This window comes from Actinomadura sp. NAK00032 (assembly GCF_013364275.1).
GTDB lineage: Bacteria > Actinomycetota > Actinomycetes > Streptosporangiales > Streptosporangiaceae > Spirillospora.
In genome coordinates this window covers 7,364,618-7,420,659 of record NZ_CP054932.1, presented here as the reverse complement: position 1 = coordinate 7,420,659, position 56,042 = coordinate 7,364,618, and the positions used below count along the sequence as shown (strand labels likewise).

Below are 56,042 nucleotides of genomic sequence, written 5' to 3'. Positions count from 1 at the left end.
CAGCCGGCGCTCGGCCAGCTCCGACATCCGCATCGGCTCCGGCGCGGCCTCGCCGAGCAGCGCGAGCACGCTGTACTCGGCCATGCTCACGTTCAGCGGCGCGAGCCCCTCCTGGATCGACCGCCAGATCCGGTCATGAGCGAGCAGGAACCCGCGCCACGCCTCGTCCTCCAGGGGCCGCAGCCTCTCCGTCGCCATGACGGCACCGTACCGGCCCCCACCCCCGGCTCCGCCGACCCGGCCTCCTGCCGGGGCGCGGCCCCGGCGGCCCTGCCGACCATTAGTCCGGCAGCACGAAGGGGGCATTCGCGGAAATTCGCGAATGCCCTGAAGGGCGGGGGCCTATTCAGTTCTATTCGAGCAGCTTGCCGTCCGCGGAAACGTCGTGCATCAACGCGGCGATGTCGGTCGGGATCGGCGGGACGGGTTCCCAGTGCACTCCGCTCCTCGGCGACCACACCGAGTTGACTCGCAGGTCCGGAACGAGATCGGGGTAGTCGGACCGGTAGTGGGAGCCCCGCGTCTCCCGCCGCTCCAGCGCGCACTCCAGCGTCGCCCGGGCGGCGAGGACGGTGGCCTTGAGGTTGAAGGCGTGCGCGAGGTCCTGGAAGCCGCTGATGTCGATGTGGACCCCCAGGTCCTCCACGCGCGTCTCGATCTCGTCGAGCCCGGCGAGGCCCGCGGTGAGCCCGGACTCGTCCCGCATCACGCCCGCGTGCTCGGTCATCAGCCGGCGCACCGACCGCTGCAGGGCCCGCACGTTCTGCCCGCCGTCGGCGCTCACCAGCCGGTTCACCTCCGCCTCCGCGGCGCGGATCGCGCCGAGCGACCGCCGCTGGCCGGTGAGCCGGGACGAGTGCTCCACCGCGGCCCGCCCGGCGAGCCGGCCGGAAACGAGCAGTTCGATCAGCGAGTTGCCGCCCAGCCGGTTCGCGCCGTGCAGGCCGCTCGCGGCCTCCCCGATCGCGAAGAGCCCGACGACGTCGGTGCCGTAGTCCTCGGGCCGCACCCAGACGCCGCCCATGGAGTAGTGGGCGGCCGGCGCGACCTCGAACGGGTCGCGGGTGACGTCGAGCATCTGCAGGTCCAGCAGGGTGCGGTGCACGCGCGGCAGGCGGGTCAGAACCGTCTCGGAGGGGAGGTGGGACAGGTCGAACCACACGCCTCCGGACTGGCTGCCGCGCCCCTGCTTGATCTCGGTGTAGGACGCCACCGCGACCCGGTCCCGGCTGGACAGCTCCATCCGCTCGGGGTCGTAGCGCGCCATGAACCGCTCACCGAGGTTGTTGAGCAGGACCCCGCCCTCGCTCCGCGCGACCTCCCCGACCAGCGTGCCGGGCGCGTTCTCCGGCTTGATCAGCCCCAGCGGGTGGAACTGCACCAGTTCGGCGTCGCGCAGCCGGGCGCCGGCCTCGGCGGCGAGGCGCAGCGAGTCGCCGGTGTTCTCGTCGCGGCGCGAGGACGTGTGCCGCCAGATGCGCGTGTGCCCGCCCGTCGCGAGGATCACGGCGTCGGCGTGCACGAGGTAGCGGGAGCCGTCGTCGAGGTCGAACCCGTAGGCGCCGAACACCGTCCCGTCGTCCACCAGCAGGCGGGTGACGTACAGGCTGGACAGCACGGGGACGGCCAGCCGGCTCGCGCGGGCGCGGAGCACGCGCTGCACCTCCAGCCCGGTGTGGTCGCCGACGAAGGCCGTGCGCGGGTGGGAGTGGGCGCCGAAGTACCGCTGGGCGATCCGCCCGTCCTCCTGGCGGTCGAAGCGCATGCCGAAGCGCAGCAGGTCGTTGATGCCCTGCGCGGCGTCCCGGGCCACGACGAGGACGGTGCGCGGGTCGGCCAGCAGCCGGCTCTCCTGCAACGTGTCCGCCGCGTGCTGCTCCCAGGTGTCGGCGGGGTCGGCGGTGGCCAGCGCCGCGTTGATGCCGCCCGCCGCCATGACGGTGTGGGCGTCATCGGCGGCGCGCTTGCCCACCGCGATGACCGCGACACCGGCCTCGGCGACTTCGATGGCCGCTCGAAGCCCGGACCCACCGGTCCCCACCACCAGAACGGAGGTGGAGAGCTGGTGTTCGAGCGATGACAAGGGACCTCCTGCGAGGGCGGACGAACGATAGACAGTGCTCGACCGGGTAGCGGCATCGTTTGTGACAACCCGGGAGCGAACTTCTAATGTGACGTGCATCACACCGGCCAGGAGGCGGGGGCTGTCCGAGGCGGGTGAAGGCTCGGAGAATGGCGCGGGTTCTTGCGTTCCGATGCTTCCGGGGCTGCATCTCGTTGAGTGTTCGGTCGCATTTTTGGCGCCGTCGTTTTTGATCACGGCGCTGACATATAAGAAGTGCGTTAAAAATGCACGCTGCGCTCGCGTCCGGCGGGCGGTGGAGGTGCTCGAAGTCCGCTGCGCGGCGCGCCGCCGGCCGGTCGCCACGGCTCCTTCGCTGGTCTGCGCGGTGCGGACGATCTGCTCGTCGGTCACCCGGCCGTCACGTCGCGTCGCCGAGGCGGTCCGGCTCGGCGCGGGTATCGGCGCCGCGGCCTCGTCCCGCCCGCTTGCATTAGATGAATGAATTCGTCCACTCCCGATGGAGGGTGCCAAAAGGCGAGCGGATTCATGTATCGTTTCAATGTCCTTACTGACGAGCGTCCCGGGCCTTCCCCGGGAGTCCTTTAGGGAGCCGCTTCCATGACCGCGAGCCCGCCTCCTGTCCTGGTCGGCCGGGAACGCGAGTGCGCGGCGCTCAACGACCTGCTCGCCGGCCTGCGCGAGGGCGCGGCCCGGGTCTGGGTGGTCCGCGGCGAGGCGGGCATCGGGAAGTCGGTCCTGCTGGAGTACGTCGACGCCCAGGCGTCCGGGGTCACGGTCACCCGGTCACGGGGCATCGAGGCCGACATGGAGCTGCCCTACGCGAGCCTGCACCAGCTGTGCGCGCCGTTCCTGGCGGAGATCGAGGAACTGCCGGAACCGCAGCGCGCCGCCCTGCACGTGGCGTTCGGCATGGCGGCGGGGGACCCGCCCGACCGCTTCCTGGTCGGCCTCGCCTTCCTGTCCCTGCTCACCCGCGCGTCCGAGAGCCGGCCGGTGCTGGTCGTGGTCGACGACGCCCAGTGGCTCGACCAGGTGTCCCTGCAGACGCTGGAGTTCGTGGCCCGCCGGCTGCTCGCCGAGGCGGTCGCGATGGTGTTCGCCGTGCGCGACCCCGAGGGCAGGGCCGCGCTCGTCGGCCTGCCCGCGATGCAGATCGCCGGTCTCGACGCCGCCGCGGCGGGGGAGCTCCTCGAAACCGTTGTCGGCGGCCGGCTGGAGAAGCGCGTCCGGGAGCGGTTCGTGGCCGAGACGCACGGCAACCCGCTCGCCCTCCTGGAGTTCTCCCGCGGCCGCAGCGCCGCCGAGCTGGCCTACGGCCTCGACGCGAGCCACCCGCGCGCCCAGGGGACGGTGTCGAGCCGCGTCGAGCGCGACTTCGCGCGCCGGCTCGCCGGGCTGCCGGCCCCGACCCGGACGCTGCTGCTGATCGCCGCCGCCGAACCGGTCGGCGACGCGCGCGTGCTGGCCCGCGCGGCCGCCGCCCTGGAGATCACGCCCGACGCCGCGCCCGCCAAGGCGGCCGGGCTGATCGAGTTCGGCGAGTCCGTCCGGTTCCGGCACCCGCTGGTCCGCTCGGCGGTCTACGACCAGGCCGACCCCGCCGAGCGCCGGGCGGTGCACCGGGCGCTGGCCGCCGCCACCGACCCCGTCCTGGACCCCGACCGGCGCGCCTGGCACGCCGCGCAGGCCGCCGACGGGCCGGATGAGGAGGTCGCCGCCGAGCTGGAGCGGGCCGCCGGCCGGGCGCGGCAGCGCGGCGGCATGGCCGCCGAGGCCGTGCTGCTGGAGCGCGCCGCCGACGTGACGCCCGACCGCTGGGCGCGGGGCCGCCGCGCCCTCGCCGCCGCCGAGGCGCACTTCTCGGCCGCCTCGCCCGACCGCGCCACGGAGCTGGCGACGCTCGCCGAGCTGTGCCCCCTCAGCCCCCTGGACCGCGCCCGCCTCGCCCGCCTGCGCGCCACGATCCTGTTCGCCCGCAACCGCAGCGACGAGGCGGCGCCGCTGCTCCTCGACGCCGCCGCGCAGTTCGCCGAGGCCGAGTCCCCGCTGGCGCGCGAGACCTACCTGGAGGCGATCAGCGCCACCATCTTCGCGGGCCGGGTCCACGGCCCGACGGGCGCCCGCGCCGCGGCGACCGCGGCCCGCGAGTCCGGCGCGCCCCCGAGCGGCTCCAAGGCCGCCGACCTCCTCCTGGACGGGGTGGCCGCGCTCCTCGCCGACGGCCCCGAGACCAGCGGCCCGGTGCTGCGCCGCGCGCTGGAGCCCCTCGTCCACGAGGAGCTGCCCACCCGCGAGGCGACGATGCGCTGGCTGCTGCTGGCCCCGGTCGCGCTGGAGTCGTTCATCCACTACGCCTGGGACCTGCCCGCGTGGGACCTGCTGGCGACCCGCGCGGTGCGGCTGGCCCGCGACATCGGCGCGCTCGGCGTGCTGCCGCCGGCGCTGATCTACCTGGGCGGCGTCCACATCCACTACGGCGACTTCGGCCAGGCGTCCCGGATGATCGACGAGGCCGACGCGATCGCCGCCGCGACCGGCCACGCCCCGCACCAGTACGCGGCGCTCGTCCTGTCCGCGTGGCGCGGCGACGAGGACAGCGCGATCGGCTACATCGAGGACGCCAAGGCCGCCGCCACCCGCGGCGAGGTGTCCCTCCTCGGCGTCAGCGGCTACGTCCAGGGCGTGCTGTTCAACGGCCTGGCGCGCTACGACGAGGCCCTGGCGGCCGCCCGCTCGGGCATCGACCACGACGGGTTCAACTTCACCGGCCTGTCCCTGGTCGAGCATGTCGAGGCCGCGACCCGCTGCGGCGAGCTGGACCAGGCCCGCGCGTCCCTCGACCGGCTGGTCGAGCTGACCGCCGCCGCCGACTCCGGCTGGGCCCGCGGCGTCAGCGCCCGCAGCCGGGCCCTGCTCGCCGACGGCGACGAGGCCGACCGCCTGTACCGGACCGCGATCGAGGAGCTCGCCCGCGACCGCGTGGCGGTGGAGGTGGCGCGCACCCACCTCCTCTACGGCGAGTGGCTGCGCCGCAGCCGCCGCCGCTCGCAGGCCCGCGAGCACCTCCGCACGTCCTACGACATGTTCGACGGGATGCGGGCGCACGCGTTCGCCGAGCGGGCCCGCCGCGAGCTGCTCGTCAGCGGCGAGCACGTCCGGGTGCGGGAGGCCGAGCCGGCCAGCGCGCTGACCCCGCAGGAGTCGCAGATCGCGACCCTCGCCGCCGGCGGCATGACGAACCCCAAGATCGGCGCGGAGCTGTTCATCAGCCCGCACACCGTGGAGTGGCACCTGCGCAAGGTGTTCTCCAAGCTCGGCATCAGCTCGCGCCGCGAGCTGCCGAGCGTGCTCGGGATCACTCCGGCCACGGACAGCGGGGGCACGGCCGCACCCGCCTGATGCAGGCTGCGTAGGCCCCGGGGCGACCCCCTGGGGGGCGCCCCCGGGGTGCCCCACGGACTCGACCACGGACTTCGAGGGCGCGGTGGAGGGCACCGCGGAACCAGAGTGGAGTCATCGTTCAGATGCCCACGAAGAGGAGCCCCCGATGTCCGTGCTCAGCCTGGAGACGACGCCGGCCGAAACCTCGGCCGCCCGGCCGGCCGAGGACGATCTGGACGTCGCCCTCGACATCTTCATGGCCCACCGAACACGCCTGTTCCGCATCGCCTACCGGGTCCTCGGCGACGTCCTCGGAGCGGAGGACGTGCTCCAGGAGCTGTGGCTGCGCTGGCAGCTCACCCCCCGCACCAGGATCGAGAACCCGGCCGCGTTCCTGACCACGGCGGTGAACCGGCTGGCGATCAACGTCGTCCAGTCCGCGCGCCACCGCCACGAGACCCCCACCGAGTCGCAGCTGGTCAACCTCGCCGACCGGGCGCAGGACCCCGTCCAGCGCGTCGAGCAGACCATGGCCATCGCGGAGGCCCTGGCGCTGCTGATGGCGCGGCTGACGCCGGACGAGCTGGCCGCCTACGTCCTGCGGAAGGGCTTCGACTACGCCTATGCCGACCTGGCGGAACTGCTGGGAACGAGCGTCTCGAACGCGCGCCAGCTGGTCCGCCGCGGCCAGGCCCGCCTTGAGGGCGACCGCGAGCGGCCGGTCCCCGCGAAGACGCACCGCCGCCTCGTCGCCGCCTTCGAGGCCGCGGTGGGCACCGGTGACCTTGAGGGGCTGGCCCGGTTGCTCGCCCCCGAAGGCCACGTCCACCGCCTCCTGTCGGCGACCCCCCGCTCTCCCCGTCCGGCCCAGATCGCCGCATGACCCGCGGAGACCGAGCCGGGGCCGGCGCATTCGCTGAGGACTCAACGTCACTCGGTCGACGGCCGGACCCCGGCGGGGGCGTCTACATCGTTACTTGTAGAAGGTCGCGCTGTGGAGGTCCACCGGGTTGTCGGCGTCGCCGGTGGCCACGCCGTACACGGCCACGAAGGCCGAGTTGGACGCGACCAGGCCGGTGTAGTCGCCGAGCAGGCGGCCGACGCTCGTCGGCGGGACCTTCCGCGCGTCGAACGGGCCCTCGATGTGCCGCTCGCGCCACGATCCGGGCTTCGTGCAGTCCGTCGTGCAGGTGACGGCCCAGAAGTCGGTGGGCAGGGTGGCGGCGGAGGTGTTGTTCCGGAAGTCGTAGTACGTGATCGCCACGGTGCCGCCGGGGGCCACGGCGATCGCCGGTACCGCGGCCGAACCGGTGGGCGTCTTGTCCACGTTGACCGGCTTCGACCAGGTCTTCCCGCTGTCCGTGGACCGCGCGTACGCGGCGTGGAAGGTGCCGTCGGCGTCCTGGCTCTGCCAGACCGCGTTCACCACCTTGCCGTCCGGCTGGGCGGCCAGCAGCGGCAGCGTGGCGTTGCGCACCGGGTCGCCCGAGTCGTCGGGGTCGGGGATCTTGACGCCCACGGCGAACGGGGCCGGCACGTCCAGCGTCGGCTCCGACCAGGTCTCGCCGCCGTCGGTCGAGCGGATGACCTGGGTGGCGGCGCTGGTGTTCGTCTCCTGGTGCATGCCGATCAGCAGCGTGCCGTCGGCCATCGGCACCAGCTCGGTACCGATGGCGCCGCTGTTGGCGGGGAAGTCGTACACCTTCCTGCTCGTCCAGGTGCGCCCGTCGTCGGTCGACTTCGCCAGGTAGACCGGCTGCACCCACTCACCCGACGGCTGGGTGTCGACCCGGTCCCACACCGCGTAGACGGTGCCCGGGTGGTAGGGATCGGCGGTGATCGCCGGACGGTCGTTGAAGTACCGCGGGTCGTCGTCGTGCCCCAGCGTCACCGGGGCCTCCCAGTGCTCGCCGCCGTCGCCGGACCGCGAGACCACGATCGCCGTCTCCTCGCCGGTGCGCGACAGCGAGAACGCCGCGGCCAGCGCCGTACCGGACGGTGTCATCGTGACCCAGTGGTCCGTCGTGACGTCGTACTTCCCGCCGTCGCACCGGGAGAAGGCGGGCTGGTTCGCCGACCGCTTCCAGGTCGCGCCGTTGTCGTCGGACAGGACGACGCCCGTCCCGTTGCCGCCGTACTTGCTCCACCGGTCCTGCTGGTACACCGCGACGAGACGCCCCGGCCGCTTCGGGTCCGCCGCCACCATGGGCTGGACCTCGGTGTCCGGGTTCAGTACGTACCCGTCGCCTTCGGGCAGCCCGCAGTCCGCCGCCAGCGGGCTCTCACCCGTGATCGGTGTGACGACGGCGGGGTCGGTGCCGTCGGCGAGTGCGGACTGGGCCGTGACGATGCAGGTGAACGCGGCGGCCGCCAAGGCCGCCATTGTCCTGGAACGTCGTTTCAATGTGCCGTGCTCCTCATCTTCAGGGGGTGAGTCTTCAGGGGGTGAGAAGGCCGCGTCGCGACCAGATCTCGGCGAACGACTCGGCGCGTTCGCGAATCAGGCTCATGCGCGAATTCCATTCGGTTTCCGCATAGTGGGCGGGCTGCGCGGTCACCTGGCCCGGCCATTTGCGATACAGCAGCCCGATCTCGCCGTGGAAGTGCCCGGCGCTGACCATGCTGGCCGAAATGAGCAGGCCCGAATCGTCCGAACCGGGCACCGCCATCCACCCGCCGAGCGCGGTGGCGAGATTTCGGCGGATGCACAGGGTCGTGGGATGGACGGGAAGCCGGAAGTCGTCGGCCTTCCATTGCTCGAAGACGACCCCCGGTTCGAGCCGCCCCGGCGGCACCCGGTCCTGCACACTCACCGTCGAACCGTCGGGGAGGAGATCGAGGGCGCGGGACGCGGTCCAGTGAACGCCCTGGTCAGAGCTCAGGACTTCGATGTCCCGCGCCAGGACGCCGGGGGTCAGGACGTCATCGGCGTCGAGGTTCTTGATGAGCTCCCCGCGCGACCTGGCCAGACCGAGGTTCCGCGTCAGGGAGCTGCTGCCGCGCCGCCCGGTTCCGAACTTGATTCGGGGATCGGCCGGCAGGATGTTCTCGGCGACCCCCGTCGTTCCGTCCTCCTGGACGATCCACTCCCATTCCCAATCATTCGGAAGCTCCTGCCCGGCGAGCGAGTCATATGCCTCGCGCAGCAGTTCGGGATCGGGCTTGTAGACAGGTGTGATGACGGACATGGTCTGCACTCTTTGCATCACCCGCGTCTTGGCTGTGTCGACCGTTGGCTGGGGCATGACAGTGGTGTTCGCCTACGGGCGGAACTGTTCGATGATCATGCTGACCGGCAATATAAAGTGATCGACATCACATATGGACACCGGTCGATGCCAAGCTGAACAGCGCATTAATGCAGAACAGGGGCGGCTTTACGGCCAAATAACACTTGCCCCGCCGCACCGCGTCGGGGACGCGTCATGCCGCGGACGGGTCAGTCTCCGAAGGCCGCCCGGTGGGCGGCGGCGCAGGTGTGCGGGAGGTCGACCGGTACGACGACGCTGCCGGTGATCGTGGTCCGCGGCGCGAACGGGATCGCCCGCTCCCGGGTGGAGCGGATCTCCGCGACCTGGTCGCCCGGCAGCACGGTCCAGCTGCGCGGATTGGCGCCGACCTCGACGAGCATGTCGTGGACCGTCCCGGCGAGGCGGCCGGCCCGCGCTTCGACCCCGGCCTCCCGCATCGCGGCCCGCAAGGCCCCAGGCAGGAGCAGGCCGTGCTCCCGCGACGGGATCCGCACATCGCCGACGGCGAGATCGGCCGGGGCGATCGTCGCGCGACCGGCGGCCGGGTGCCGCGCGGACACGACCGCGAACAGCTGCTCCGTCCACGTCGGCAGCACCCTCAGCCCGGGCGCCGACCGCATCCCCCGGGCCAGTGCCAGATCGATCTCGCCCCGTCGCACCTCGTCCAGGCGGGCCGTCAGCGGAAGGTCGACCAGCGCGACGTCGACGCCGCGCGCCGAGGGGTGCTCGCGCAGCGCGTCGATCCCGCGCTCCAGGCGAGCGGTGAACCCGGCGGCCGTACCGATGCGCATGGTGCCCGCCGGCTCGCCGGCGGCGGCCCGGACCCGGTCCGCGGCCGCGAGCGCGTCGCGCGCCGCGGCGAGCACCCGGTGCCCCGCGGCGGTGAGCCGGACCCGGCGCGGTGAACGGTCCAGCAGCCGGACTCCGAGCTCCCGTTCCAGTTGGGCGATCCGCTTGCTGACCGCGGGCTGGGCGATGTGCAGCCGCTCGGCGGCCCGCCCGAAGTGCAGCTCGTCGGCGACCACGACGAAGTAGCGCAGTGCGCGCAGTTCCACCGAGCCCCCTCTGCTCTGCGACGATGCCGCCAGGTTATCGAGCGCGTCGGAACCGGTTCTGGTCGCCGATGCGGGCGTGGTGCTGGGATCGGATCATGGACATCGACTTGGGCCTGCTCGGCGCCCATCTGCGCGAGCACGAAGTGAGCCCGGAGAGCGCGGTGGAGGTGGAGCGGGCCGGCTACGGCACGCTCTGGCTGGACGCATCGCCGCCGGCCGATCTCGCCTTCGCGGAACGGCTGCTCGACGCCACCACCCGGATCGTGGTCGGCACGAGCGTGGTCAACGTGTGGACCGCCGACGCCGAGACCGTCGCCGCCTCTTACCACCGGATCGTCGCCAGGCATCCCGGCCGGTTCATCCTCGGCGTCGGGATCGGGCACCGCGAGGTGCACGCCGAGTGGGCGTCGCCGCATGACACCTTGGCGTCCTACGTGCACCGGCTGACGCTGGCCGGCGTCCCGGCCGAGCGGGTGGTGCTGGCCGCCCTCGGCCCGAGGATGCTGCGGTTGGCCCGCGACCGCACCGCGGGCGCCATCCCCGGCATGGTCACGCCCGAGCACACCCGGCGGGCGAGGGAGACCCTCGGTGGGGACAGGCTGCTGCTCCCCGGCCACTTCGCGCTGCCGGAACCCGACCCCGAGCGGGCCCGTGCCGTCGCCCGGGCCGCGCCGCCGGGGCAGGCGTTGCAGGTCACCAACTACGCGAGCAACCTCCGGCGGCTGGGCTTCACCGACGAGGACCTCTCCGGCACCGGTAGCGACCGCGTCATCGACGCGCTGGTCGCCTACGGCGACCCGGCCGGCCTCGCGCGCGGCCTGATCGCACACCTCGACGCCGGGGCGGACCAGATCGGCGTCTATCCCCTCGGCGACGACCCCATCGCCACCCTCCGAGCGGTCGCGGACGCCGTCCTGGCCATCAGGCCCGAGTGACCGGGCGGGAACGCGCCGGTGCGGTTCGCCTTGTTGCGGGTGGCCTTGTTGCGGGTGGCCTTGTTGCGGGTGAAGGTGGCGCTGCTTGGGCTCAGGGGTCCGGGCGCAGCCCCTTTTCGGCCAGGTCGATCAGGTCGTGGACGGCCGGGCCGGCGAGTTCATCGGGGAGCCCGCGCAGGGGGCCGTCGATGAGCAGGACCGCCAGGCCGTGCACGCATGACCAGACCAGGAACTCGGCCCCCGGACGGCGCTCGGGGGAGACCAGGCCGCAGGCGGCCAGGTCGTCCAGGGCGGCGCCGAGGAGCTGGAACGGGGTCAGGCCGCCCTGCCCGGCGGAGGCGGCGGCCTGCGCCTGGGTCATGTCGCCGGGGACGTAGAAGGCGGTGCGGAACAGGCCGGGCTCAGTGCGGGCGAAGCGCAGGTAGCCGGTGCCCACGGCACGGAAGCGGGCGCGGGCGGCCTGGGCCGGGTCGCCTGGCGGGTCGAGGGCGGCGAGGTCCTCCTCCATGGCGTGGGCCAGCTCGGCCATGGCCCGGAGGGAGACCGCCTGCACCAGGGCGTCGCGGTTGGGGAAGTGCCGGTAGGCGGCGTTGGGGGCGACCCCGGCCCGCCGGGTGACCTCCCGCAGGGCGATCGCGTCCGGGCCTGCGGCGCGGGCCAGTTCGGTGCCCGCCTCCAGGAGCGCCTGATGCAGGTTGCCGTGGCGGTAGGTGTCGCGGGCAGGTGCGCCGGAGCGCTCGGTCATGGCCGGAACCTCTCATGTGGACAGCGTCCACTTAAGTATGTCATGATCCTGCCACGCCCGGATGTGGACGCCGTCCACATAAGGTTTACCTGGTCAGGAGGTACGGGAACGAGCCGGAAGCTCGATCTGGCCTGCCGGCCGTCCTGACCCCGTTCCCGCGACCGAACTCCATCTACCGAGGAGCTTGTGATGACCCACGCGATCCGTCCCCCGGCCGCCGCCGTCCGTCCCGCGCGCACCACCCGTCCGGCGGCCCGGCCGCTGCTGAGCTGCGCGATGGCCGCCGGCCCGCTGTTCCTGGCGGCCGGCGCCGTCCAGGGGCTGCTCCGCGACGGCTACGACTTCACCCGCAACGCCATCAGCCAGCTCAGCCTCGGCGACCTCGGCTGGATCCAGGAGACCAGCTTCGTGCTCACCGGAGTGCTGATCATCGCTGGCGCGGCCGGGGTGCGGCGCGCGCTGGACGGCGGGCCCGGCGGCACCTGGGCGCCCGGACTCATCGCCGTGTTCGGGGCCTCGTTCCTGGTCAGCGCCGTGTTCCAGGCCGACCCCGGCGCCGGCTTCCCCGCCGGCACCCCGGACGGCGCCGCATCGCTCAGCACGAGCGGCGCCGTCCACATGGTCGGCGGCATGGTCGGCTACCTGGCACTGTGCGCGGCGTTCCTGGTGCTGGCCCGGCACTTCTCGCTGCAGGGCCGACGCGGCTGGGCCGCGGCCTCCCGGATCGTCCCGGTGGCGGTCCTGGCCGGTTTCGCCGGCTCCGGCGCGAGCGTGCTGATCTTCTTCGCGGGCGCGGCCCTGGGCCTGCTGTGGCTCACCGCCACCACCGCGCGACTCGCGAGCACGCCGTCGACCGGACGGTGACCGCCGGACCTCCGACCGCCCGACGGCAGCCGTCCCACCCGACACCTCCACATCCTCAGAATGGAAACACCGATGCACAGCACTGAGACCAAGACGCTTCAGGTTCCCGGCGCGTCCCTGCACTACGAGGTCCGCGGCTCGGGCCCGCTGCTGCTGATGATCCCCGGCGCACCCGCCGACGCCGGGGCGCTGACAGCCCTGGCAGGGTGCCTGGCCGACCGCTACACCGTCGTCACCTATGACCAGCGCGGCCTGTCCCGCAGCGTCCTGACCGGACCGCCCGCCGACACCGACGTCGAGGTCTTCGCCGACGACGCCCACCGCCTGCTGGCCGCGCTGGGCAACGAGCCGGCCTACGTGCTGGGCAACAGCGGCGGCGCGCTGACCGCCCTGGACCTTGTGGCCCGCCACCCCGAGCAGGTGCGCGCACTGGTCGTCCACGAGCCGCCGCTGCCCGAACTGCTGCCCGACCGCGACCACTGGCGGAAGGCGTTCCAGGACGTCCACGACACCTACCGCGCCCACGGCGCCGGCGCGGCGATGGGCGCGTTCATCGCCACCGTCGACGGACCGGGCGCCGCTCCTCCCGCGATGCCCGACCCCTCCCAGATGCCGCCCGAAGCACTGGAGATGATGGGCCGCGTCCAGGGCAACCTCGACCACTTCCTGTCCCACGTGCTCCTGCCCGTGCTGCGCTTCGCCCCCGACCTGGACGCGCTGCGCGCCGGCCCGGTGCCGATCGCCGTCGGCGTCGGGGCGGCCTCGGGCGACGGAGTCCCCGCCTTGTCGGCCCGGGTGCTGGCCGAGCGACTCGGCGTCGCACCGGTCACCTTCCCCGGCGACCACCAGGGCCTGGCCCTCGACGCCGCCACCTGCGCCGACCTCGTCCACACCGCACTCAGCCACCCGGTCCTGGCCTGACCTCCCCCCAAAGAACGCCTTGGTCGCCCGCACCCTCCCCGCCGGGAAACAGCCCACCGGAACCTCCCGTGGGCGCCCGGCACATCGGGAGCCCACGGGACGCCGGAACCCCGGCCACCGTGGGCTCCTATGCCGGGCGCGGCCGAGTTCGGGAAATGGCGCTACTCGCAGGTGACGATGGCGCGCAGCCGCAGGACCTCTGGTCTGGTCATGTTGTGGTACCAGGCGCGGGCGGTGGCGGTGAACATGTCGCGGACGTCGTCGCGGTGCAGACATTCCTCGGCGTTCCCTGGCCGCACCCGTCGACGGCTCACCGCCGGTGACCGCAGCCATGGATCGCCTGGCTGGCGCGCTCGTCTGCCGACGGTGGACGGGCTGGGGCATCGCAAGTGCGATGCGAGCATGGGCGGCGTGACACGGCGAAACGGCCTATAAAAACATATGGCTATTCGCGACAGAATCACGAATAGCCATAGGGAAGCGGGTGCGCCGTCAGGGACTTGAACCCCGAACCCGCGGATTAAGAGTCCGCTGCTCTGCCAATTGAGCTAACGGCGCCCGTCGTCTGGGGCCTTGGCCGTGGCCGGGGCCCTTGCGACAGGAAGAACAGTACCAGGGGCTGCGGAGCAGTGCGAATCGGTTTAGTCCTGGGCGGGCAGGACGCTGACCATGCCGCGCCAGAGGGCGATGGCGGTGGCGCGGGAGCTGACGCCGAGCTTGGCGTAGATGCGGTTGACGTGGTTCTTCACCGTCTTCTCGCTGAGGAAGAGCTGGCGGGCGATCTCCCCGTTGGAGCGGCCGGTGGCGATGAGGTCCATGACCTCGGACTCGCGCGCGGACAGGCCGAGGGTGGTGCGGGAGGCGGCGCGGACGCCGCGGATGAGGTCGTGGACGGTGAAGGAGCCGGGGGCGAGATGGCCGCAGGCGCCGGCGCGGAGCGCGGCCTCGATGGCGGCCGGGTCGTCGGAGAGCAGGAACACGCGGGACGCGCCGCTGAGCGGGTGCGCGTGCGCGGCGGAGGCCGCGTCCAGTAGGACGATGTCCGGGCGCAGGCGCCGGGCCAGGGTGAGGGCGGTCTGGGGGTCGGGGGCGTCGGCCACGACCTGGAGTTCGTCGCTGGCGTCCAGAAGGGAGATCACGTCCGTGCGGGCCCGGGGGTCGGCGTCCACCACGAGGACGCGCAAGGGGGCCGTCTCATCGACACTCATCCGTTGCCCTTGGCGTGTCGTCGACATGTATAGGGACGGAGCATAACGGGACGGCCGGACGTGGAGAAGCCCTGGGCATCTTTGCGATGGCCAGGGCTTCTCTCTCGCGTGGGGTGAGTGAGGGGACTTGAACCCCCGACATCTTGGACCACAACCAAGTGCTCTGCCAGCTGAGCTACACCCACCGTGGCCGGGATCGCTCCCGGCTCCAAGTAGTGTAGCGGCTCCGGGAGAGTGGGTCAGCCGGAGGACACCATGCCGGCGATGCGGCGGGCGGTGTCGGAGTCGGGGCCGGGCTGCGCGACGAAGACGGCGGCGCGGTAATAGCGCAGCTCCTGGATGCTCTCGGTGATGTCGGCGAGCGCCCGGTGGCCGCCCTTCTTCTCCGGGCTGGCGAAGTACACGCGCGGGTACCAGCGGCGCGCCAGCTCCTTGATGGACGAGACGTCCACCATGCGGTAGTGGAGGTGGCCGTCGAGGGCGGGCATGTCGCGGGCCAGGAACGACCGGTCGGTGGCGATGGAGTTGCCGCACAGGGGCGCCTTGTTGGCGTCCTTCACGTGGCCGCGGACGTAGCGGAGGACGGTGTCCTCGGCCTCGGCGAGGGTGACGCCGGAGGGGAGGGCCTCCAGCAGCCCGGACGTGGTGTGCATGTCCCGGACGACCTTGGTCATCTTGGTCACCGTCTCGGGGGGCGGTTTGATGACGACGTCGACGCCCTCGTCGAGGATGTTGAGCTCGCTGTCGGTGACCAGTGCGGCTATCTCGATGAGCGCGTCGTTGCGCAGGTCGAGTCCTGTCATCTCGCAGTCGATCCAGACCAGCCGCTCGTTCATGGATTCACCCTACGGCCATGAACGACTGCGCGGGGCATCGAGCCCGATCGAGTTAGCGGGCTCCGCGCTGGGCGATATGTCCGGGAATGGGGATGCCGGGGCGCAGCAGCGGGTCGGGGACCGGGGTACCGAACGTCTGCTGGACGGGCAGGACGCCGGCCCACAGGTCGAGCGCGTAGTCGGGCTCGTCGTCGCCGGGCGGGCCCTGCCTGACCTTGACCGATGCCTCGGAAAGGGGAAGCGCCAGGACGGAGGTCGCGGCGAGTTCCTTCCGGGTTGGTTCGCGGATAACGTCCCACTGGCCTGGGGCGAGTTGTTCTGTGACGGCGCGGAGCGCGGCGAGCTTGGCGTCGGGTTCGGTCACCGGCTGCGGTGTGCCGTAGATGACGGCACTCCGGTAGTTGATGGAGTGGTGGAACGCCGACCGGGCCATGACGATGCCGTCCACGTGGGTCACGGTGATGCACACCTCTTGGGACGGGCCCGCCATCAGGCTGCTCGCACCCGTGGAGCCGTGGACGTAGAGGGTGTCGTCAATGCGGCCGTATCCGGTGGGCAGGACGCGCGGGGTGCCGTCCACGACGATGCCCAGGTGGCAGACCAGACCGGCGTCCAGGACGTCGTAGAGGGCGGCGCGGTCGGTCTGGGCGCGTTCGGGAAGCCTGCCCATGCGCGTGCGGGCGGTTGAGGAGAGCGGGTCCATGGCCGTTTACGCTAGGAGGAAAGTGGCCTGGTGGGTATGGCCACTTGGCGCGCATAGCCGGAGACCACTTTGTCGATCGATCTGCCCCTCGTCGTTGACCGGGACGCACGGGAGCCGATGAGCGCCCAGCTCGTCGGCCAGTTGCGGGAGGCGATGGCGGAGGGACGGCTCGCCGCAGGGGAGCGGCTTCCGTCCAGTAGGGCGCTGGGGAAGCTGCTGGGCGTCAGCCGGACGGTCGTCACCGAGGCGTACGAGCAGCTGTATGCGGAGGGGTGGCTTGAAGGGCGGCACGGGTCCGGGACGTATGTGACCGAGGGCGTCGCCGCCGAACCGGTGCCGAGACAGGAGAAGCCTGCGGCGAGCCAGGTACGGAGGACGGCGGCCCCACACGAGATCGACCTGCGGCCGGGGACCGCCTGGATCGGGGCCCTGGACACACCGGCATGGCGCCGCGCATGGCGGCTGGCTGCGGGGATGCCGCCGCAGCAGCGTCAGGACTCGTACGGCCTGCCGGGCCTGCGGGTGGCGCTCGCCGACTACATCAGGCGTAGTCGCGGCGTAGCGTGCCCCCTGGACGGCCTCCTGGTGACGCGTGGAGCGACGAACGGGCTCGATCTGCTTGCCGCGACCGTGCTTCGTCCAGGCGACCGCGTAGGGGTGGAGGAGCCCGGCTACGGGAGGGCCCGTGTCGTCCTAGAGGGACGTGGCGCGGAGCTGGTGCCGTGCCCCGTTGACGAGCACGGGGTCATCGTCGAGGGCCTGCCGGACGATCTCCGCATCGTCTACACGACGCCGTCGCACCAGTACCCGATGGGCGGCGTCCTGCCCATCCCGCGCAGGCAGGGCCTGCTGGCGTGGGCGCGGCGCAACGGGGCCCTCATCGCCGAGGACGACTACGACGGCGAGTTCCGCTTCGACGTCGCGCCGCTGCCCGCCCTGTACGGGCTCGACCCGGACGTGGTGGTCTACCTCGGCACCACGGCGAAGATCCTCACGACGGACATGGGCGTCGGCTGGCTGGCGGGGCGCCCGGACCTGGTGGCGGAGATCGCGCTGCGCCGGGAGCGGCTGAACGACCGCACGGCCGTCGTCCCGCAGGACGCGCTGCGCATCCTGCTGGAGCGCGGTGATCTGGACAGGTACGTCCGGCGGATGCGCGCCGAGTACGCGCGGCGCCGCGAGGTGGTGGTGCGGGCGCTGGACGGCCTCCCGCTGCGCGGCGACACCGCCGGCCTGCACCTGGTGGTGGACGTCCCGGAGCCCGAGGCGCGGCGCATCTCGGCGGCGGCCGACGAGCGGGGCGTCCTGGTGGAGACCCTGGAGCGCCACCACGTGGGACCGAGCCGCGCGTCCGGCCTGGTGATCGGGTACGGCTCGGCCGCGACCACGACCGAGCTGCGCAAGGGCTGCGAGATCGTCCGCGCGCTCGCCGGGTAGGGCGCCGCAGGGTCAGTTGGACATGGCGGTCTGCGCGACCGGGACCGGTTCCGAGGCGGGACGCAGCGGCGAGTCGTTCTGCGGTGCGGCCGTGCGGACCGGCTCGGGCGTGCGCGGGCGCGGCGGCAGCAGGCGGGCCCCGCCGGGCGCGCTCGGGGCGCGGGGCTTCGGGATCGGCGCGACGGGCGTGTCCGGCCCGGTGATGCGCCGGATGTCGATGCCGCCGGGGTCGGGCCGGTCGAGCGTCGGCACCTGGGACGCCCCGTAGTGCCCGCCGCGCGCCCAGTCCTTGCGGGCGCGCAGCGAGTGGTAGGACTGCGGGGACGGCAGCGGCGGCCCGGCGGGCCAGCGCCGCGCGACGCCCCACGCGTCCAGCCACTGGACGATCGCGTCGAGCCCGGTCAGCAGCGAACCGGTGAACGGCGTCCGGGCCTGCCCGACCACCATGATCTGCGCGCAGACGCGGCCCTCCCGGCCGACGCCGCCGCCGAGCAGCCGGGCCGCGCGGGTGATCGGGAGGAGCTGGACGATCTCGCCGGTGCCGGGATGCCACACCAGGTGCGCGGGACGGTCCTCCTTGACGAGATCGGCGGCCACCGAGCGCGCGGAGACGCCGCGCGGATCGTGCTCTCCGGCGCACCATACGACCCGGGGAGCACCCCCTCGCAACGCTCCGCCGTCGTGTCGTGCCGGCATGCGGCCGGCTCCTGGCAGCCATGCGTCTGCCACGGTGCGTCCCCCCCAATCGGGCGGTCTAGTCCCGAATGGTCTAGTCCTCTTCTCTTAGCCCAAGCGAGACTCATAAGTCCAGCCTGCCGCCTCATGGGCCGATGTGACGGCTGTCGACCTCCGTGCCAGGTGGCGACCCAGCGTGTTCGGGTGTCGTCGCTGAGGAGTACCCCAGGTGTCCAAAGATTCCACCTTGAGGCTGGTTTTTCTCCTGGGAGTTTCGGGGAAGCGGACGCCTGTGCCCGAAGCGCTCACCGTTCCCGCAGGTCAGCGCTGATGCTGAAGGCCAGGTGAAGTCTGCCTGCAAGTCGGCCGGAAGTGGCCGACAACTTACGGCGCGTATAAGCGTCCCCGGTGCCGGGTACGGGGGTGGGGTTCCCGGTTCGGACCGAGCCGCGTTCTAATAGGGCGTCATGACCGTTGACGCAGAACTGCCGGCCGGGGTCCCCGGCATCGACGTCCCCCGCCTCGCCGCCTGGCTGGCCCGCGCGCTGCCCGGCTCGGGGCGGATCACCGCGATCGACCTGATCGCGGGCGGGCGTTCGAACCTCACCTACGGGATCACCCTGGACGGCGGCCGCCGCGTCGTGCTGCGCAGGCCGCCGCTCGGCCACGTCCTCCCGACGGCCCACGACATGGGGCGCGAGTACCGGGTGCTGTCCGCGCTCGGCGCCGGGACGTCCGTGCCGGTGCCGCGGACCCTGGCGTTCTGCGACGACGAGGACGTCATCGGCGCGCGGTTCTACCTGATGGACTTCGTCGACGGCCGCGTCCTGCGCACCCGCGAGGACGCCGCCGAGATCACCCCGGAGCAGGCGCGCGGCCTGTCCGACGCGCTCGCCGGGGCCCTCGCGGCGATCCACACCGTCGACGTCGAGGCCGTCGGGCTGGCCGACTTCGGGCGCCCGAACGGCTACATGGAGCGCCAGCTCAAGCGCTGGGGCAAGCAGTGGGACAGCTCGCAGGAGGCGATCCGGGCCACCGGCACCGACCGCGACCTGCCCGAGTACGACCGGCTCGTCGCGCGGCTCGCGGAGCGGCTCCCGGCGGATGCCCCCGCTCGGCTCGTGCACGGCGACTTCCGGCTCGACAACGCGCTCGCCCGGCTGGAGCCGCGCCCCGAGATCGCGGCGGTCGTCGACTGGGAGATGTCGACGCTCGGCGACCCGCTGTCCGACCTCGGCCTGACGCTCGTCTACTGGGCCGAGGCCGCCGACGCCGAGGAACTGCCCGTCGGCGCGACGATCACCTCCGCGCCGGGCTTCTACACACGCCGCGAGTTCACCGACCGGTACGCCGCGCTGACCGGCTTCGATCTCGCCGACCTCGACTTCTACGTCGCGTTCGCCTGCTTCAAGCTCGCGGTCATCCTGGAGGGGATCCACGCCCGCTTCCTGCAGAACGCGACGGTCGGCGAGGGCTTCGACCAGATCGGCCCCGGCGTCCCCATCCTGCTGGAGCGCGCCCACCGCACGCTGGACACCGGCTCCCTCTCGTCCTAGCCGGCCCCTACCGGCGGTCTCCCTCCGCGGCGTCGCACTGCGGGGGAGACCAGCCGTTAGGACGGGCTCAGCAGTACTGGACGGACGCCGACACGCCGCCGGGCGAGAACGACACCGACCCGGTCTTGCGGCCCCAGCAGATGACGGCCGTCTTCTCCACGGTCACGCTCGCGGACTCGCCCGCCGACAGATGCCCGCCGCCGCCGGCCTTGATCTCGCCGGACGTCCCCGTGACGCTCCAGTCCACGGCCCCGCCGACGGCGGTGACCCGCACCGTGCACGTCTCGCCGCCGGAGCGGATCCTGCACCCGTCCACCGACAGGCTGCCCGGCCTGGGCGGCCGCGGCGCGCGGCTCGTCGGCGGCGCCGGAGGCTTCGTCGACGGCGTCTTCGACGGGGTCTCGGACGGCGACGGCGACTTCGACGGCGACTTCGACTCGGTCGGGGACGGCGAGGCGGACGTCGGCGACGGCTCGGTCGGCGACGGCTCCGGCACCTGGGAGTCCCCCGGCGAGGAGCTGTCACCGGGCACGGCCGGACCGTTCGCGGACGCGTTAGACGAGCCCTCCCCGTCGTGCAGCCACGACCAGGCGCCGACGCACATCACCACGAGCCCGACGCTCACGGCGACGGCGGCGAGCGCCGGACCGCGCCGCCGCGGCGACCGGTCGCGGCCGCGCGGCGCGGCCGGCTGGTAGGGGAGCGGCCAGCCGTACTCGTCGAACGGCTCCGTCCAGGCGGCGATGGCGCGGCGGTTGTCGGCGCGGTCCGCGGCGGTCGCGGCGGTCAGCACGTCCAGCCGCAGGTCGGCGGGAATCGCCGCGATCGGCAGCACCGACAGCAGCCGGTCCGGCGGCAGCGGCGGCGTCTCCTGCTCCCCGCACACCGGGCAGCTCCCGACATGCCGGACGAGCGACCCGGCCGTCTGCGGGGTCAGCGGCCACGACTCGGTCAGCGCAGCGAGGCTGGGGCAGCTCTTCCAGTGGTTCTGCGCGACGAGCGCCGCGTGCAGCGCCGCACCGAGGTCCTCGCGGGCCTTCTCGACCAGCGCGAGCGTCTCCTCCAGCGGGATGCCGAAGACGCCGCACAGGTCGACCTCGTCCAGCTCGTGCCGGACCGACAGGTCGATCGCCTCGCGCTGCCGCCCGTTGAGCGCGGCGAGCGCGCTGTGGGCGAGCAGCCGCCGCTCCTCGCGGCGGGCGAGCTGCTCCTGTGTCAGCTCGTCCTCGGCCTCGGGCGCCTCCTGCCCGATGTGCCGGTTCGGGCTGTCGCGGCGCCGCATGCACTCCTTGCGGGCGATCGCGTACAGCCAGCCGCGCAGCCGGTCCGGCTCGGTGAGCCGTCCCACGTGCTCGCGGGCCGCGATGACGGTGTTGCGGAGCGCACCGGCCGCCTCGACCCGGTCGCGCAGCAGACCGTGGCAGTAGTCGAAGAGGAACGGCGCGTAGGTGTCGTAAACCTCGGTCAGGGCGATGACGTCCCCGGCGCGCAGCGAGTCCGCCAGCCTGGATTCGTCGCTTCGCCCGGGCCCTGGCTCACCGGCCACGGGAACCCTCCCAGCGAATTCGATGGTGTTGTGGATCGTGCCCCCGGCGAGCCCCGACGTCCGTCGGCCGACTCTGGTTGCCTGATCTTGCCACCAAGTTGCTGAGATTTCTCCCGTATGTGGGGATTTCCGTGACGAATCCGGCACACGCCGTGGCCATCTGTCCTAGTCGGACGGCACACGCGTCACATTATGTGATCTGAGTCACACAAGACGATCGGTTGGTCTATCAGCCGCCGTCTGGCCCGGGAGGCTCCTCGTTCGTCGGGCAGATCAACGTCACCGAGCCGGTGTCGCCCGTGCTGAGGCGGACGGTGCCCCGGCCGCCGGGAGGGGTGCAGTTTCCGGTGACGTGGATCGAGCCCGTCTGACCGGCGCGAAGCGTGCCTCCGCCGCTGGCGCTGATATCGCCGGTCGCACCCGCGACCGACCAGGTCACCGTCCCGCCGATGGCACGTACTCCGATATCGCAGGAGCCCGAGCCTGCGCCGTTGATCCGGATCGTGCATGACCCCACACTGAGACGGCCCGTCCGGGGAGCGGAGAACGTGGGGCGGGGGGTGGAGGAGCGGGTCGGTTTGCGGGTCTTGGACGGCGTCGGCGTCGGGGTCGCGGACGTCGTCGTGGGGGTGGGCGTCGGGGTCTCGCTCTGCGTGGGCGTCGGCGAGTCGGACGGTTCTTCGGAGTCGGGCGGCGAGGACGGGTCGAGCACCGATTCCGACGCGCCGCCCGCGGGCCCCTGCGCGCTCGTCTCCCCACGGCCGGACATGACGTAGAACGCCCCGGCCACGATGACGATGACCGCCGCCGCGGCCGCCAGCGCCGGCCAGAGCGCGCGCGGGCCGCGCCGTTCGGAGCCGTCGTCCTGCTTGGCGGCGCGGTCGACGACGAGGGGCCAGCCCCACTCGTCGAGCGGCTCGGCGCGGTGCGCGATGTAGTTGAGGTCGCCGGCCAGCGCGGCGTCGGTGGCGGTGGCCATGACGTGCCCGCGCAGGTCGGTGGGCATCATCGCGACCGGCAGCACCTGCAGGAGCCGCGCCGCGGGGGCGGTCCGCTCGTGCTGGGATCCGCACACCGGGCAGGACGCGACGTGCTGCACCAGCGCGCGGACCGCCGGCGGAGGCAGCGGACGGGTGCCGCCGACGCCGCCCTCTTCGGCGATCCCGGCGAGTTCCGGGCAGCCGCTGCGTCCGGTGCGGGCGAGGTGGACGGCGGCGAGGGCCTCGTCCAGGCGGGCCTGGGCCACGCCGGTCAGGTCCGTGGACTCCTGCCCGTCCAGGCCGAGCACGCAGCCGACCTCGAAGGTGTCCAGGCCGTGCCGCAGCATGAGGTCGATCGACTCGCGCTCGCGGCCGCGCAGCGTCGCCAGCGCGCTGTGGACGAGCCGCCGGGCCTCCTGCCGGCGGGCGAGTTCCGCCTCGTCGAGGAAGCCCTCCTCGACCTCGGGGGCGCCGCGCCGTTCGGCGGGCCGGTTCGGGTCGCGCAGGCGCCGCATGCACTCGTTGCGGACGAGCGCGTACAGCCAGGCGCGGAACCGGTCTGGCTCGCGCAGCACGGAGACGTGCGCGTAGGCGGCGATCAGCGCGTCGTGCAGCGCCCCGGCCGCCTGCTCCTGGTCGCGAAGCAGCGCGTGGCAGTAGTCGTACAGGCGGGCCGCGTAGCGGTCCATGACCTGGATGAGCGCGCTGGGATCTCCTGCGGCCAGCGCCTGCGCCAGACGTTCGTCGTCCGCGCGTTCAAAACTGGGCCAACCGGACACAAGGTCCTCCTGCGGGCTGCGTTCGGATTCCTCGTCCGCATCGTGAGGGACGGGCTGGAAGATCCAAGAGGGAGCGGTGGGCTCTCCCGCCGCCGGTTCGGTCCGGCGGGCGCTTCCCCGTCACCGGGTCGGGGGGAAAGCGAGTTGGAGGCCCGACGGCCCCGCTCCCCGTCGGGCCTCCGATTGTTTGACGAGCGGCCCCGGCCCCCGGTTGACACCGGGGACCGGAAAAAATCAAGAACTACCCGACGCGTCGGTAAGCTCACCGGAGCGTGATCACTGGATCCGGCGGGACAGCATCTTCAGGAAGATCTTGGAGATCTCCTGCGGGGTCTGCGCGACCTGGACGTTGCCGTGCGTCACCGCGGCGATCTGCTCCAGCTCGTTGCGGTCCACGCCCTTGCCGAACCCGATCATGTTGACCTGGATCGGCTTGTTCGGGTCCTGCATGGCCTTCAGCTGCTTGAGCGTGTCCGCCAGCGTGGGGCCGCCGTCGTCGTCGTTCTTGCCGTCCGTCAGCAGCAGGATCGAGTTGCCGAACTCCGGCTTGTAGGTCTCGTTCATCTTCTTGTACGCGGCCAGCATCGTCCGGTATAGGCCGGTGTCGCCGGTCGGCTTCGGCTTCATCTGGTTCAGCACCCCGAGGACGCGTCCGCGCCGGGTGCTGGACCCGATCCGCTCGCCGAGCGGGCCGATCGGCACCGTGACCCGGTACGGGACGCCGCCGCTGCCCATGTTGGTGGAGAACAGCCACTGGCCGAGCTCGGTGTCGTTCGACATCATCGACAGGCCGCCCTGCGACACCTGCGCGATGGCCTGCAGCCGGTTGGTGTTGGGGCCGACCTTCTCCGCCATCGAGCCGGACACGTCGATCAGCGTCAGCATGCGCAGCCCGAGCGACAGCTTCGACCAGGCCTGCATGATCTTCGCGACGTCCGCGCTCTTCGGCGTGGGCAGCTGCCGCGGCTTGGCCGGGCTGACCCCGGCCGCCTCGGTGAAGCCCGCCGGCGCCTTGCTGTCGGTGGTGCGGAAGCCGAGGTCGTGGACGTCCTTGCGGGTCGCCTCGGTGCTCATCGCCTGCTCCAGCAGCCGGGCGCCCTTCTGCTTGGCGGCGTCCTTGCTGGTGACGGTGAACGGGTAGTCCATCGACAGCGTGCCCTCGATCGGGTACAGCGCCACCGCGGGCTCCGACGGCTTCGTCCTGTTGTACTGGTACAGCGCCTGCTCGGACGACAGGGAGATCGGCTTCTTGCCGCCCTTGTCCTTGCGGAACGCCGCGAACTCCGCCTCCACCGAGGGGACCGTGCTCTCGCGGACCGTCCGGACGATGCCGGTGAAGATCGAGTCGCGGTTCGGGTCGTTGGCCAGCAGCATGCTGGTGACCATGAGCGAGCCCATGCCCGCCGCGTTCTTCATCGGGTCCGGCACGACCAGCCGCACCGCGCCGGCCGGGATCATCTGGTTCTTGGTCACCGCGCCGCCGGCGACGCCGCCCGCCGCCTTCAGCAGGTTGTCCCAGGACGGGCTGGCGGTGATGCCCTGCTTCTTCAATTGCAGGGCGAGCGACTGCGGCAGCCCCACCACGATCGGGCTCTTCGCCAGCGAGGTCTTGGTGGACACCACGGCGCCCTTGTCGTCGCCCTCGGCGCTCGACTGGGCCAGCGAGACCCACAGGGACGAGTCGGGGATCCACACGTCCGGCCGCTCGTTGGACCCGTTCGACACGGCCTGCCCGGACAGCAGCGGCGTCACCGCCGACGGCTCGACCTTCTTCACCGTCGCCTTGACGCACGTGCCGTCGACCTTGTGCTTGCCGTCGTTGAAGCGTCCGGCGGCCTTCTCCACGACGGGCGCGATGTCCGGCGCCGCCGCGACCGACAGGTTCATCGCGTCGTCGCCGGAGCAGCCGCCGCCGCTCTCGGCGAACGCGTAGACGCCGACGCCGAGCAGCAGCGCGAGGCCCACGGCCCCGGCCATCGGCCCGATCAGCGCGGTCGCGCTGCGCTTGCGCTTGCGGCGCCCGTACTCGTAGCCGCCGGACCCGCTGTCATAGCCGCCGGACCCGCTGTCGTAGCCGCCCGACCCGCCGCCGTAACCACCGGACCCGCCGGAGCCTCCCGATCCGCTCGACGAGCCGGACCCGCCGCCGAAGAACCCCGACGGGCCGCCGTCCGAACTGCGGATCGCGTCGTACTCGCTGTATCCGGTGCCCGCCAGCGGGGAGGACTCGCGCGGCGGCCCCTTCGGGGACGACGACCGCGGCTCACCCTGCGGATACCCGCCGGACGGTTCCCGGCCCGGGTAACCCCCGGAAACCTCGCTCTGCGGGTAACCGCCGGACCGTCCTAGCCCGTAGCCGCCCGCGTCGGACGCGCCGCCGAACCCGCCGGCCCCGTAGACCGGCTCCTCCGACGACTGCCGGGGCGTGAACCACTCGGGCGTCTCGCCCGACGCGCCGGGCGGCGCGCCCTGCGGCCCGGCCTGGGGCTGGGAGAGCGGTGCGCCCTGGCTGTCCCGCGCGCCGAACCAATCGGACGACCCGTCGTTGGCCGGACCGAAGACTGGCCTGGACGGGTCGTAGCCGCCGTCCGCCCCGTCAGGGAAGTCATTGCGATGACGTCCGCTCATGGCCTGCCCTCGATTCACCAGAAACCCGCCGATGTTCCCCGGCACTGTAGTAGTACGAACGAGAGGTTACAAAGAACTCAAAAGTGATAATGACGCAGGTCATCACCGTATGTCCCGACGAACCTGGCATCGCCCCCGAGCATCACGGACCGCGACGACGGCGGTACGAACAGACGCGAAACCCCGGCCGCGGCGACCGGATCCGGCCGTCCGGGACGGCAGACTTGAGGGCATGGCCGACCTCATCCCCGTCCCGGATCCCACCGATCCGCGCCTCGCCGACTACGTCCGGCTCCGCGACGTGAACCTGCGCAAGAGCCTGGAGGCCGAGCACGGCCTGTTCATCGCCGAGGGCGAGAAGGTGATCCGCCGCGCGATCGCCGCCGGCCACCCCGTCCGCTCCCTCCTGATGGCGCGCCGCTGGGCCGACCCGCTCGCCGACGTCCTGGCGGACCTGGACGCCCCCGTCTACGTCACCGACGACGCCGCCATGGAGTCGGTCACCGGCTTCCCGGTGCACCGCGGCGCCCTGGCCTCCCTCGAACGCCTCCCGCTGCCCCCGGTCGCGGACGTCCTCGCCGCCGCCCGCCGCGTCGTCATCTGCGAGGACATCGTCGACCACACCAACATCGGGGCGATCTTCCGCTGCGCGGCGGCCCTGGGCGTGGACGCCGCCGTCCTCGCCCCGCGCTGCGCCGACCCCCTCTACCGGCGCTCGGTGAAGGTCTCCATGGGCGCCGTGTTCGCCCTCCCGTACGCCCGCATGACCGACTGGCACAACGACCTGTCCCTGATCCGCGACGCGGGCTTCCAGCTCCTGGCCCTGACCCCCGCCCCCGACGCCGAACCCATCGACGACCTGAAACCCGCCGACCGCCGGGCCCTCCTCCTCGGCTCCGAAGGCGACGGCCTGTCGTCCCGCTGGCTGCACCAGGCCGACCACCGCGTCCGCATCCCCATGAACGAAACGGCACAGGAACGCGGCGTCGACTCCCTCAACGTCGTAGCCGCCGCCGCAATAGCCTGCTACGCCCTGACCAGATCCTGACCCATGCGCGAATGGCGTCACTCCGTGGACCGGTGGCGCATTTCGCGCCGGAGGCGGTGTCTGTACACTCGCCTCGTCCTCCGCCCACCACGCGGCCGGAGCCGCTTCCGGCGGTCGGCCCGAATCTGGAATTCGGCCATGGTGACCAGGAACAGAAAAGCAAGGAACCGTGCCCGCAGGCGTCGCCGATTAGCCCTTCTCCTGGAGCGGCCGCCGACCATCGTCAAGGTCATCTGCGCGATTCCCGCCTTCGCCTTCGCGCTGGAAACGGGAGTGGCCGGCTTCGCACTGGTGAACAACGGCGAGGGGACCATCGCCTCGGGTACCGGCATCGTCCGCACCTGCACACGGGATCCGGCGACCGGATGGCTCATGTACCAGTGCGGTCTCGAGGATCCGCGCGGCGCCGCCGCCCCCGTCGATTCGACCGTCTCCAGGGCCGGTGAGCTCAAGACGCTCACGCGTCCCCACGGCACGATCGCCTTCGAGATCCGCAAGACCACCGGAAGCAAGTCGGGCCAGGCCTCCGTGACGGTCGAGCGGGGGACGCCGAGGTATTCGGTCCTGGTGCAGATGCTGGTGTTCCCGGTCGGCATCGCGGCCTTCTTCGTCGTGTTCGTCCCGCTGCTGCGCCTGGTCCGGCTCGCTGCGCGGGCCGCCCGGCCCCGGCCCCACGCGCCCCCGGAACCCTAGGGATCGGCCCGGATGTTCAGCTTCTGGTTGATCTCTTCGGTGGACGGGACGTTGCTGGTGTCGTCCTCTTCTCCCTGTGCGATGCCACCCGCGATCTTGATTCCGCTCGCGGCGGCGGGCGCCCGTGGGTCGTAGGCGTTCCCGAAGGGGAGCGTGTGACCGTCGCGTCCACCCAGCGCGGTGCGGGCCTCCCGGCCGCTCCCCACGAGCCCCCGGCCGAACCCGCCGGGGCCGAGAGCGGTGTTCCCGCCCTTGCCCGTGAGCTTCCAGAACGATTTCGCCTTCATGTCCTTCAGCGCCTTCATCACCTTGGCGAGCACGGCCTGGAGCTTGCGGATGATCGCCATGACCTTCTGCAGGATCCGGGCGCCGCGCGAGGTGGCGACCGCCGCCTCCCCGGCGGTCGCGGCCCCCGCCGCCGCCTCCGAGGCGCCCAGCGTCGGGATCGCCGCCGCCTGCGCGGCCAGCCAGGTGATGATCAGCCATTCCACGAACTGCGAGATCAGGTCCTTGATGAGCGACATCGCCGTGTCCATCAGCGCCGCACTGAGCGCGAGGATGGCATCGATGTTCCCGATCTCCTTGGCGGTATCGCGCGTGCCCTCGATGAACGCGTCGAGCCGCTGCTTGGCGGCGGCACTGGCCGGCCCCGCCCAGGTCGCGAGGTCGGCCTTGAGAGTGCCGCTCATCTCGTCGGCCAGTTTCACGAGGTCTCGCTGGGCCGCCTGCCACTGGTCACGATGCTCGCCTATCTTGTCGGCGTCCCCGGTCACCCAGGTGAGCATGTCGTGCAGCGGCTTCACCCAGTCGATGAGGAATCCGACCCCGGCGCCGACCAGTGCACCGAGCGGGTCCAGATATGCGAACAACCCGGTGACTCCGAGGTCGGCGATGTCCGCCCCGATCGTCGCCAGGTCACCCGCCTGTCCGTGCTTCCACATGTTGACGCCTTGCGCGACTCCCGGCGCGTTCTTCTTGAGGGATTCGCTCGTATCGCCGAATAACTCGTACCCCATGTGACGGATCCTCTCTGAGGCTGAGGCGGGGCCGGACTAGGCGGGACGGATCCCGGGCAGGTCCTGCTCAAGTAGCCGGAGCTTGCCGAGGATCGCCTCGTTCGCCGCGGCGTAGTTGCGCGCGGTCGCGGTCATCGCCTTCTCGGCGTCCGCGAGGAACGTGGCGATCATGTCGATGTGGTCGCAGGCGCTCTCGGCGGCCTGCCCGTAGTTCACCGAGAACGCGGCACCGACGAGGCCCCACTCGTGGCCGCTGACGGTCTTCGCCGCGTCGGCGAAGGCCTTGGTCTTCTTCGCCCGGTCGCTGAAGGAGTCCAGATGCGTCGCCGCGGCCAGGAGCCGCTGCGGGTCGTGCCGGGTCTCGGTTCCTTCGCCGCCCTGGCTCATCGGCTTCCCTCCCCGGAGGTGCCGCCGGTGCCGGCGAGGTCGAGCGGCGGCACCGGCTCGCGTTCGAGAGCGGCTGCGGGGGATTCCAGTAAATCGGTCATTCTGTCAAGATCCTTGACTTCGCTTCCGACTAGACGGTTAGCCAGCCTAAGGCATGCGGAATCGGATCGACAGGATGATCGAGGAGATCGGCGGCAAAAGGCCCCGCGCGGGCCTTCCGGTGGAGGTGGCGGGGCAATCCCCGCTGATCACTTGCCGAACATGCCGCGGCGCGGGCGCCGGTGCGTTCCCTTCGGGCGCTTGGCGGCGGCCCCGGCGGGCACGCGGCGCCGTCCGAGCCGCAACTGCGTCAGCAGCAGCGAGAACGCGACCATCAGGGCGGCCAGCCAGGCGATCTGCGTGCTCGCCATCCGCTCGAACGTGATGTCCTGAGCGACGGGCGCCTTGTTCCCCTGCAACCGGCTCTGCGGCGTCCCCGCCCCGGGCACCGGACTCGGCGCGACGGAAGGGTTCGGCGCCTGGATGGGCGGCAGCGCCACCTGAGGGTTCCTGGGGCTGAACGAGGAGTTCGGCGACGGCGGCACATACCCGCCCGCCCCGCTCGACGACGACCCGCCGCCCCCGGACCCCGACCCACTGCTCCCGGACCCGCTGCTCCCACTCGTCCCGGACGACTTCGTAGGAGTAGGCGACGGCTTCGACGGCGTCCGCGACGGCTTCTCCGTCGGCTTCTTTGTTGGTGTCTTGGTTGGTGTAGGGGTAGCGGACTGCTCCGGCACGATGAAGGTGAGCTTGGACTGCGGAGTCTGCTTCGTCAGACTTGTTGCGCTCACGGTCACGGTGACCGTCACGGTCACCGTTTTCTTAGTGGACTTGGGGACGGACACCTTCGACTCAACATCCGCAACATCCTTGGGGGGCTCTTCACCGGTAGCGAGCGCCCCGAGTTCGCAGCCAGTGGCGCACTCACCCTCGACTGTTGCATCCGCTGACTCTGGCGTCGCGACGATGCTCTCGACCTTGATGCCGGAAACGTTGCCGTCCACCGCTTTGATGTGAGTCAGCACGGTGACTTTGTCGCCAGGCTTCGCCGTCGCAGTGGCAGGACTGACGCTGACCTCGAGCTTCCCCGTGGTGGCCGGTTCGGAGGTGGAGGGCGAGGTTGAGCCAGGCGTGGACGGTGAGGGAGCTTCGGTGGCGGCTACGGCGGAGGCGCCGCCGGCGGCGAGGACGGCCGCCGTGCCGAGACCGATGAACACCGGTTTGATCGCCGATCGGCAGATCACTGCCGCAGCACCTCCGTTGCGTCGCCGTTGAGCGCCCGTGTCCGATATGCACAGCCCGAGGGGTCGCCTCGACAGTCAAGCGAACACGCATCCGCGGGCCAAATCAACCCCGTCGCGGGTTAGATCATCTCTTCTCGGACGTCCTCGACCTCGGTGCCGGGGGCCCACGCCTGCCAGACGCCCTGGTCGATGCGGTCGAGGCCCAGGTTCTCGGCGACGGGGGCCCGTCCTCCCGTGTACTCGACGCGCAGCCAGTTCTCGTGCTCGCCGACGATGGCGAACCGCTCGCCGCGCCAGCGGCAGGTCGTCCGGACGTACCGGAGGTCCTCGATCTCGGACGCGGGGACGATCCGGCGGTACCGGCCGGGCCGCAGCTCCTCGAAACCGTCCGTCGGGCCCGGTGCGTACAGTCTGACCTCGCCGTCGGCGCCCGGCGCGGCCTCGAAGTCGCGGCCGAGCCAGCGCGCGACATAACCGTCCCGGATCACTGCACGGCCTCCGTCCGTCCGTCGCCGCCCTCGGGGCTCCCCTCCGGCCGCAGCCAGGCGAGCCGGTCGGGGTCGTACATCGCCACGAACCGCTCGGTCCGGTCGCGGCCGAGGTAGTACATCTCCGCGCCGTACGGGAGGCGGGCGCTGTCCACCTTGTACTCGCGGATGGAGCCGGCGCTTCCCGGGGCGAAACCGCCGCCCAGGAACGGCGGCCGCTCGATGACCCAGCCCGACTCGCCCCACGCGGCCAGTTCCGCCTCGTCGCGTCCGCCGAAGGGGACCCGGTACAGGCTGGGGCAGTAGGCGGGCCACCGGATGACGTACACGCCGTCGTCGGCGGGCGAGAACGGCGAGCCGTCGTACAGCAGCCCCAGCGTCTCGTACAGCTGGCCGGGCGTCTGCAGCTCGGCGACGTCGCCGGTGGAGTGCACGAACCCGCCGACCCGGTCGTAGCCCTGCTCCAGGTACCAGGAGACGAGCCCGTGCGGGACGACCTTCTGCATGATGGTGGGGGACGAGACGCGGTCGTCCAGGTCGGACGGCAGGCGTGCCGGTTCCGGCTCCGGTTCGGGCTCCGGCTCCGGTCGCGGCGGCGGCAGCAGCGGAACCTCGGGCCGTGCCGGGACGAGACCGACCCGCACCGCCCACTCGCTGAGCGCCCGCACCTGGCCGCCCTGCAGCGAGGCCCCGATGCGCGTCCCCGGGTTGAGCAGCATCGCCCAGTCCTCGCGGGGCCACGCGCCGATCAGCTCGCGGAAGTCGGCGTACACGAACCGGGACTCGGGCAGCACCTCGCGCAGCCGCACCAGCGACGTGAACACCCGCACGGACGACGCGTCGCGCAGCGCCGCGTCCCAGCGGAACTCGCGCTGTATGGGCGTCACCTCGAGCGGCGCCTCGTCCGGGATGGGGACGAGCACGTTGGCGTTGAGCAGCACCCGCAGGAACGCGTCGGAGTCGCCGCTCGACGCGGCCTCGTAGAGCTCCTGGTCGATCCGGTTCCCGGGCTCGAACGCCGGCTCGGGCTCTGGCTCGGGCTCCGCGACGGCCCGCAGGCCGCGCGCTCCCGGCGCCTCCGCTTCGCCTTCGCCCGGCACGGCCGGCGGCACGGGCTCGACCGGCCGCGCAGCCGGTACGTCGGCCGAACCGAAGTCGCCGTACGGGGATTCGGCGCCCGCGTCCCGTCCGCTGGACGGCCCGTCTTGAGCCGGAACGCCGCCGGGCGCGCCGGCCCCCGCCTCGCCGAACCCGCTCGGGGCACCCGTCCCCGGAAGCCCGCCGCCATCCCCGGTGGGGGGCGCGAGAGGGCCGGTCGGCGGTGACGGAGGCGCGTCGGCCGGACGCCCTGGCGCCTCACCAGGTGAGGGCGTCCCGGTCGACTCGCCAGGCGGTGGGACCGGGGACCCGCCGGTCGGGCCGCCCAGAAGACTCTCCGGCGGCGGGGTGGCGTGACCGCCGGTACCGGTGACCGGTGCAGCGGGCGCGTCGGTCGGGCCGCTCAGGGGAGCTTCCGGCGGCATGGTGTGGCCGCCGGTGTCGGCGAAGGGCGCGCCGGGTGCGTCCACTGGACGACTCGGGAGGTCATGCGGCGGCGGGGGCGCCACCTCGGCGGGCGGAGCGGCGGGTGCGTCCGGTGCGGGCGACAGGCCGGGCGGAGGGCCGTCCTGCGATGGCATGGCGAATCCGCCGCTCTCCCCGCCGGGCGGGGTGCTCTCCGGCTGCGGGCGCGGGGGTTCGCCGCTCTCTCCGCCGGGCGGGGCGGGGACGTGCGGGCCGGGCAGGGGGCTCTCCGGGTGCGCGGGTTCGCTGCTTTCCGCACCGGCCGGGCCGGGCAGAGGGGCGTCCTGCGGTGGCATCGGGAATCCGCCGCTCTCCGCAGCGAGCGGGGCGGGGGTATCGGCCGGGCCGGGCGGGGAGCTTCCCGGCTGCGGGGGCGTGAGCCCGCCGCTTTCCCCGCTGGTCGGGCCGGGCAGGGGGCTCTCCGGCTGGGGGAGGTTGTGGTCGCCGGTCGGGCCGCCTAGGGGAGGTTCCGGCGTGGGGTTGGTGCCCGGTTGGCCCAGGAGGCTTTCGGACGGTGCGGGGGTCCGGCGGGGGAGGTCCGTGCCGTGTGCGCCGGTCTGGTCGGGGACGGGCGTGGTCGCCTGGCCGGTGGGAACGCCTTCGTGCGGCGAGCCCGCGTGGTGGCCGGCGTCGGTGGTGCGCGCCGGTTCGGGTGCCGGGGCCGGGGCGTCCTCGTGCGGTGGGACGGCGTGGCGGCCGCGGTCGGCGGACGCGTCCGGCGGGACGGGGGGCGCCACCGGGACGGCCGGGGTGTCCGGCGGCGGGGGCGTGGACGCCGACGGCGGGGCCGCCGGGAGGCGCAGGGTGCGGAGCTGCTCGCCCGGCATCGACGCGTCGATGGGCGTGCCCGGGTTGAGGACGAGCGTCCACTCGGTGTCGGGCCAGGCGGTGACCATCTCGTGCAGGCTCGGCATGATGAAGCGCGACGAGCCGATGGCGTCGTTCATCCACTTCAGCGACGTGAACACCTGGATGGACGTCCGGCCGTGGACGGGGATCGGCCGCCACGGGAACTCGGGGTCGCCGGGGACGATGCCCCACGGGGTGTCGGCGTCGGCGGGCACCAGCACCTGCGCGCCCAGCAGGATCTTGTAGAAGGCCTCGGTGTCGCGGCGCCGGGCGGTGTCGAACAGGCGCTGCTCGATGTCGTTCTGCGGCTCGAAGCGGTCGGTCATGCGCTGCGCGGCGCGCTGGTCGGCCCAGGTGGCGAGGCCGGGGAGCTGCTGGGCGAGGACGGTGCCGCCGGCGGGGGAGCCGGAGTTGATGGCCAGGAGCCAGTCGTGGTTCGGCCAGTAGCGCAGCACGACGGTGAACGGCAGCGTGATGTACTCGGTGCCCGGCGGCGATGCCTCCGTGAGGCGTTCGGGCGAGGTGAAGACGGGCACGACCGTGGAGCCGTCCACCTCGCGGGTCTGCCAGGGGAAGCCGGGACGGCCCGGGCGCAGCGCGAAGTCGAGGTCGGGCGGGACGGGCAGCAGGACGTCGGTGGCCGCGAGGGTCTGCAGGAACAGGTCGTGGTCGTTGTTCGCGGCGGCCCGCAGCAGCTCGCGCTCGACGTCGTTCGCGGGCTGGAACTCCGGGCGCGGCGACTGCCGGGGCAGCTCGCGGTGCTGGTCGCGGAGCTCCTCCCAGGCGGCGGGCGCGCGGCCGACCTGCGGCGGCCGCCCGTCGCCCTCGGCGACCTGGCGCACGAACCAGGCCGGCATCCGCGCCTCGATCGGCAGCACCGCGCCGACGCCGTGGGCGGGCGCGTCGATGGCGAGCCACCACCGGGCGTCCGGCCAGGTCTCGGCGATGTCGCCGAACCGCACGGTCATGAAGTGCCGGTAGGACGGCCCGAGGCAGGCGCGCATCGCCGACGCCGACGTGTAGACCAGCACGTGGACGCGGCCGTCCTCCTCCTGGGTCGGCCACGACGGCTGCGTCTCGTTGGCGAGGACGCCGTTCACCAGTTCGGGCGGGACGGGGACGACGAGCTCGCTGTCCGCGAGGAGGCGGAAGTAGCCCTCCTGGTCCCCGGCCCGGACCGTCTCCTGAAGCCGGTGCTCGAACTCCGACGTGGGTCGCCACGCGTCGGCCACGGTCGCCACCCCCTGTTTCCTCCGTGCTCGTCCCCGCGCGACTGCCTACGCTACATGGGCGAACAGGACCAAAGAGCATATTCGCCCGGCCGTCCGCGGGTCCCCGCAGGTCAGCGCGTCGCCAGCCCGGCGAGGGCGGCGAGCAGCCGGTCGATGTGCTCCTCGCTCGTCCCGATGCCGATGCTGGCGCGCACGGCGGCGGCGTCCCCGCCAGCGAGGTGCCGGACGAAGGGGTGGGCGCAGAACTTCCCGTCCCGGACGCCGATGCCGTGCTCCTCCGACAGCGTAAGCGCCACGTCGCGCGCGTTCCACCGGTCCACGGTGAACGACACGATCCCGACGCGCGGCGCCCGCCCGCCCCACAGGCTCAGCTCCCGGACGGACGGGATCGCCGCGAGCCCTTCCCGGAGCCGTCCGACGAGCGCCTCCTCCCGCGCGGCGAGGTCGGGGAAGGACGCGGAGAGCGTCTCGCACGCGGCGGCCAGCGCGATCGCGCCGAGGACGTTCGGCGACCCCGCCTCGTGCCGCTGCTCGGCGGACGCCGCCCACCGCGTCGTCGCGCCGACCGACGCGCTCGCGCCGCCGCCCTTCAGGTAGGGGTCGGCGGCGCGCAGCCAGTCGGCGCGCCCGGCGAGCACGCCGGCGCCGAACGGCGCGTACAGCTTGTGGCCGGAGAACGCGGCGTAGTCCAGGCCGAGCGCGGTCATGTCGAGCGGCCGGTGCGGGACGAGCTGCGCCGCGTCCACCGCGATGCGGGCGCCGTTGCGGTGCGCGACCCGCGCCAGCTCCTCGACCGGCCACAGCTCGCCGGTGACGTTGGACGCGGCGGTGACGACGAGCAGCCGCGGCCCGACCGGGCACGACCGCAGCGCCCGGTCGGCGGCGGTGATGGCCTCGGCCGGGGTCGCGGGCGCGGGAAGCCGCACGGCGCGCTTCCACGGCAGCAGGGAGGCGTGGTGCTCGGACTCGAAGACCACGACGCTCGTCCCGGCGGGGACGGCGTGCGCGAGCAGGTTCATGGAGTCGGTGGTGTTGCGGGTGAACACGACGGCGGAGCGGCGCCAGGCGCCGAGGAACGAGCGGACGGTCTCGCGGGCCTCCTCATACGCGCCGGTCGTGACCTGGGACGCGTAGCCCGCGCCGCGGTGCACGCTGCTGTAGTACGGCAGCGCGCGGGTGACCGCGTCCTGCACCGCCTCAAGACAGGGTGCGCTGGCGGCGTAGTCGAGGTTGGCGTAGGGGACGCGGCGGCCGTCGCGCAGCGGCACCGGGACGTCCGCCCCGATCACGTTAGGGATCCGGCGAACCCGGACCCCCTCGGTGCGCGTCTCAGCGGGCGTGATGGGGGAGCGGGCGAGCAGCGTGGGCATGCCGGGACCTTCCAGGGTCTGGGACCCCGGGCCACAGGTCGGGATCCGCGCTTGCCGGGACGCGGTGTTGCGTCCGGCCAGGTCCTCACCCGGGGCACCCCATCGCGGACGAAGGGTTGCCGGCCAGCAAGCCGGGGCTTGACGCTGGCGCTCATGACCTAATGCGGAATTATATGCGGGTCCGTTCGGGGATCAAGCGGGAGGGGATGCGATGCGGTACGGGGTGGCGCGGGCGCTGGCCGGAGGCGTGGTGGTGCTCGGCACCCTGAGCGGGTGCGGGATGCTGGGCGGCAACTCCGACGAGGTGTGCGCCGACACGAAGAAGGTGCTCCAGCAGTACATCACCCAGGTGCGGAGCGTTCCGGCGGCCGAGCCCGCGCAGTGGAAGCAGGCGACCCAGCGGCTCGCCGGACAGCTGGAGGGGCTCGGGAAGAAGGCCGACGACGCCGCGCTGAAGAAGGCGCTGCTGGCGGAGTCGGAGAAGCTGAGCACCGCCGCCCCCGCCGTCGGCACCGGCGACGTCTCCCAGCTCAACACCGTGATGAAGGAGACACCCGCCAAGATCGGCAAAGCCTGCGACTGAGCCCGGCGGGCCGGCGGGGCCGGTGGGTCGGTGAGGCGGGCTCAGCCGCCGATGCGGCCCCCGCCGCCGCCCCCGCCGTCGCCGGTACCGCCGTCGCCTCCGTTGTCTCCGCCGCCGTCGCCACCGCCGTCACCGCCTCCGCCGGTGTCGCCGTCACCGCCGCCGTTGCCGCCGCCCCCGCCGTCCGGGGGCTGGATGATGGTCGGCAGCCCGGTCGGCGGGGTCGGGATGTCCGGCACCTCCGTGGGCGGCTCCGGCTCGGACGGGCCGGTGGTGCGGGGCGGCTGCGGTTCGCCGGGGCCGCTCGGCCGCGTCGGCAGGCCGTTGCCGGTGCCGGGCCGCATCGACGGCGACCCGAACGACTTGGGCTCGTAGTCCTTGATGTCGACGGCGTCGGTCATGTAGGTGCGCCAGATCTGCGCGGGCAGCTGCCCGCCGTACGCGCCGTAGCCGGGGATGTTCAGCGGCTTGCCGTCGCTGCGGAACATCGCGACCGACGTCGCCATCTGCGGGATGAACCCGTTGAACCAGATCGCCTTGCCCTTGTCGGTCGTGCCGGTCTTGCCCGCGACGTCGCGGCCGTCGGGCAGCTGGGCGCCCGTCCCGGTGCCGCCCTGGACGACCTTCTGCATCGCGTACGTCGCGTCCCGCGCGTTCTGCTCGCCGAGCGCCCGCTTGCCCTTCTCGGTGAACGTGCGCTTGTGGTCGTCGTTGTCGGTGACCGACTTCACCACGAACGGCGCCCGGTACACGCCCTCGGACGCGAACGTCGAGAACACGCCCGCCTGCTGGACGGGGTGCAGCGACACGATGCCGAGCGGGAACGTGGGCGCGCTGCGCTGCGCCTTGGTCATCTGGCTCGCCGGGATGCCCATCTTCTCGGCCATCTCGGCGATCTTCTCGGTGCCGATGTCCTGGCCGAGGTTGACGTAGGCGGTGTTGATCGAGTTCTGGGTGGCGGTGACGAGGTTCACCGTCCCGAAGCTCTGGTTGCTGTCGTTATGGATGGACGACCCGGCGAACGTCTGCGGTGAGCTGCCGTCGTAGGTGGAGCTGAGCGACCGGCCGTCCTCCAGCGCGGCGGCCAGCGCGATCGGCTTGAACCCGGACCCGGCCTGCGCCCAGTCGCCGAACGCGCTGCTCAGCGCCTCCTCCAGGTAGCCGCGGCCGCCGTAGAAGGCGAGCACCTGCCCGGTGGCCGGGTCGACCGACACCGCCCCGGTGCGGATCTTCTTGCTCATCCCGTCGGGGGCGTTCTGGTTGACGGCCCGCTTCATCGCGTCCATCAGCCGCTTGTCGAACGTCGTGGTGATCTTCAGCCCGCTGCGGTTGAGCTCGTCCTCGCTGTAGCCGCGGCGCTCGGTGAGCTCCTTCTTGGCCACGTTGACCATGTAGCCCTTCTGGCCCTTGAGGACGTCGGTGATCTTCTGCTTGACCGGCGTCGGGAACTCCATCGCGGCGGCGTCGGCGGACGTCAGGTACCCGTCCCGCGCCATGTTGCCGAGGACGGAGCGCCACCGCTGCTCGGCGGCGGTGCGCTGGGCGCCGGTCGGGTCGGCGAAGTTGCTCGGCTGCTGGATCGCGGCGGCGAGGTAGGCGCCCTCGCCGGGCGTCAGCTGGGAGACGTCCTTGCCGTAGTAGGCGTGCGCGGCGGCCTGCACCCCGTAGGCGTTGCGGCCGAAGTAGATCGTGTTGAGGTACTGCTCCAGGATCCAGTCCTTGGACTTCTCCCGGTCGACCTTCAGCGCGACCATGATCTCCTTGAGCTTGCGGGTGACCGAGCGCTCCTTGCCGATGCCGCCGTAGTAGTTGCGGACCATCTGCTGCGTGATCGTGGACCCGCCCTGCAACTGCTGCCCGGTCACGGTCGACCAGAACGCCCGCGTGGTGCCCTGCACCGAGACGCCCGGGTCGTCGTAGAAGCTGCCGTTCTCCGCCGCGATGACCGCGTTGCGGGTGCTCTCCGGGATCCGGTCGAGCTTGACCGCGTCCCGGTTGATGCCGGTCTTGGCGATCACGGTCTTGCCGTCGGCGTAGTAGAACGTCGGGCCCTGCGCGATCGCCTTCTCCTGCGGGGACGGGACGGGGGTGAGCAGGTAGGCGACACCGAACGCGGCGACGCAGAACCCGATGAACCCGAGCAGCAGGAACACCGTCCGGCGCAGGATGCGGGCCTTGCGGCTGCGCGGCTTGCGCGGGCCCCGGCCGCCGCGGCCCCCGCCGCTCCCGTCGCCGCCGCCTCCGCCGCCGTCGCTTCCGGGCGGCGGCGGTCCTGCGTGCTTGGACGAGGCGGCGGGCATGCCCTTGGTATCACCGCCGGCCGGCGCTTCGACACCGGCGGACGCCGAATCGGCCGCGAGATCGTCCGGTTCGTCGGCTAGATCACCTGGTTCGTCGCGCGCCGTTTCGCCGCCCTCTTCCGGAGCGGCTTCCGGAGCGGCTTCGGGGCCGCGTTCGGGGTCGCGCTCCGCGGCCGGTGATTCGCCCGTCTCGTCGCCGGAGTCGCCCGATTTAGGGGCCTTGTCGCCGTTCTGAGATATGCCGTCCTCGCCGGTGAATTCGGCGGCCCCGGCGGATTCCTCGGCCTCCGCGGTCAGCGTGGCGGTCGACGGACCGTCCTGGTCGGCCGGTGCCCCGGCCTCGGTGCCGTGCGGGTCCACCTCGGCGGCCCCGGTGGACGCGTCGCCCTCCGGGACCTTTTCGCTGTCGCTCACAAGCCCCCCGTGATTATTGCGTTACCGACGATACCTGAGGGGATCCGTGCGCCGGACGCCCAATGCGCGACCCGGGGCCTCCCAATAGGAGGACGGGCAATACGCGCCGCCGGTTGTCGTGACGGACGTCGCGATGCGCGCTTTCCCGCGACGTCCCGCGATGTCCCGCAAGGTTCGGCGACGTCCCGCAACGCGGAGCGGCGGGGGCCCGGTCCGGGCACCCCGCCGCCGTCACGCCGCCGGGCGCTACTTCTGGATCTTGGCGAGGATGTCCACGACGAACACCAGGGTGTCGGTGCCCTTGATCTTGGGCGGGCTGCCCTGCTTGCCGTAGCCCTCCGCCGGCGGCAGCACGAGCAGCACGCGGCTGCCGACCTTCGCGCCGGTGAGACCCTTGTCGAAGCCGGGGATGGTCGCCCCGGTGCCGATCGGGAAGGTCGCGGGCTGCTTGTTGTCCCAGCTGGAGTCGAACTTGTCGCCGCTCTTCCAGATCTTGCCGACGTAGTTCACCACCGCGTCGTCGCCCTTGGCGAGCGCCGGGCCGGTGCCCTCGACGAGCGTCTCGACCTGGAGCTTGTCCGGCGCGTCGGCGTCCGGGACCGTGATCTTGGGCTCCTTGGCGCCCTGGTCCTCGACCTTCGGCAGCTTCTTGTCGTCCAGCTTCTTCGCGGTGCCCTCGGGCTTCGGGTCCTTCGGGACGGCGGCCTGGATGTCCATGACGAACACCACCGCGTCCTTGTCGGTGATCTGCTGCGGGCTCAGCTGGCTGAGGTCCTTGGACGGCGGGAGCTGGAGCACGACCCGGCTGCCGACCTTCTGGCCGACCAGGTTCTTGTCGATCTCCTTCAGGCCGCTCTTGCCGATGACGAGGGGCCGCGGGCCGCTCGGCTGCTGGGCCTGCTGCTCGTAGGTGGAGCTGACCTTCTCGCTGGTGCTCTTGACGCGCGAGTTCTCGTCGTCCTTGTCCTTGGCCCACTTGTAGGTCGCGAACTGGACGTACACCGTGTCGCCGGCGGCGACCGCGCGGCCGCCGCCCTTGATCGGGTTGGTGATCTTCACGCTGGTCGCCGGCGCGAGCTTGGTGGGGATCTCGACCTTGGGCTCGGCGGCGAACTTGCCGGTCACCTCGATCACCGGGTCGGGCCGGTTGACCCACCAGTACACGCCGCCGGAGATCGCCAGTGCGGCCACCACGATCCCGGCGATCATCATCATCCGCCGCTTGCGCGCCTGCTTGGCGGTCAGCGCGGACGGGGCGGACGGCCGGTTCAGCCCGCTGCCCCGCCCGGCGCTGATGCCGTGCGGGGTGAACTCGGGACTGCGGATGCTCTGGGCGTTCGGGATCTTCGCCTTCGCCTTGACCGCCGGCTTGCCCCGGGGCTTGTCATCCTCGGACATGGTTCCTCACTTGCTCCGGGTTCGACGACATCACGAACGTGACCACCCTTCCAGGGCCGGGCTAAGCGCAGCGTGAAAACCGTGCAAAGGAGGCCGACCCGCAATCTACCGGTCACGCGTGGATCGCGGTGCCGTCCGGCAGGGGACAGGAGAAGCCGCCAGGATATCCCCGCCGGGGCGATGACTCACGCGCTCCGGATGGCAGGCTGGGGGAATGCGCCTCGCGACGTGGAACGTCAACTCGGTGAAGGCCCGGCTGCCGCGCCTTCTGGCCTGGCTGGACGAGACGAAGCCCGACGTCGTCTGCCTGCAGGAGATCAAGTGCCGCGCGGACCAGTTCCCGTCCGGCGACGTCGCGGAGCTCGGCTATGCCACCGCCGCGCACGGCGACGGCCGGTGGAACGGCGTCGCGGTCCTTTCACGGGTCGGCATTGAGGACGTCTCCAACGGATTTCCCGGCGAGCCCGTATATGAGGGTGAAGCCGAGGCGCAGGCGAAGCTGACGGAGCCCGTCCTCCTCGCCCCGGAGGCCCGCGCGATCGGCGCCACGTGCGGCGGTATAAGGGTCTGGTCGCTGTACGCGCCGAACGGCCGCACCCCCGAGTCGGTCCACTACCGCTACAAGCTCGAATGGTTCGCGGCCCTCCGCGACGCGCTGGCCGCCGAACTGTCGGCGGGGGCGCCGCTGATGGCGACCGGCGACTACAACGTGGCCCCCACCGACGACGACGTCTGGGACCCGTCCGTCTTCGTCGGCTCCACCCATGTCACCCCCGCCGAACGGCAGGCCCTGGCCGAACTCCGCGAGCTGGGCCTCCACGACGTCGTCCCCACCCCGATGAAGGGCCCGCACCCCTATACCTACTGGGACTACCGGGCCGGCGCCTTCCACAAGAACCTCGGTATGCGCATCGACCTCGTGTACGGGAACGACGCTTTCGCCGAGCGGGTCAGGTCCGCCTATGTCGACCGGGAGGCGCGCAAGGGGAAGGGGCCGTCCGACCACGCCCCGATCGTCGTCGACCTGGACTGACGTACGGGCCGCCCGGTTCACCGGGCGGCCCGCCCCTCTCGCCGGTCAGCGGGTCAGAACTTGCCGGCCTTCACGTCCGCGAACGTCACCCGGGACGTGTGGTAGTAGATCGTCCTGGACGGTGTGTCCGGCGCCACGGCGGTCAGCGCCACGGGCTGGCCCGTGCGGGCGTCCACGACCAGCGTCTCCGCGAAGTTCCCGTTGGCCGGCCAGCTGTCGGTCAGCGTGATCGTGGCCCGTCCGGCGGTCGTGGTCTTGCTGACCTTGACGTTCGGCATCGTCGCCATGATGCGCAGCACCCCGGCCCGGACCTGCGGGTTCTTCGGCGCCGCGACCAGCGCGTCGATGGAGTTCGACCAGATGTGGTTGTCGGTGATCTGCTTTTTCTCCTCGGGCGTGCGCGGCTTCGGCGGCACGTACTTCTCGCCCCGCTCCTTGGCGATGCTCTTGAGCTTCTCCCGCAGCGCCCGTTCGGGGTCGGGGTTCGTGCCCGGGGCGAGGTTGGCGACGGCCATCCGGGCGCGCGCGGTGCCGAGGTCGCCCTTCACCGCGAAGAGCGCCACCGCGATGCGGCGCTTGAACGACTCGTCGCCGGCGTTCCTCTTGATGGCGCGGCGCAGGGCGCTCTTGTCGTTGGCCCAGTAATAGGTGCCGTCGTCGGTGTAGAGGTCGATGCCGTTGCCGGCGATGGCGTCGCTGGTCGGCGACTGGTTGCGGACGGCCAGCGTCGCGTCGCCCGGCTCGGCCGCCCGCAGGGGCGTGATCTCCGAGACCAGCTCGGTCAGGATCGGGTTCGCGCCGCCGGACGTGGTCGTCGCGGGAGGCGCGCCGGGCGTCGACGCCGACGTGACGACCAGCGCCGCCGCCGCGCTCGCGGCGACCAGCGCGGCGGCGCTGAGGCCCACCGTGCGGCGCCTGCTCCACCGGGCGCGCCGGACGGGTGCGCTCTCCGGTGCCTCCGCCGCGGCCATCGCCGCGCGCAGCGCGGTCCTGGCGTCCTCGAAGGCGCGGGGCCGCACCGACTCGGCGTCCCGCACGTCCCTCAGCAGGTCCATTTCGTCGACCATCATCAGCTGGCCCCCTTCATCGAGTTGTGCTCGGTCAGCAGCGCGGCGATCTCCGGGGCGTTCCGCAGCGCCATGCGCGCCTCGTGCAGGTAGCGGCGCGCGGTCCCGGGCGGGACGCCGATCGCCCGGCCCGCGTCCGCGACGGTCAGGTCCTCCCAGGCGACCAGGGTCACGATCTCCCGCTGCTGCGGCCGCAGCCCCGCGAGGGCGCCGCGCAGCGCCGACCTGACGTCGACGCGGTCGTCCACAGCGGCCCACGGGTCCCAGCCCGGCGCCGCGCCGGCCTCGTCCGCCAGCGGCTCCTCGACCCGGCGGGACCGCCAGTGCCGCCGGAGCATGTTGTGCGCGACGCCGACCAGCCACGGCCGGGCGTCGGTGAACGCGCGGTCGTAGGCCGCGCGGGACGTGAACGCCGCGACCCACACCTCGCCGAGCAGGTCCTCGGCGGTCTCCCGGCCGGCCCGCCGCGCGAGGTAGGCGCCCACCGCGCCCTCGTGGCGCCGGACCACCTCGACGAAGGCGTCCTGGTCGCCGTCGAGCGACCGGGCGATCAACTCCGCGTCATCCGGATCAGATGTCATGACCCTCCTCGTCCATGGCTCGCCGTACACCCGGGAATTGCCGACGGGCGGGGCAAAGCGTTCGACGCAGGTCAGCAGGCCCGCGCCGGGAGGTGTCAGCCGGGGAAGCGGGCGAGGAGGCGGCGCTTGCGGGCGGCCGCGACGTCGGCCTGGTCGAGGACGGTGCAGCCGGCCGGCAGCAGCGAGGCGGGCTCGCCGGGCGCGAGGCACCATTCGGCGGGCATGCCCGGCCGGTCGAGGCGGGCGTCCTCGGTGAACGCCTCCCAGCCGAGCAGGCCGCCGGGCAGGACGGCCCCGGCCGCGCGCCCGAAGACGGCGCGGTCCCAGAACCCCGTGCACAGGACGAGCGCGTAGGCGTGCGGCGGCCGCCACGTCCCGAGGTCGGCCTGGACGAGGGTGATCAGCGGTGCGACGCCGCGCCGCCGGGCCTCCGCGCCGAGCCGGCCGAGCGCGACCTCCGAGATGTCGACGGCCGTGACGCGGCGTCCGGCCCCGGCGGCCAGCAGCGCGCTGCCGGACGGCCCCGACGCCAGGTCGAGCACCGCGCCGTCCGGCATCGGCAGCGCCAGCGCCCGCTCCGCCAGCGGATGGGCGGACGACAGCGCCGGGGCGCCGCCGTACTTGCCGTTCCACCGGAGCCGGTCCGGATGCTCGGCGAGTTCGGCGGGCACGTCGTCCATGCGGGCGACTCTAGCGGCGCTCCGCGATCAGGAGCATGAACATCGCCGTGGGGAAGCCCTTGCGCCACCACGGGTCGTCGCGCAGCTGCTCCGGCGTGGGGTGCGGTTCGCGCAGGTCCGCGATGACGAATCCGGCGTCTCGGAGCGTTCCAGCGTAGTACTCCAGCGGCCGGAGCCAGCTCGTGATGAGCGAGGGGGACTCCAGGCCGTCCACCAGGAACCGCTGGTCGACGCCGCGGGACGCGAAGTACTGCGCCGCCGGGACGCTGTTCATCGCGCCCTGCTCGGAGTTCTCCACGTAGAAGCAGGGGTGCAGCGTCAGCAGGACCAGCCGCCCGCCGCTCTTCAGCACCCGCCCGAACTCGCCGATCGCGCGCGCCGGGTCGTGCACATGGCTGAACAGGTGGTTGCACAGGACGACGTCGTACCGGCCGTCCTCCATGGGGAGGTCGTCGACGCTGGCGCGGGTGAAGGTCGCGCCGGGGGACGGGAGGGACGCCGCCGCGTCGATGAGGCCCTGCGCCGCGTCCACGCCGGTCACCTCGGCGCCCATCTCGGCGAGCGCGCGGGACAGGTAGCCCTCGCCGCACCCCGCGTCCAGGATCTCCAGGCCGGCGCAGGGCCCGACGGCGTCGAGGACGGCCGCGTCGGTCAGCTCGGTCCGGTAGCGGTCGCGGCGCTCCCTGATGACCTTGACCCAGTACTGCGCGTTGGCCTCCCACCTTTCACGCGTCAGATTCGCGATGGCTTGCGCCGAGTCCTCCACCGGCTCCCCATTTCGTCGTGCGGCCGTGTCCGGCGTCCGGCTCAGGCGAGACCCTTGAGCCGCCGGACCAGCGCGTTGCAGGTCTGTCTGGTCGTTCTGTCCCGGCAGTCGGCCCCGCGCAGCTCGAGTGCCTGGACGAGCTCGGCGAGCCTGCCGCCGAACGCGGGGTCGCGCTTCAACGCCAGCGGAATGTACGTCGACGCCAGGTAGTACAGGTAGGCGTCGTTGTACACCGCTATCTCGCGCAGCACCTCGGTGGCCGTATTGCGCAGCGACAGGGAGCTCGGCAAGGTGAAGTCGCTGCTGATCCGGCCGTCTCTGGTGTAGGTCGGGAACGCCCATTCCTCCAGCGCCGCGTACACGGGCGTCGCGTCGAGCTCCCGGCGGTACCGCTCGGCGAGCTCGAAGTCGTTCGCGCCGATCAGGGAGCCCATCACGACGCCGCGCATCATGAACGCGGCCTGGCGCCCGGGGACCTCGAAGCCGAGGTGGGCCTCCAGCTCCGTCACCTTGCTGACCTGGTGCGTGAGGATGTTCAGCGCCAGGATCGAATGGAACGAGTAGGTCTTGCGGTTCAGGCGGGGGGCCAGGTCGACGGACGCGTCGAAGAGCTTTTGCGGGTCCTGCAGGAGCCCGTGGTCGGTCGAGTAGATGGCTTCGAGCGCGCGGTCCTGCTCCTGGCCCCAGAACCGGGCGATGAAGGACGACGTCTTCTGCGTCGCCTGCCCGCGCACGATGTGCAGCGCGGCCTCCAGCGCGTTCAGCAGATGCTGCTGCGCGATGGGTGACCTCTCCAGGGCGCCCAGATCGACCGCGAGCCCTTCGTCGTGCAGGTCGCCGACGAGCCCGTCCCGCCTCTTGCGGACGGCGTGCGCCATCGAGTACTCGGCGATCCCCGGGACGGACGACATCAGGCTCTGCAGGGACCGCCCGCTGATCCGGTCCAGCCATCCGGTGTTGTCCCACAGCCGGAAGACCGTGCTCTCGTCGAGCCCGGAGAAGGCCGCCACGTCGGACATGTTGAGGCCCATGTCCCTGGTGATGTCGGAGAGGGACCTCGGCGCACCGTCCGCTGTCATCGCTCGCCCTCGCGGTGGCAATTGTCGACGCCTCGATCCTAGCGAAGCGCCGGCCACCGAGGGCGGGCGAACGGCGGCGAGCAGCACGGCCGTCAATGCCACCCCGGGGCGTCCAGGAGGCCCCCGCCCGCCTGGACCGCCCGCGCCGGTGCCGTCACGGCAGCCGCCACTCGTTCCGCACGCCCACCCCGAACCAGAACGTGAACGTCCCGCCGCGGTCCCGGTGGGCGCCGAAGTCGGCGGCGAGCGCCTTGAGCACCGCGAGCCCGCGCCCCCGCATCGGCAGGTGCGCGTCCTCCGCGCTCCCGGGCGCCGGCCCGCCGTCGGTGACCTCGACCCGGACGTACCGGTCCAGGTGCAGCACCGACAGCGTGATCGTCCCGTTCCGCCGCGGCCGGCCGTGCAGCACCGACCCGGTCACGGCCTCGCTGGTCAGCAGTTCGAGGTCGCCGAGCTCCGTCCGATCGGCGCCGAAGTGCTGTCCGACGAGCTCCCGCACGTAGGACCGGGCGAGCCGCACGGCCGGCGGCGTCGCCGCCAGGTCGATCTCCCCGATGAGCCGCCCCGACGAGGCCTTGCCGTTGTGCCAGGCGGACGGGCCCCCGAGTTCCAGCGATGGCGCGGGGGGCGGCAGCAGTCCCCCCGAGCACGCGTCAGGTGCGTTCATGGCGGCGTTGGCTTCACGTCTCCGTGTCGGGCTGTAAGCGAACATGAGTTCTCAGACCAAGTCGAAGTAGGACGTGGAAGTGGAACAACCCCACCCTGACGCACCCCGCACACTCCGGTCACGAACCCTTGCACGCACGCAACCCGCCTACCGCACCCAGCGAACCTCACACAACGTAACCGCCCCCGGCCCGCTCAGCCGGTCAGGATTCCGATCACGGTGCCGATGGCCCCGGGAAGCAGGATCAGCGCTGCGATGATCAGGAAGCGGTAGAGGGGCGCCCGGCGGCCGGGGAGCGGCTGCGGCGGCGGTCCCAGTGCCGAGGGCCGGAGCGAGGTGAGGGAGGTGACGTAGTCGAGGCGGGTCACTTGCCCTTCGCGGATCTCCACCGTGGTTCGCACTGCGTCCTCCGGCTTCTGGTGACGGGTCCAGGCGGTGAACTCGTACTCGCCCGGAGGCAGGGGGTAGTGCCACCTTCCCCAGCCGAAGGCGACCGGTGTTCCGTCGATGGCTCCCTGCGGCTCGTTGGCCTGCATGGTCCTCGCTGGGTTCCTGCTCCACGCGGCGAGCAGGACGGATCTCGTGGACCGCAGTTCGAGCGCGCCATGCCCTGCCGGAGGCTCGGCGCTCACCGCGCTCATGCCAGCGTCCTTCTGAGCAGGATCAGGCCGCCCATCAGCACAGCGTCCACCACGCCGATGCTCAAGACGAAGAGGGCCGGGAGCAAGTGGACGCGCAGGGCCTGGGCCGGCTGGCGCGCCAGCCGCACGCTGAAGGGAGCAGGCCCGGATTCGTTGTACTGGACCTCGATATCGGTGACGGTTCCGGGCTGGACGTCGATGTCCAGGCGCAGCGGGGGAGCGCCGTCGACGGTGAGCCGGTGCCTGCCCGGCGGCATCCGGTAGTACCAGTCGCCCCAGCCGCCGGGCACAGGTTCGTCATCGATGGCGCATTTCAGCGTGGCAGGGCCGTGCCCGCCGGAGAGCCGCAAGACGAGCCCGCCGCCTTCCGGGCCCGGCTTCCGGCCGCGTTGTTCGCGAAGCGGTTCAGCGTCGATGGTCATGGCTCTCCGTCGATGGGGGTCCCTGGATTGAGCAGTTCTTCAATGCTCTTTCCGCCGGAGCCGCCGTCGTCGGATCCGCCGTTGAGGATGCCGATTCCCTGGTCGGCGGCCCAGCCGCCGCCCTTGATCGCGCCCTCCCGCGCGGCGCCCTCCACGGCGCCCGAGAGCCGGGATCCGGTGAGGCGGTAGGGAGCGCCGGGCACGTAGTCGATCGCCTTGCCGCCCTTGCCGATCATCTTCTGGCCCGGCGCCGACCTCGTGAGGAACTCGGCGATGTCGTCCAGCGACATGGAGATCGACTCGGCCAGTTCCCGGTACCTGCCCGGCAGGCCGACGGCCTTGCCGAGCAGGCCCCACAGGCCGTCGTCGACGTCGGCCCGATGGTCTTGGCGGCGGTGCGGAGGGCGCTCTTCTCGACGCCGAACTCGGTCATCGGCCCTCCCGGCGCGGGGGGTCGTCGTCGAGGGAGATCTCCGGGAGGCGGGCGTTGACCATGCCCACCACGTCGAAGGCGTCGCCGACCGATTCCTGGACGCGCTCGGCCAGCTGCCGCGCGACCTGCGCGGACGCCTGCTGGATCGTGGTGAGCAGCAGCTCTTCGAGCTCCGGGCTCTGCTTGCGCATGGCGCGGGCGGAGAGCTTGATGTCCTTGACCGCGCCGCCGGGCAGGACGGTCACGGTCACCGTCTCGTCGTCGGAGACGGCCGTGGCCTCGAGTTGTGCCAGGTCGGTGCGCAGCTGCCGGTACTTCTTGAGCTTCCCCTTGGCCTCTTTGTCCAGATTCGCCAGGAACTCATCCGGGTCGTCGTTGGCAGGCATGACGATGAGGACCTTCCTCATGCAAAGGATGGCTGCGGGGTCTGCGGCAGAATATTGGTTTTGGTCAAGTCTGGTCAATATCGTCGCGCGATATGCCGCCTACCTGCACGGTCATGCCTTTTTGGACGACGTTCGGGTGGGTGGAACCTGATATCGGGTCGCCGAATTTCAGGTAACAGGTGGTCCGGATCCCGGGTGGTCAGGTGGCCATCCAGTGGCCGGTCGTGGACCAGCCGAGGAGGCGGCGGGTGTGCGCGGCCGACCCGGTGTCCAGGGTGCCGCCGGCCAGGACGTGCCGCAGCCCGGCCAGCACGGGGTCGAGCCGCCGGACGGTGTGCGCCGGCTGCCGGTCCAGTTCGTCCTGCATCCAGGCGATGGCGGAGACCTGCTCCTTCAGGCTGCAGAGCGCCAGGTAGAAGACGGTCTGGCGCCAGGCGTAGGCGGCGTCCTTGACGGTGCGCAGCGGGCGCGGGTTGCCCTGGAGCCGCCGCACCAGGCGGTGCGTGGCGACGAACGCGCGGCGGGCGAGGTCGTCCCAGCCGTCCAGGGGGGTGACGCCGATCGGGTGGACGAGCACGGCCAGGTTGTGCGTGGTGAGGATCTGCGCCTGCTCGATCACCATTCCGTTGGCGGCCACCCAGCTCCCCGGTCCGCTGCCAGGGGTCCCCGCCCGCTTCACGCAGAGCTTGTCGAATCCATCGCGCATTGAACCGACGGCCGCGTAATCGATGCCGTAGTAGCGCGCGTAAAGCGTGCCCTCAAGGAGTTCGCCCGCCAGTTTCGCGGCCTTCAGGAATTTGCGCGTGAACGTGCCCATGAAGATGTCGGCGGCGAGTTCCTCGACGAACGGGGCGTCGGCGCCGGCCTGCCGGGCGAGTGCCGAGAGCTGGCCGACCATCGGGTTGGGGATGGCCGTTCCCGGAAAGGCGTGCAGCGTCAGGCCGCCGAGCTGCGTCAGCACGGTGTGCGCGTTCTCCTGCGCGGCACCGTCCGTCCGCCGGTACTTCCGGACGGCCTCGACCCAGGGGAGTTCGCCCATCCGCACCTGGTGCTCCAGGTTCAGCAGGAGCAGCGACCGCCGGTTCCGGAACGCCCGGTGGACGGCCGTCATCAGCGTGCGCAGCACCGGGTCCGGGTAGGAGAGCGCCGTCGTGGACGCCACCAGCTGCGGCACCAGGTCCGCCAGCACCTCCGCCGACCGGACGATCCCGCGCTCGGCGAGCGTGCTGACCGGTGCCTCCAGCGCCCTGTCGACCATGGTGCGGAGGCGGTCGGGAAGCTCGACCTCCCGCCCGTCGAGCGTGACGGGCGCGGTGAACGGGTCCGTGGACGGGACGCCCCGGTCCTGCGGCACCGCGTCCAGCCGCTCGATCAGGGCCTGCGCCAGCGCGTGGTGCGTGGGCCGCGCCGCGTGGGCGGCCTGCTGGTCGCGCAGGGCGGCGTGCCGTGCCTCGCCGGGCGCGCCGCGCTTCGCCACCATCGAGTCGATGGCGTGCCGGAGGAGCGGGGAAGGCCGCCGCCCGGCGAGCACCTCCGCGAGGGACATGCGCAGGATCGCCGCGTTCGTCTTGGGCTTGCGGTGCTTCGTGCAGAGCGTGTGCTCGGCGGCGAGGGCCGTGTAGCGGGTGAGCAGGGCGGAGCCGCGGTCCCGCCAGCCGTCCGGTTCCGTGGCGAGGATCTGGCCGTCCCGGACGGTCTCCAGCCAGTGCGCCAGCAGTTCGTCCGCGAACGGGTTCCAGACGGTCAGCGCCTCGTTCATCGCCGCGATCGCCGGGTTCGGGCGCCGGGCCGCCAGGCGCCGCCGCACGTCGCCGGCCGTTTCCCAGCTGACCAGGGTCGCGTCGCCGGGCGGCCGCGCGGCGGGCCTCGGCAGGAACCGCAGCGCGTCGGTGAACGGCCCGATGCTCTCCAGGACGTCCAGTGCCGCCGCCCGGTCCCCGGCCCGCAGCAGCCAGGCGACGGTGAGCAGCGCCGCCTCCTCGGGCAGGGCGATCTCGTACCGCCCGCTGTCGAGCAGCGCTTCGAGGCGGGCCAGCCCGGCGTCGGTCAGGTGGTGCGCGAACAGCGCGCGGCGGTCGGCGGGGATCCCGGCCCGCCGCGCCGCGGCCAGCTCGTCGGCGGTCAGATCGCCGCCCGCGGCCGGGGCGCCGGTGGCGAAGCCGCCCTTGACGACCTCGGGCGTCACCCAGGCGGGCAGCCCGGCGACGGGGGTGCGCGAACCGATCCGCAGCGTCCCGTCGTGCATGCCGGAGAGCACGCGCGACCAGCGGTCCACCCGGGCCTCGGCCCGGCGCCGCGTCTCGGCGTCCTCGTGCGACCGCGCGGTCGCGAGCGCCTTGGCCAGCTGTCCGGCGGCGTATCCGGGGTTCGCCCGCAGCTCCTCGTCCATGCCAGCGTGGCGGGTGCCGCCCCCGCGCCCTCCGGGAGGAAGCCCGGTGCTCTGCTGTTGAGCTACACGCTGTTCACGTCCACGCTAAAGATCAGGCATTTGCGGCGGCAAAGCATTATTCGCCGGGAACCCGTCCCCAAGCGGAGATCAGCGGCGCCAGGGTGAGGCCGAGACGGTCCGCGGCGATCGCCGCGAGGAGCCGCCGCAGCTCCCCGCTCGTGGCGTGGCCGCCGGCGATGAGCCGGTCCTCGACCTGGAGGATGGTCGCCGTCTCCAGCACCCCGCAGGCGGGCGACGCGATCGGGAAGTACGCGTCCGCGCGGACGTCGGCGAGGCCCGCGTCCCGCAGGATCCGGGGGAGCGTGCGGCCGTAGGCGAGGTCGGCGCCGCGCTCGGCGAGCAGCTTGCGGAACCCGCGCCGGACGCTGTTCGCGAGGCGCTCGTCCGGCCCGCGCCGACCTCCCAGCACCGCCAGCCCTCGCCCACCCCGATGTCGTCCAGGTGCCGGAACGTCCACGCGTCGAACAGCTCGGACATGGCGGCGAACCGGTCCCCGGCCTCGACTTGCCGGTTGCTCAGCAGATACTCCACCCGTCGATGATGGCGCCGCCCGGCGCCGGCGTCACGGGATCAGCCGGGGGAGGAGCGCGTCGCGGAGCGCGGTGAGGGCCCTGGTCTCGGTCGTGGCGGCCTCCACGCGGGCGGCCAGCGGGGCCACGAAGCCCTGGAACTCCCGGACGCGGGCGTCGCCCGGCCACGGGATCTCGAACGCGGCGATGTCGGGCCAGCGGGCGCGCGGCATCCGGGTGCCGTCGCCGACGGCGGACGCGTGCGCGATCACCTCGTCGCTCGCCAGCGCCGCGAGCAGCCAGCCCCGGTGCGCGGGCTCCTTCGGGCGGACGACGAGGATGTCGGTCGAGGCGACGCCGTCCACGAAAGCGAGCCCGGCCTTGTGGAAGTAGGGCCGCAGCTTGCCGAACAGGATGTCGCCGGAGGCGAAGCGCAGCTTCGCGCTGGTGACGCCGGACGCGTCCGCCCACGCCGACAGCCACATGCGGCGCTTCGGCATGTGCTCCAGCGCGATGTAGTTCTCGGCGCCGCCGATCCGCGCGGGCGGGACGTTCGCCCGGACGAGCTCTCCGAGTTCGCCGATGCGTATCGAGGTCGTGGCGTGGGACGAGGCGTAGCGGGCGCGGACGAGTTCGTCGGCGCAGGCCGCGATGCGCTCGTTGACCGCGATCTTGTCGTCCAGGGCGCCGAGGACGGCCGCCGCCGCGTCCTGCTGCGCCCTGGTCAGGCGTCCGGTCGTGAGGCGCTTCAGGATCCCGTGTGTGAGGAGGGGCTGCCCCGAGCCGATGCGGTAGCGGTTGAGAGCGAGCCGTTCCAGCAGGTAGTAGACGTAGCGGGGGTTCACCCCGTCCTTCGGCGCCGCGATGATGGCGTTGTCGGTGACCCAGCACGGTTCCGGGCTGTAATGGACGGCGCCGCAGTAGGTGCCCACGCGTCCGACGATGGTCGTGTGCGGGGCGGCGTTGCATTCACCGGACGTGCCGATGACGCCGTTGGCCCCGTAGGTGCGGTAGGCGGAGCCTTCGGCCGGACGCGACTTGCCGTTCGCGAAAGTGACGATCTCGCCGAGCGCCACGTCAGCCATCCAGGCGCCCCAGCTCCGCCCGGACGACCTGGTCGAGCCGCGCCGACTCGTCCAGATGCGCGAGCAGTTCGCGGGTGAGGCGCTCGACCCTGTCGTCCGCCGGCTCCGCACCGGACGACGCCTTAGCGGCACCGACATACCGTCCCGGCGTGAGGACGTGGTCATGGGACCTGATCTCGTCCAAACCGGCCGAATGGCAGAAACCCGGGACGTCAGAGTGGCCGCCGCTGCGCCAGGAACGGTACGTGTCGGCGATCCGGGTGATGTCGTTCCCCGTGAGGACGCGCTCGGTGCGGTCGACCATCGTCCCCATGTGCCGGGCGTCGACGAACAGGACCCGGTCCTGCGGGGTCCGGTCGAGGAACCAGAGGCACGCGGGGATCGGGGTGCTGCGGAAGAGCCGGTCCGGCAGCGCGACCACGCACGAGACCAGGCCCGCCTCCACCAGGGCCGAGCGGATACCGCCCTCGCCCGACTGCCGGGACGACATCGAGCCGTTCGCCATCACCACGCCCGCGCGGCCGCCCGGCCCGAGCTTGGAGACGATGTGCTGGATCCAGGCGAAGTTGGCGTTCCCGGCGGGCGGGACGCCGTACCGCCAGCGCGGGTCGCCGGGGTCGCGGTACCAGTCCGACATGTTGAACGGCGGGTTCGCCAGCACGTGATCGGCTTGCAGGGCCGGGTGCGCGTCCGCGTGGAAGGTGTCGGCGCGGCGGATGTCGCCGGAGATCCCGTGCACGGCGAGGTTCATCTTGGCCAGCCGCCACGTCCGCTCGTTGGCCTCCTGCCCGTGGACGGCGATGTCGGCCGGCCGCCCCCGGTGGCTGAGGACGAACTTCTCCGCCTGGACGAACATGCCGCCCGAGCCGCAGCACGGGTCGTACACCCGCCCCTTGAACGGCTCCAGGACCTCGACCAGCAGCCGCACCACGCAGGGCGGCGTGTAGAACTCGCCGCCGCGCTTTCCCTCCGCGCGGGCGAACTTCTCCAGGAAGTACTCGTAGACCTCGCCCAGCACGTCCCGCGCGGCCCGCCCGTCGAACCGGACGTCCCCGATCACCGCGACGAGTTCGCCGAGCCGCCGCTGGTCGACGCCGGTGAAGATCTTCGGGAGCGCGCCGTCGAGGGGCGGGTTGGCCCGCATGACCGCGTCCATGGCCGCGTCGATCCGCGCGCCGAGCGCGCCGGGCTCTGCGGGCTCGCCGGTGAGGTCGGCCCAGTGCGCCCCGTCGGGCACGGTGAACGACCCGTCGCCGGACGCGTCGGACACGTACTTGAGGAACACCAGCCCGAGAACGAAGTCCTTGTACTGCGCCGCGTCGACCGAGCCCCGCAGCGTGCCGGCCGCCTTCCAGAGGGCCTTCCAGAGGACGTCGTCCACCCGCGTGACTCTAGCGTCCGCCGCCGTGCCGCCCGGCGGCCGAACCGGGCCGATTCCCGGAAACGTCCCAACGGTGTGTAATGATTCGATTACCATCGGCGTTCATGGGAGAGCGGGCGCACTATGTGATCAAGGACGGCGGCTCCTGGGAGCTGTACTACTCCCAGTGGGGCGGGTACTCCATGGAGCTGGACATGCTCCCCGGGCCGGAGTTCGCGGAGCGGTTCGCGCGCGGGCAGCGGCGGGTGGACGCGTGGCTGAACGAATGCGAGTGCAGCGGGGCGGCCCTCATCGACCTCGGCGAGCGGCGGCTGCTCTGGTTCTCCGACTGCCTCGACGGCCCCGGCCACCGGGCGGCGGCGCTCGCCGTCCTGCGGCGGACGTGGCCGGCGGGCTGGCGGCTCGACTGGGCCTACGACGGGCTCCGCGAGATCGTCGGCGCGGTCGGGCAGGACGAGCGCGGCGTGCGCCGCTGGAGCGGCATCCCCGTGGCGGACGACATCCGCACGCCCGAGGAGTTCATGGCCGCGCTGCCGCAGTTCGAGCTGAACCCGGACGTCTACCCGCCCGGCAGTGAGCTGCCGAGGGAGCTGCCGATCCCGGTGCCGCCGGTGCGGCCGGCCGAGGAGGCGTCCCCGGCCACCCTGGTCACCGTCGTCCAGGGCGGCCTGACGCGCGCCTACATGGCCCGCGCCACCGCGTCCATGGTGATCGAGAACGGCGCCGCCTCGCTGGAGGCCTACCGGGGCTGGTCACCGGTCGTCTCCTGGCCGGCCTTCCCGGACGAGGGCGTCCACCTCGACGCCGACGCCAAGTGCGCGGGCGCCTGGACGCTCCGCACGCTCGACCGCATCCTGGACGAGGCCGGCGCGCACTGGCCGGGCTGGCAGTGGACGTCCTGGCAGGACCGCTACCGCGAGCACCTGGCACTGGCCGGCGGAGCGATCGCCCTTCCCGTGCCCGACCAGGCCGACCAGGCGGCCGGGCTCCGCAAACTCGCCGAGGAGTTCGAGCGCCACCAGAAGCTCGACGCCGGAACGCGCGGCGCCGCCGTCACCCTCTCCGTCGTCGGTGCGCTCACCCCCGCCGCCGAGGCCGCCGAGGCGCGGCTGCGGACGGCGATCGACAACGCCTGCGCGCACCGTCCGGCGGACGTCACCGCCGAGGAGCGCGCCCATGTCCGCGCGGCGTTCGACGCGCTGAGCTGACGCGCCCGGTGGACGCCCCCGGTGGACGCGCCCGGTGGACGCAGCCCCGGCGCGGTGCCACGCTGCGGAGAATGGTGATCGTGGACGCGGCGGCGGTGGCGGCGCTGGCCGGATGGCTGTACCTGGCGTTCGGCCACGGCGCCTTCTGGCGCACCGGGCCCGGCCTGCCGGACGACGCCCCCGACCCGCCCGAATGGCCGGAGGTCGCGGCGGTCGTCCCGGCCCGCGACGAGGCGGCGATCCTGCCGGAGACGCTGCCGACGCTCCTCGCCCAGGAGTATCCGGGCGCGTTCCGCGTGCTCGTGGTCGACGACGGGAGCGGCGACGGCACCGCCGAGACGGCCGCCCGGCTCGGAGCGCGCGTCGTGTCCGCGCGGGAGCGTCCCGAGGGGTGGGCGGGCAAGGTGTGGGCCATGGCGGAGGGCGTCCGCGCCGCCGGTGAACCCGGCTTCTACCTCTTCACCGACGCCGACATCGCCTACGCTCCCGGCACCGTGCGGCGGCTCGTCCGCGCGGCCGTGGAGGAGCGGCGCGACCTCGTCTCCCAGATGGCGACGCTGAGCGTCCGCACCCGCTGGGAACGGGTGATCGTGCCCGCGTTCGTGTACTTCTTCGCGCAGCTCTACCCGTTCCGCCGCGTCACCCGCGACGGGGCGCGCACCGCAGCCGCGGCCGGCGGCTGCATGCTCGTCCGGCGCGACGTGCTGGAGAAGGCGGGCGGTGTCGCCGCGATCCGCGGCGCGCTGATCGACGACGTCGCGATGGGACGCCTCATCAAACGCGCCGGCGGGCGCTGCCGCCTCGACCTGAGCCGGGACGTGGTCAGCCGCCGCCCCTATCCCCGCCTCGCCGACCTGTGGATGATGATCGCCCGCAGCGCCTACCACCAGCTGCGCTACTCGCCCGCGCTGCTGGCGGGCACCGTCCTCGGCCTGCTGCTGCTCTACGCGGTCCCGCCCGCCGCGACCCTCGCCGGAGCCGCCGCCGCCGACCGCACGGCGCCGGCGGCGGGCGCCCTCGCCTGGACGCTCATGACCGCCACGTACGTGCCGATGCTCCGCTTCTACGGCCTGTCGCCGCTGCGCGCCCTCGGGCTGCCGCTCGTCGCGCTGATGTACGCCGCCATGACGGTCGATTCCGCGCGCCGCCACCGCGCCGGACGGGGCGGCGCGTGGAAGGGGCGCACGGTCCGCGCGCCGCTGCGTGACTGAGGCCGCCGCTTTTGTCGCCGCACGACAAAAGCACCTGCGCCGATGTGTTCCGAGCTTCATTGGAGTAAGTGTCCAATTACGTTACGGTCGGGTGGCCGTCACGCCGACGGCAGGGGAAGACGAAGGGTTACCCGCCATGTCCATCACCGTCCGCCGGGTGCTGCGCACCGTCGCGGCGTCCTGCGTGGGGCTCGCCATGGCGGCGACCGCCCTGCAGGGCACCGCCGCCGC

General features: G+C 72.5%; 52 protein-coding genes, 2 tRNA genes and 1 riboswitch (2 of these 55 running past the window's edge). Of the genes, 16 read left to right on the top strand and 38 right to left on the bottom strand.

What is annotated here, in order from left to right; genetic code table 11:
• Positions 1-198: the 5' end (the start) of a MarR family winged helix-turn-helix transcriptional regulator gene (locus HUT06_RS33875; RefSeq protein WP_176199431.1), read on the bottom strand. 249 nt of this gene lie to the left of the window's left edge; only the first 198 of its 447 coding nucleotides appear in the window; its start codon is at positions 196-198; the stop codon falls past the left edge of the window.
• A gap of 154 nt (positions 199-352) precedes the next feature.
• Complete coding sequence (locus HUT06_RS33870) at positions 353-2,083, bottom strand: FAD-binding protein (RefSeq protein ID WP_217711568.1); 1,731 nt, start codon at positions 2,081-2,083, stop codon at positions 353-355.
• A 295-nt stretch (positions 2,084-2,378) separates the two neighbouring features.
• Here HUT06_RS33870 and HUT06_RS33865 point away from each other — a divergent pair, with 295 nt between their 5' ends.
• The 3 genes from HUT06_RS33865 (at position 2,379) to HUT06_RS33855 (ending at position 6,350) form a co-directional block, all read left to right on the top strand.
• Positions 2,379-2,567 (top strand): hypothetical protein, encoded by a 189-nt coding sequence (locus HUT06_RS33865; RefSeq protein WP_176199429.1) that lies wholly within the window; start codon positions 2,379-2,381, stop codon positions 2,565-2,567.
• A gap of 116 nt (positions 2,568-2,683) precedes the next feature.
• Positions 2,684-5,485 carry a LuxR family transcriptional regulator gene (locus tag HUT06_RS33860; protein ID WP_176199428.1) on the top strand — a complete coding sequence of 934 codons (2,802 nt, stop codon included), beginning with the start codon at positions 2,684-2,686 and terminating at the stop codon, positions 5,483-5,485.
• 148 nt (positions 5,486-5,633) lie between these two features.
• Positions 5,634-6,350 (top strand): sigma-70 family RNA polymerase sigma factor, encoded by a 717-nt coding sequence (locus HUT06_RS33855; protein WP_176199427.1) that lies wholly within the window; start codon positions 5,634-5,636, stop codon positions 6,348-6,350.
• 90 nt (positions 6,351-6,440) lie between these two features.
• On the opposite strand, the gene HUT06_RS33850 is transcribed toward HUT06_RS33855, so the two are convergent.
• Positions 6,441-7,850, bottom strand: a complete 1,410-nt coding sequence (locus HUT06_RS33850; RefSeq protein WP_176199426.1) for a sialidase family protein — start codon at positions 7,848-7,850, stop codon at positions 6,441-6,443.
• Between the two features lie 55 nt (positions 7,851-7,905).
• Positions 7,906-8,655 (bottom strand): glycosyltransferase, encoded by a 750-nt coding sequence (locus HUT06_RS33845; protein ID WP_254715521.1) that lies wholly within the window; start codon positions 8,653-8,655, stop codon positions 7,906-7,908.
• Between HUT06_RS33845 and HUT06_RS45370 the strand changes: the two genes are divergently transcribed.
• Positions 8,645-8,776, top strand: a complete 132-nt coding sequence (locus tag HUT06_RS45370) for a hypothetical protein (RefSeq protein ID WP_302931858.1) — start codon at positions 8,645-8,647, stop codon at positions 8,774-8,776. The genes HUT06_RS33845 and HUT06_RS45370 overlap by 11 nt on opposite strands.
• A gap of 130 nt (positions 8,777-8,906) precedes the next feature.
• On the opposite strand, the gene HUT06_RS33840 is transcribed toward HUT06_RS45370, so the two are convergent.
• Positions 8,907-9,773 carry a LysR family transcriptional regulator gene (locus HUT06_RS33840; RefSeq protein WP_176199425.1) on the bottom strand — a complete coding sequence of 289 codons (867 nt, stop codon included), beginning with the start codon at positions 9,771-9,773 and terminating at the stop codon, positions 8,907-8,909.
• A 95-nt stretch (positions 9,774-9,868) separates the two neighbouring features.
• On the opposite strand from HUT06_RS33840, the gene HUT06_RS33835 reads away from it, so the two are divergent.
• Positions 9,869-10,708, top strand: a complete 840-nt coding sequence (locus HUT06_RS33835; protein WP_176199424.1) for a TIGR03620 family F420-dependent LLM class oxidoreductase — start codon at positions 9,869-9,871, stop codon at positions 10,706-10,708.
• A 91-nt stretch (positions 10,709-10,799) separates the two neighbouring features.
• Here HUT06_RS33835 and HUT06_RS33830 read toward each other — a convergent pair whose 3' ends face one another.
• On the bottom strand, positions 10,800-11,453 hold the full coding sequence (locus tag HUT06_RS33830; RefSeq protein ID WP_176199423.1) for a TetR/AcrR family transcriptional regulator: 654 nt from the start codon (positions 11,451-11,453) through the stop codon (positions 10,800-10,802).
• 189 nt (positions 11,454-11,642) lie between these two features.
• Here HUT06_RS33830 and HUT06_RS33825 point away from each other — a divergent pair, with 189 nt between their 5' ends.
• Positions 11,643-12,317 (top strand): DUF998 domain-containing protein, encoded by a 675-nt coding sequence (locus HUT06_RS33825; RefSeq protein WP_176199422.1) that lies wholly within the window; start codon positions 11,643-11,645, stop codon positions 12,315-12,317.
• Between the two features lie 72 nt (positions 12,318-12,389).
• On the top strand, positions 12,390-13,238 hold the full coding sequence (locus tag HUT06_RS33820) for an alpha/beta fold hydrolase (RefSeq protein ID WP_176199421.1): 849 nt from the start codon (positions 12,390-12,392) through the stop codon (positions 13,236-13,238).
• A 161-nt stretch (positions 13,239-13,399) separates the two neighbouring features.
• Here HUT06_RS33820 and HUT06_RS33815 read toward each other — a convergent pair whose 3' ends face one another.
• The 6 genes from HUT06_RS33815 to HUT06_RS33790 all read right to left on the bottom strand — a co-directional run bounded on the left by HUT06_RS33815 (position 13,400) and on the right by HUT06_RS33790 (position 15,985).
• The gene (locus HUT06_RS33815; protein WP_176199420.1) at positions 13,400-13,552 is read right to left on the bottom strand and encodes a hypothetical protein; all 153 of its coding nucleotides are present in this window, start codon (positions 13,550-13,552) and stop codon (positions 13,400-13,402) included.
• Between the two features lie 171 nt (positions 13,553-13,723).
• Positions 13,724-13,796 (bottom strand) — tRNA-Lys (locus HUT06_RS33810).
• Positions 13,797-13,879: 83 nt separating this feature from the next.
• A complete protein-coding gene (locus tag HUT06_RS33805) occupies positions 13,880-14,446 on the bottom strand; it encodes a response regulator transcription factor (RefSeq protein WP_176199419.1) in 567 nt (188 codons plus the stop codon).
• A 109-nt stretch (positions 14,447-14,555) separates the two neighbouring features.
• A tRNA-His gene (locus HUT06_RS33800) sits at positions 14,556-14,631 on the bottom strand.
• A 54-nt stretch (positions 14,632-14,685) separates the two neighbouring features.
• Positions 14,686-15,282 carry an oligoribonuclease gene (gene orn, locus HUT06_RS33795; protein WP_176199418.1) on the bottom strand — a complete coding sequence of 199 codons (597 nt, stop codon included), beginning with the start codon at positions 15,280-15,282 and terminating at the stop codon, positions 14,686-14,688.
• Positions 15,283-15,334: 52 nt separating this feature from the next.
• Positions 15,335-15,985 (bottom strand): pyridoxamine 5'-phosphate oxidase family protein, encoded by a 651-nt coding sequence (locus HUT06_RS33790; protein ID WP_176199417.1) that lies wholly within the window; start codon positions 15,983-15,985, stop codon positions 15,335-15,337.
• A gap of 117 nt (positions 15,986-16,102) precedes the next feature.
• On the opposite strand from HUT06_RS33790, the gene HUT06_RS33785 reads away from it, so the two are divergent.
• On the top strand, positions 16,103-17,422 hold the full coding sequence (locus HUT06_RS33785; RefSeq protein WP_176199416.1) for a PLP-dependent aminotransferase family protein: 1,320 nt from the start codon (positions 16,103-16,105) through the stop codon (positions 17,420-17,422).
• Positions 17,423-17,434: 12 nt separating this feature from the next.
• On the opposite strand, the gene HUT06_RS33780 is transcribed toward HUT06_RS33785, so the two are convergent.
• On the bottom strand, positions 17,435-18,019 hold the full coding sequence (locus HUT06_RS33780) for a hypothetical protein (RefSeq protein ID WP_254715520.1): 585 nt from the start codon (positions 18,017-18,019) through the stop codon (positions 17,435-17,437).
• 545 nt (positions 18,020-18,564) lie between these two features.
• Between HUT06_RS33780 and HUT06_RS33775 the strand changes: the two genes are divergently transcribed.
• Positions 18,565-19,653: a phosphotransferase family protein gene (locus HUT06_RS33775; RefSeq protein WP_176199414.1), complete on the top strand. Its 1,089-nt coding sequence runs from the start codon at positions 18,565-18,567 to the stop codon at positions 19,651-19,653.
• A 67-nt stretch (positions 19,654-19,720) separates the two neighbouring features.
• Here HUT06_RS33775 and HUT06_RS33770 read toward each other — a convergent pair whose 3' ends face one another.
• The 3 genes from HUT06_RS33770 to HUT06_RS33760 all read right to left on the bottom strand — a co-directional run bounded on the left by HUT06_RS33770 (position 19,721) and on the right by HUT06_RS33760 (position 25,586).
• Positions 19,721-21,199: an RNA polymerase sigma factor gene (locus HUT06_RS33770; RefSeq protein WP_176199413.1), complete on the bottom strand. Its 1,479-nt coding sequence runs from the start codon at positions 21,197-21,199 to the stop codon at positions 19,721-19,723.
• Positions 21,200-21,428: 229 nt separating this feature from the next.
• Complete coding sequence (locus tag HUT06_RS33765; RefSeq protein WP_176199412.1) at positions 21,429-22,958, bottom strand: sigma-70 family RNA polymerase sigma factor; 1,530 nt, start codon at positions 22,956-22,958, stop codon at positions 21,429-21,431.
• Between the two features lie 276 nt (positions 22,959-23,234).
• Positions 23,235-25,586, bottom strand: a complete 2,352-nt coding sequence (locus HUT06_RS33760) for a substrate-binding domain-containing protein (RefSeq protein ID WP_176199411.1) — start codon at positions 25,584-25,586, stop codon at positions 23,235-23,237.
• A gap of 232 nt (positions 25,587-25,818) precedes the next feature.
• Between HUT06_RS33760 and HUT06_RS33755 the strand changes: the two genes are divergently transcribed.
• Both HUT06_RS33755 and HUT06_RS33750 read left to right on the top strand, forming a co-directional pair.
• Positions 25,819-26,634, top strand: coding sequence for an RNA methyltransferase (locus HUT06_RS33755; protein WP_176199410.1), 816 nt, complete (start codon positions 25,819-25,821; stop codon positions 26,632-26,634).
• A 138-nt stretch (positions 26,635-26,772) separates the two neighbouring features.
• Positions 26,773-27,327, top strand: coding sequence for a hypothetical protein (locus tag HUT06_RS33750; protein WP_176199409.1), 555 nt, complete (start codon positions 26,773-26,775; stop codon positions 27,325-27,327).
• On the opposite strand, the gene HUT06_RS33745 is transcribed toward HUT06_RS33750, so the two are convergent.
• From HUT06_RS33745 to HUT06_RS33720, 6 genes are all read right to left on the bottom strand, one after another.
• Positions 27,324-28,343 carry a hypothetical protein gene (locus HUT06_RS33745; RefSeq protein WP_176199408.1) on the bottom strand — a complete coding sequence of 340 codons (1,020 nt, stop codon included), beginning with the start codon at positions 28,341-28,343 and terminating at the stop codon, positions 27,324-27,326. The two genes, HUT06_RS33750 and HUT06_RS33745, sit on opposite strands and share 4 nt — an antisense overlap.
• Positions 28,344-28,379: 36 nt before the next feature.
• A complete protein-coding gene (locus HUT06_RS33740; RefSeq protein ID WP_176199407.1) occupies positions 28,380-28,730 on the bottom strand; it encodes a hypothetical protein in 351 nt (116 codons plus the stop codon).
• Positions 28,731-28,978: 248 nt separating this feature from the next.
• Complete coding sequence (locus tag HUT06_RS33735) at positions 28,979-30,016, bottom strand: hypothetical protein (RefSeq protein ID WP_176199406.1); 1,038 nt, start codon at positions 30,014-30,016, stop codon at positions 28,979-28,981.
• Between the two features lie 119 nt (positions 30,017-30,135).
• Positions 30,136-30,504: a hypothetical protein gene (locus HUT06_RS33730; protein WP_176199405.1), complete on the bottom strand. Its 369-nt coding sequence runs from the start codon at positions 30,502-30,504 to the stop codon at positions 30,136-30,138.
• Positions 30,501-34,157: an SseB family protein gene (locus tag HUT06_RS33725; protein ID WP_176199404.1), complete on the bottom strand. Its 3,657-nt coding sequence runs from the start codon at positions 34,155-34,157 to the stop codon at positions 30,501-30,503. Before HUT06_RS33725 ends, HUT06_RS33730 begins: the two co-directional genes overlap by 4 nt.
• Before the next feature lie 101 nt (positions 34,158-34,258).
• The gene (locus HUT06_RS33720) at positions 34,259-35,518 is read right to left on the bottom strand and encodes an aminotransferase class V-fold PLP-dependent enzyme (RefSeq protein WP_176199403.1); all 1,260 of its coding nucleotides are present in this window, start codon (positions 35,516-35,518) and stop codon (positions 34,259-34,261) included.
• Positions 35,519-35,560: 42 nt separating this feature from the next.
• Positions 35,561-35,677: riboswitch (SAM riboswitch) on the bottom strand.
• A 52-nt stretch (positions 35,678-35,729) separates the two neighbouring features.
• Here HUT06_RS33720 and HUT06_RS33715 point away from each other — a divergent pair.
• Positions 35,730-36,101, top strand: a complete 372-nt coding sequence (locus HUT06_RS33715; RefSeq protein ID WP_176199402.1) for a hypothetical protein — start codon at positions 35,730-35,732, stop codon at positions 36,099-36,101.
• Positions 36,102-36,142: 41 nt separating this feature from the next.
• On the opposite strand, the gene HUT06_RS33710 is transcribed toward HUT06_RS33715, so the two are convergent.
• Positions 36,143-38,815 carry a transglycosylase domain-containing protein gene (locus HUT06_RS33710; RefSeq protein ID WP_254715519.1) on the bottom strand — a complete coding sequence of 891 codons (2,673 nt, stop codon included), beginning with the start codon at positions 38,813-38,815 and terminating at the stop codon, positions 36,143-36,145.
• A 246-nt stretch (positions 38,816-39,061) separates the two neighbouring features.
• On the bottom strand, positions 39,062-40,213 hold the full coding sequence (locus tag HUT06_RS33705; RefSeq protein ID WP_176199401.1) for an FKBP-type peptidyl-prolyl cis-trans isomerase: 1,152 nt from the start codon (positions 40,211-40,213) through the stop codon (positions 39,062-39,064).
• Positions 40,214-40,427: 214 nt separating this feature from the next.
• Between HUT06_RS33705 and HUT06_RS33700 the strand changes: the two genes are divergently transcribed.
• Positions 40,428-41,246, top strand: a complete 819-nt coding sequence (locus HUT06_RS33700) for an exodeoxyribonuclease III (RefSeq protein ID WP_176199400.1) — start codon at positions 40,428-40,430, stop codon at positions 41,244-41,246.
• A gap of 53 nt (positions 41,247-41,299) precedes the next feature.
• On the opposite strand, the gene HUT06_RS33695 is transcribed toward HUT06_RS33700, so the two are convergent.
• From HUT06_RS33695 to HUT06_RS33630, 14 genes are all read right to left on the bottom strand, one after another.
• Complete coding sequence (locus HUT06_RS33695) at positions 41,300-42,316, bottom strand: hypothetical protein (RefSeq protein WP_176199399.1); 1,017 nt, start codon at positions 42,314-42,316, stop codon at positions 41,300-41,302.
• The gene (locus HUT06_RS33690) at positions 42,316-42,894 is read right to left on the bottom strand and encodes an RNA polymerase sigma factor (protein ID WP_176199398.1); all 579 of its coding nucleotides are present in this window, start codon (positions 42,892-42,894) and stop codon (positions 42,316-42,318) included. Before HUT06_RS33690 ends, HUT06_RS33695 begins: the two co-directional genes overlap by 1 nt.
• 95 nt (positions 42,895-42,989) lie before the next feature.
• Positions 42,990-43,574, bottom strand: coding sequence for a class I SAM-dependent methyltransferase (locus HUT06_RS33685; protein WP_176199397.1), 585 nt, complete (start codon positions 43,572-43,574; stop codon positions 42,990-42,992).
• A gap of 10 nt (positions 43,575-43,584) precedes the next feature.
• Complete coding sequence (locus tag HUT06_RS33680) at positions 43,585-44,340, bottom strand: bifunctional 2-polyprenyl-6-hydroxyphenol methylase/3-demethylubiquinol 3-O-methyltransferase UbiG (protein WP_176199396.1); 756 nt, start codon at positions 44,338-44,340, stop codon at positions 43,585-43,587.
• Positions 44,341-44,381: 41 nt separating this feature from the next.
• Complete coding sequence (locus tag HUT06_RS33675) at positions 44,382-45,419, bottom strand: hypothetical protein (protein ID WP_176199395.1); 1,038 nt, start codon at positions 45,417-45,419, stop codon at positions 44,382-44,384.
• Between the two features lie 154 nt (positions 45,420-45,573).
• A complete protein-coding gene (locus HUT06_RS33670; protein ID WP_176199394.1) occupies positions 45,574-46,086 on the bottom strand; it encodes an ATP-binding protein in 513 nt (170 codons plus the stop codon).
• Positions 46,087-46,280: 194 nt separating this feature from the next.
• Entirely contained in the window at positions 46,281-46,727 is a 447-nt protein-coding gene (locus HUT06_RS33665; RefSeq protein WP_176199393.1) for a hypothetical protein, read from the bottom strand.
• Complete coding sequence (locus HUT06_RS33660) at positions 46,724-47,149, bottom strand: hypothetical protein (protein ID WP_176199392.1); 426 nt, start codon at positions 47,147-47,149, stop codon at positions 46,724-46,726. The genes HUT06_RS33665 and HUT06_RS33660 overlap by 4 nt, the downstream gene beginning before the upstream one ends.
• Complete coding sequence (locus HUT06_RS33655; RefSeq protein ID WP_176199391.1) at positions 47,146-47,439, bottom strand: hypothetical protein; 294 nt, start codon at positions 47,437-47,439, stop codon at positions 47,146-47,148. Before HUT06_RS33655 ends, HUT06_RS33660 begins: the two co-directional genes overlap by 4 nt.
• 139 nt (positions 47,440-47,578) lie before the next feature.
• Positions 47,579-47,989, bottom strand: coding sequence for a YbaB/EbfC family nucleoid-associated protein (locus tag HUT06_RS33650; protein WP_176199390.1), 411 nt, complete (start codon positions 47,987-47,989; stop codon positions 47,579-47,581).
• A 178-nt stretch (positions 47,990-48,167) separates the two neighbouring features.
• Positions 48,168-50,357, bottom strand: coding sequence for a hypothetical protein (locus HUT06_RS33645; protein ID WP_176199389.1), 2,190 nt, complete (start codon positions 50,355-50,357; stop codon positions 48,168-48,170).
• A 115-nt stretch (positions 50,358-50,472) separates the two neighbouring features.
• Complete coding sequence (locus HUT06_RS33640; RefSeq protein ID WP_217711567.1) at positions 50,473-50,826, bottom strand: hypothetical protein; 354 nt, start codon at positions 50,824-50,826, stop codon at positions 50,473-50,475.
• A gap of 153 nt (positions 50,827-50,979) precedes the next feature.
• Positions 50,980-52,011 carry a restriction endonuclease subunit S gene (locus HUT06_RS33635; RefSeq protein ID WP_176199388.1) on the bottom strand — a complete coding sequence of 344 codons (1,032 nt, stop codon included), beginning with the start codon at positions 52,009-52,011 and terminating at the stop codon, positions 50,980-50,982.
• Positions 52,004-53,392, bottom strand: a complete 1,389-nt coding sequence (locus HUT06_RS33630) for a type I restriction-modification system subunit M (RefSeq protein WP_254715518.1) — start codon at positions 53,390-53,392, stop codon at positions 52,004-52,006. The genes HUT06_RS33635 and HUT06_RS33630 overlap by 8 nt, the downstream gene beginning before the upstream one ends.
• Before the next feature lie 104 nt (positions 53,393-53,496).
• Between HUT06_RS33630 and HUT06_RS33625 the strand changes: the two genes are divergently transcribed.
• The 3 genes from HUT06_RS33625 to HUT06_RS33615 all read left to right on the top strand — a co-directional run.
• Entirely contained in the window at positions 53,497-54,600 is a 1,104-nt protein-coding gene (locus HUT06_RS33625) for a hypothetical protein (RefSeq protein ID WP_176199386.1), read from the top strand.
• 71 nt (positions 54,601-54,671) lie between these two features.
• Positions 54,672-55,811, top strand: coding sequence for a glycosyltransferase (locus HUT06_RS33620; RefSeq protein WP_176199385.1), 1,140 nt, complete (start codon positions 54,672-54,674; stop codon positions 55,809-55,811).
• A gap of 136 nt (positions 55,812-55,947) precedes the next feature.
• On the top strand, positions 55,948-56,042 hold the start of the coding sequence (locus HUT06_RS33615) for a lipase family protein (RefSeq protein ID WP_176199384.1). The gene runs 1,159 nt beyond the window's last position; the window shows 95 of its 1,254 coding nt (coding positions 1-95); its start codon is at positions 55,948-55,950; its stop codon lies off the right edge, out of view.

Bases quoted from the DNA above. Each gene is read 5' to 3' on its own strand.
- HUT06_RS33775 (WP_176199414.1), top strand. From the start codon at position 18,565: ATGACCGTTGACGCAGAACTGCCGGCCGGGGTCCCCGGCATCGACGTC.
- HUT06_RS33685 (WP_176199397.1), bottom strand. From the start codon at position 43,574: ATGGACGACGTGCCCGCCGAACTCGCCGAGCATCCGGACCGGCTCCGG.
- HUT06_RS33670 (WP_176199394.1), bottom strand. From the start codon at position 46,086: ATGAACGCACCTGACGCGTGCTCGGGGGGACTGCTGCCGCCCCCCGCG.
- HUT06_RS33755 (WP_176199410.1), top strand. From the start codon at position 25,819: ATGGCCGACCTCATCCCCGTCCCGGATCCCACCGATCCGCGCCTCGCC.
- HUT06_RS33620 (WP_176199385.1), top strand. From the start codon at position 54,672: ATGGTGATCGTGGACGCGGCGGCGGTGGCGGCGCTGGCCGGATGGCTG.
- HUT06_RS33790 (WP_176199417.1), bottom strand. From the start codon at position 15,985: ATGGACCCGCTCTCCTCAACCGCCCGCACGCGCATGGGCAGGCTTCCC.
- HUT06_RS33655 (WP_176199391.1), bottom strand. From the start codon at position 47,439: ATGTCGCTGGACGACATCGCCGAGTTCCTCACGAGGTCGGCGCCGGGC.
- HUT06_RS33855 (WP_176199427.1), top strand. From the start codon at position 5,634: ATGTCCGTGCTCAGCCTGGAGACGACGCCGGCCGAAACCTCGGCCGCC.
- HUT06_RS33745 (WP_176199408.1), bottom strand. From the start codon at position 28,343: ATGGGGTACGAGTTATTCGGCGATACGAGCGAATCCCTCAAGAAGAAC.
- HUT06_RS33715 (WP_176199402.1), top strand. From the start codon at position 35,730: ATGCGGTACGGGGTGGCGCGGGCGCTGGCCGGAGGCGTGGTGGTGCTC.
- HUT06_RS33785 (WP_176199416.1), top strand. From the start codon at position 16,103: ATGAGCGCCCAGCTCGTCGGCCAGTTGCGGGAGGCGATGGCGGAGGGA.
- HUT06_RS33650 (WP_176199390.1), bottom strand. From the start codon at position 47,989: ATGAGGAAGGTCCTCATCGTCATGCCTGCCAACGACGACCCGGATGAG.
- HUT06_RS33700 (WP_176199400.1), top strand. From the start codon at position 40,428: ATGCGCCTCGCGACGTGGAACGTCAACTCGGTGAAGGCCCGGCTGCCG.
- HUT06_RS33705 (WP_176199401.1), bottom strand. From the start codon at position 40,213: ATGTCCGAGGATGACAAGCCCCGGGGCAAGCCGGCGGTCAAGGCGAAG.
- HUT06_RS33645 (WP_176199389.1), bottom strand. From the start codon at position 50,357: ATGGACGAGGAGCTGCGGGCGAACCCCGGATACGCCGCCGGACAGCTG.
- HUT06_RS33625 (WP_176199386.1), top strand. From the start codon at position 53,497: ATGGGAGAGCGGGCGCACTATGTGATCAAGGACGGCGGCTCCTGGGAG.
- HUT06_RS33750 (WP_176199409.1), top strand. From the start codon at position 26,773: ATGGTGACCAGGAACAGAAAAGCAAGGAACCGTGCCCGCAGGCGTCGC.
- HUT06_RS33850 (WP_176199426.1), bottom strand. From the start codon at position 7,850: ATGGCGGCCTTGGCGGCCGCCGCGTTCACCTGCATCGTCACGGCCCAG.
- HUT06_RS33675 (WP_176199395.1), bottom strand. From the start codon at position 45,419: ATGACAGCGGACGGTGCGCCGAGGTCCCTCTCCGACATCACCAGGGAC.
- HUT06_RS33845 (WP_254715521.1), bottom strand. From the start codon at position 8,655: ATGTCCGTCATCACACCTGTCTACAAGCCCGATCCCGAACTGCTGCGC.
- HUT06_RS33720 (WP_176199403.1), bottom strand. From the start codon at position 35,518: ATGCCCACGCTGCTCGCCCGCTCCCCCATCACGCCCGCTGAGACGCGC.
- HUT06_RS33825 (WP_176199422.1), top strand. From the start codon at position 11,643: ATGACCCACGCGATCCGTCCCCCGGCCGCCGCCGTCCGTCCCGCGCGC.
- HUT06_RS33740 (WP_176199407.1), bottom strand. From the start codon at position 28,730: ATGAGCCAGGGCGGCGAAGGAACCGAGACCCGGCACGACCCGCAGCGG.
- HUT06_RS33690 (WP_176199398.1), bottom strand. From the start codon at position 42,894: ATGACATCTGATCCGGATGACGCGGAGTTGATCGCCCGGTCGCTCGAC.
- HUT06_RS33695 (WP_176199399.1), bottom strand. From the start codon at position 42,316: ATGATGGTCGACGAAATGGACCTGCTGAGGGACGTGCGGGACGCCGAG.
- HUT06_RS33835 (WP_176199424.1), top strand. From the start codon at position 9,869: ATGGACATCGACTTGGGCCTGCTCGGCGCCCATCTGCGCGAGCACGAA.
- HUT06_RS33830 (WP_176199423.1), bottom strand. From the start codon at position 11,453: ATGACCGAGCGCTCCGGCGCACCTGCCCGCGACACCTACCGCCACGGC.
- orn (WP_176199418.1), bottom strand. From the start codon at position 15,282: ATGAACGAGCGGCTGGTCTGGATCGACTGCGAGATGACAGGACTCGAC.
- HUT06_RS33760 (WP_176199411.1), bottom strand. From the start codon at position 25,586: ATGAGCGGACGTCATCGCAATGACTTCCCTGACGGGGCGGACGGCGGC.
- HUT06_RS33860 (WP_176199428.1), top strand. From the start codon at position 2,684: ATGACCGCGAGCCCGCCTCCTGTCCTGGTCGGCCGGGAACGCGAGTGC.
- HUT06_RS33805 (WP_176199419.1), bottom strand. From the start codon at position 14,446: ATGAGTGTCGATGAGACGGCCCCCTTGCGCGTCCTCGTGGTGGACGCC.
- HUT06_RS33635 (WP_176199388.1), bottom strand. From the start codon at position 52,011: ATGGCTGACGTGGCGCTCGGCGAGATCGTCACTTTCGCGAACGGCAAG.
- HUT06_RS33665 (WP_176199393.1), bottom strand. From the start codon at position 46,727: ATGAGCGCGGTGAGCGCCGAGCCTCCGGCAGGGCATGGCGCGCTCGAA.
- HUT06_RS45370 (WP_302931858.1), top strand. From the start codon at position 8,645: ATGACGGACATGGTCTGCACTCTTTGCATCACCCGCGTCTTGGCTGTG.
- HUT06_RS33660 (WP_176199392.1), bottom strand. From the start codon at position 47,149: ATGACCATCGACGCTGAACCGCTTCGCGAACAACGCGGCCGGAAGCCG.
- HUT06_RS33820 (WP_176199421.1), top strand. From the start codon at position 12,390: ATGCACAGCACTGAGACCAAGACGCTTCAGGTTCCCGGCGCGTCCCTG.